Origin of the sequence: Acinetobacter sp. IK31 (assembly GCF_035615195.1) — a bacterium.
In the GTDB taxonomy this organism is placed as follows: domain Bacteria; phylum Pseudomonadota; class Gammaproteobacteria; order Pseudomonadales; family Moraxellaceae; genus Acinetobacter; species Acinetobacter calcoaceticus_C.
Map to the genome: position 1 here is coordinate 115,344 of NZ_JANBOB010000032.1, position 57,671 is coordinate 173,014.

Sequence of the window (57,671 nt, forward strand, 5' to 3'; positions counted from 1 at the left end):
CCGCTGTTTTATTTGCTTATATTCTATTTCAACCATGGAAGCTGATTTTTGTATTCTTCATTCCAGTACCAGCAATCATTTTTGCTGTTTTATATGTAGCGTACAGTATTTGGGCGGGCAAACGTGGCAATAGTCATATCAATCATAGTGCTCACTTGTGGGGTGCAGCTTACGGGGTCCTTGTAACCATTTTGATCGAACCTAAAGTGATTCCACATTTCTTAGACCAGCTTACTCGCTTACCGTTCTAAACTAAAAATTCAAAGAAAAGCCCGCAATGGGCTTTTCTTTTTTTCTCATTTATTTATCACCATAAATTCTCAGTCTTTTTTCTGATTTTCTTTGATCTTTTCCTTGTTTTGATTGCAAAAACCATCTGATTAAACTCATGCCAATTCTTTTAATAATTCAGATGATACAATGAAGTACAAAGCAATTTTATCTAGCCTTTCCATTGCCTTATTTAGCTTATCTTTGGCTGGGTGTAATGACAACGATTCACAAGAAACTGGTGTAAGTAAGCCACAACAGCCCAATATATTATTTATTATGGCCGATGACTTAGGCTATTCAGATTTAGGAGCTTTTGGCGGGGAAATTCATACACCAAATATTGATAGCCTATCTCAAGAAGGCCGTCTTTTAACTGATTATCATACTGCCCCAACATGCTCACCAACACGTTCTCAACTCATTTCTGGTACTGATCACCATTTGGCTGGTATTGGTGCAATGGCTGAGCTCACGCCAGAACATTTGAAGGGACAGCCAGGCTACGAAGGGTATTTAAACGAACGTTCATTATCGATTGCACAAGTGCTGAAAGATAATGGCTATCGTACTTATATCAGCGGTAAATGGCATTTAGGGTTAACCCCTGAAACCAATGCACATGCGAAAGGTTTTGACCATTCATTTACATTATTACAAGGTCTAGATCACCACTTTAAGCAAGCGCCAAGTGCCTTTAAGCGAAATTCAACATATACAGAAGATGGGCAAATTGTTCCTGTTTCGGCATTGCCTGATGACTTTTTTTCGACTAACTATTTTACCGATAAATTACTGAGCTATTTAGACTCTGGTAAAAGTAGTGGAAAACCCTTCTTTGCCTATGCAGCCTATACCGCACCTCATTGGCCAATTCAGGCACCTGCTGAGTATCGCGAACGTTATCGCGGAGTTTACGATGTTGGTTACGATGCAATTCGTAATGCGCGTATCGCACGCCAAAAACAGCTTGGCATTATTCCTGCAAATTTTGATGCAGCAGAACCAATTTCCACTCAAAACACCCCACAAAAATATGGAAAATGGAATGAATTAACAGCCGAGCAAAAAGCACTTGAAGCCCGTAAAATGGAAATCTATGCAGGTATGGTAGAAAATCTCGATGCCAATGTGGGCCGAATTATTCAATACCTCAAACAAAATAATCTTTATGAAAATACCTTAATTTTCTTTGTTTCCGACAATGGCGCAGAAGGTTTTGTACGTGGAGGATACGGCAGTGAATCTGGCTTTGATAACTCTGTAGCAAATGTAGGTACGCCGACTTCGTATCACTATATTGGACCACGTTGGGCTGAGGTTAGCGCTGCGCCATTCCATTTATGGAAAGATACAGCCGGTGAAGGCGCGACCACGGCCCCTGCTATTGTGAAATTACCACATCAGAAAAAAGCAGAAGAAACCAATAACAGCTTTGCATCCGTGCTCGATGTTTTCCCAACTTTACTAGAATATGCTCATATTCCAGTACCTCAAGGCCAATATAATGGCCGTACCATTAATACGCCATCAGGGATTTCATGGAAGCCTTTGCTTGAAAATAAAACAACTACGATTCGCCCCGAAAATTTTAGTTTTGCCGATGAGTTACATGGCAGTAAATATGCAAAACAAGGCGAGTGGAAAATTGCACTTCAAGGGCGCCCTGAATTAGGTACAGGAAATTGGGAGTTATACAACATTAAAACAGACCGAGGTGAAAGACAGAACGTTGCTCAGATTTACCCAGCTAAAGTCCAAGAACTTTTATCGGTCTATCAAAAATATACTGAAAAGAATGGTGTGCAGGAATATAACGCTAAATGAGATTAAAACCATTTTTAGTTACCACCATCAGCCTGTCTTTTATGGCGGGCTGTAGCCAACCTTCACAAGTTTCTGAACCTGTATCATCGTCTCAGAAACAAACTTCTTTAGCTGACTTAGGTTCTATTGAAAAGTGTAAAAATTACACAGGACTACCTCAAAGTTGGCTGAAGAAACCCACTGCTGGAATGGTTTTAATTGCCGATGGGAATTTTAATTTTGGTTCTGAGAAAGCCTATCCCGATGAACTTAATTTTGGAAAAAAGCAAAGGGAAGTTAAAGGCTTCTGGATTGACCAGACTGAAGTCACCGTTGCTCAGTTTACAAGTTTCGTAAAAGCAACGGGCTATATCACCGATGCCGAAAAACAAAAGCAGGCCGCAGTTTTTTCACCAGACCCTGATCATCCACAGCAATGGTGGCAGCTAAAGTCAGGTTATACATGGAAAACCCCAAACGGCAGTAATGGCGCCGTAGCAAACTCTAATGAACCTGTGCGATATGTGAGTAAAAATGATGCTGAACACTATGCAGTTTGGCTCGGACATGACTTACCAACAGAACTAGAATGGGAATATGCAGCTAAAGCAAACTCTCAAACTGATACACCATTGCACCAAGCCCCTACCGATGAACACCAACATCCACAAGCAAATTACTGGCAAGGTGAATTCCCTTTTCAAAACCTAAATCAAGATCATTTTAAAGATGTTGCGCCTGTTGGATGCTTTGCACCAAATAATTTTAAGCTATTTGATATGATTGGAAATGTGTGGGAATGGACCTCATCTCCCTATCAAGGTGCTCATGACCAACATATGGGAAATTATTCTGATTTAAGACAACAACAGATCTCAAGTACTCAATATGTAATTAAAGGCGGATCTTTTCTTTGTGCACAGAACTATTGTTCACGTTACCGAAGCAGTAGCCGCTATCCGCAAGACTTTGATTTAGCAGCAACTCATGTTGGTTTTCGAACAATTTTACGATCTCCTTAATTTCTTCTTAATTCCACTAATTAAAGATATTTTTTAACCAAAATTAGGTCGAAAAATAATCAGAATATTTCTATAGTATAAAAGAGAATGATAAAAAAGTGAGAACATGATGAAAAAACTACTTCTTTGCGCGGCAGCCATTTTCACAATGTCACTGTCAGCCTGTGCCGTTCACACCCCAGATGGCAGTATTGTAATTGACCCAGATTCACCTTACTACGGACAACCTGGAGGTTTTTGCCCACCAGGACAAGCGAAAAAAGGACGTTGTTAGTTATTACCTCTTCCAAAGCAATTTTCAAGTTGCTTTGGAAAAGTAGATTTTAATAAAAGTGATGAATTGAATACTTCAGCGGAGGGCTTCAGCCCAAAAATAGTTGGGATGAAACTAGAAAATTATGGTGCAAAAAAATCACCATATCCCCAAGATTTTTAAAAGACAATCTTATGTTGTCTTCTATCTAGTTTCACCCCAATTCTTTCTTATTCAATCTGACTTTTCTTATCTTTTAATAAAAAGTCTAGTTTTTAATCATTTCTGTATCTGTATTATTGATACATTTTGAACATTTTACCTTCAGGTTAAAACTGATGTATTTGCTTAATACAAAATAATCATTTATGTAACATAAGTCTATAAAAATGTTCTAAAAATGTGAAAAAAATTAAGACTAAAACGAGATGAATTTATCATAATAAATTTCTATTTCACGCTTCATCACAAAAATAATCAATATTATTTTGTCAGTTATTGCCACTCGTTTCCTTTCATTGGCATAGATAATGTATACATCTGTATATTAACCCAGTCGTATAACGAGATATTTTATGTCCAGCACAAGTCAAGTCGAAGGTCTACAATTTCCAGTACACGCCTCAACAAAAAAACAAAGTACATCTCTTACAGGCCAAGAGATTTTGTCAGAGGCTTTATCTGTCGTAGATAATAAAACTGCGCAACAAGTGCTGAATGAAAAAAACTGGCGAAAAAACTACCCTATATATTTTAAAGCACTTGTTAAACAAGGGATCTCTAATAGTAGCAACCCCATTACTATTGCTAAGCAAGGTTTGCATAAAGCTCACCATATTTTTGACTTTTATCGTGATAGTAAACACTATCTTTTAAAAGATGCGGTTCATATTGCTTCATCTACGCCTCTTCATACAGTAAAACTTAAAGGTGAAAGTGAAGCAGCACCAGAGTGGTATGTTCCTTATAAAGGACAAAAACTCAGTGGACAAAGCTTGCTTGACCAGATTCAGCATTGGGAAAATGCAGGTATTATGGAGCCGAGCCATGCACAGGCTTTACGTGAAGCCGTAGCCCATCCAGAATGGTTTGATTTATCTGACCGTACTATGGTGCTGTTTGGTGCAGCTTCAGAAGCAGGACCTCTACCTTGGTTAGCTAAATGGAAAGCGAATATTATTGCTGTCGACTTACCAAACCCACGTGTCTGGGGCAAAATTTTAAATACGATTCAACAAGGAAACGCAACCCTCATTGCACCATGTGTTGAACCAGTTGATTCATCAGCAAAAGTTTCTGAACTAAAAGATAAATTGGGTGCAAATTTACTAACTCAATTACCAGAAATTGCGCAGTGGTTAGTTCAGTTTCCACAAAAATTAGATTTAGCTGCAATTGCCTATTTAGATGGGGAAAAGCATGTTCGTGTTTCCATGGCAATGGACAGCATCATGCAATTTGTAAGCGAGCATAAGTCTGATACGAGCCTTATGTTTATGTGTACGCCAACCGATGTTTATGCGGTTCCTAAAGAAGTTGCCAAAGCTGCTCAACAAAAGTTTAAATCACGTACAAAAATACAAAAAATGGCAGTGAAAGGTGTTTCCGCTCTTTCGCTCAATCGTTTTTTTCAAGCGCCATATCAAGACTTAATTGCTTGTGAAAATGGAAAAACTTATGGCATTGCCGACTGTCTAGTTGTTGAACAAGGGCCAAATTACGCCTTGGCAAAACGCATTCAACAATGGCGTGCTATTTTGGCCCGCCATCAGGGACAACAGGTAAGTATTAATATTGCTCCATCTACAACGACTCACTCTGTGACTAAAAATCCATTGTTAAAAGCTGCTTTTAATGGTGCAGAGCTTTTTGATGTAGAAGCATTTAGCCCTGAAACGACCAATGCCATTATGGCGGCAATCTGGATTCATGACTTAAGAAATGAGTCTTCTGTAGCAAATCCTGAAACTGAGCTGGACCATCCACTTGAACTCATGATGGAAGGTGCCAACCACGGCGGATTGTGGCGTGTTGCTTATTTAGCAAGAACTGCCCTGCCTTTTGCTGCAATCTATGGCTTTGCAATCGAAAAACTACCATTTGGGAAATCATCTAAAAAATAATGATATTAAAGCCCAATTCTAGAATTGGGCTTTTTTCTATATTTATCTATTTATTTTGAAAGTGTGATAGATATTTTTGCATTTCATCAGGCGGCACCATACCGCCTCCTGTCGCCCATATCACATGGGTTGCCTGTTGTAGTTTCTCAGCTGATAGTTGATGTAAAGCCAAATAATCAGGACTCGTCTGGACATAATATGGCCCCATCATTCCAGCTACCGCAGAAGGCTCAAGTTGAATATTTTCGGTTTGATTTAAAAGTGCAATGAGCTCATATAAACGTTCATCATCAATGGTGTAGTAGCCATCAATTAACTGCTGCATAGCACGTCCCACAAAACCTGAAGCACGGCCTACTGCGAGCCCATCTGCGGCAGTTACGTTATCGAGTCCAATGTCATTCACTGAAATCTGATCATGCAAACCTGTATGGACACCCAGTAACATACATGGCGAATGGGTGGGTTCTGCAAAAATGCAGTGAACATGCTCACCAAAAGCAAGTTTCAACCCAAAACTGACACCTCCAGGGCCACCACCAACGCCACATGGCAAATAAACAAATAATGGGTGTTCAGCATCGACTTTAATTTGTTTTTGCTCAAATTGCTGTTTTAAACGTATTCCTGCAACTGCATAACCTAAAAATAATGTTTTTGAGTTTTCATCATCAATAAAAAAGCAGTGCGGATCTTGCTCTGCTGCTTTTCTTCCCTCTTCAACAGCGACTCCATAGTCACTAGCATATTCCACAACATTAACGCCCAGTGAACGTAGTTTATCTTTCTTCCACTGCCTCGCATCGGCAGACATATGAACAGTTACTCTAAAGCCCAGTTTGGCACTCATGATACCAATCGAAAGCCCTAAATTTCCTGTAGAACCTACCGCAACTTGGTACTTAGAGAAAAACGTTCGAAATGAGTCTTGATCTAACTTACTATAATCGTCTTCCAACTTGAGAAGTCCAGCCTCAATTGCCAACTTTTCCGCATGAGCCAAGACTTCATAAATACCACCACGTGCTTTGATTGAACCAGAAATAGGTAAATGGCTATCTTTTTTCAGCCAGAATGTTCCACTCAACTGCACTTGTTTTGTTGAAGATAATGCTTGTTGCATATGGGCAATTTCAACTATTTCTGATTCAATTTTTCCATGTTGTGCTTGAGTTTCAGGAAACACCTTTGCTAAGTACGGTGCAAAGCGCTCTAATCTGGCTTCTGCTTCACTTACGTCCTCTGCTGTGAGCCCAACTTTTTCTAAAGCTTCTTTTAAAGGATAGCAATGTGGTGTAAACCAAAATATCTCTTGATAATTCTGCAATTTTTCAATAAGTGGGAATTGTTGTTTTAGCTGATCTATTTGAATCTCATCCATAATCTATCCTGATATCAAAGTTTTAAGCCTAGCCTCTAAAGCTGCTTGATGCTCTATAATGACTTGTTAATTTATAGTTGAATGTACATGAAGATAGACTGAACATTAAAAAGAAACAAATAAAAAAGCCACTGTGAACAGTGGCTTTAATTTTTTAAATGCGTTTATACAAACTGTAAGAATAACCAGTACAAACCGCCTGACAAACAGATTGTTGCAGGAAGTGTAAATACCCATGCAGATAAAATTGTTTTAACTGTATTAAAGTTTAAACCAGATCTATTCGCTACCATGGTACCTGCCACAGCACTGTTTAAAACGTGTGTTGTTGAAACTGGCATACCTAAACCGTCAGCAGCTGCAATTGTACTCATTGCCACAAGTTCAGCAGACATCCCTTGACCATAAGTCATATGATGCTTACCAATACGTTCACCTACAGTCACAACAATACGTTTCCAACCAACCATTGTGCCGAGACCAAGTGCCAAAGCAACAGCTACTTTCACCCAAGTTGGGATGTATTGTAAGAATGAATCTAGGCTACTACGGTATGCTTTCACAAGTTTTTCTTGTGACTGATCCATTTTCGGTAATGCATTCGCTTTATCCAAACGTTTAAACGAAGTGGTGCTTAAATACATGTCATTACGAATTTCGCTAATTGCAGCTTCTGGAATATCTTTTAAGTTGTTATAGCTAGAAACACGCTCACCCAAATGATCAGTCATGCTTGCCAATGCAGGCATAACTTCCGGAGTTTGCTGTTTAGTTTGAATATATTTAGTCAAAATAACACGTGCTTTTTCATCGGTTAATTCTGGCTGATTTTGATTCAAAAATACGGCAGTTTGAGAAGAAAGCTGATGGAATGATTGAACTTGTTGTGTATCAAGGTTTTTATTTAATGAATAAGCCAAAGGCACCAGACCAACCAAAATCAGCATGATGAGACCCATACCTTTTTGACCGTCATTAGAACCATGTGCAAAACTTACACCTGTACAGGTAAAAATCAAGATTGCACGAATGATTGCTGGTGGTGGTTTATTCCCTTCAGGTGGCTGGAATAATTCTAATTGGCGTTTAAAAATAGTTTTAACCAACAAGAATACAATCGCTGCAAAAGCAAAACCAATTAAAGGTGAAAGCAATAATGCTTTACCAACTTTAATCACCTGATCCATATCAACACCACTGGTTGTTACGCCAGTCGATGCACTCAATAGATGGTTCATAATGCCCACACCCAAGATTGAACCAATCAAGGTATGAGAACTAGAAGCAGGAATACCCAAGAACCAAGTACCAAGGTTCCAAAGAATTGCAGCAATGAGAAGCGCAAAAACCATTGCGAAACCTGCACCGCTACCCATGTTCATAATCAATTCAACAGGCAACAATGCAATAATGCCGTAAGCGACTGCGCCGCTTGCAACCATTACCCCAAGAAAATTACAAAAACCTGCCCACATGACTGCAACTGGTGCAGGTAAAGCATTGGTGTAAATCACTGTTGCTACTGCATTTGCAGTATCGTGGAAGCCATTTACAAACTCAAAGCCTAATGCAATCAAGAGTGCTGTAGATAAAAGAATAACCGAATAAAGACTCAAAGGCGGTACGTGTGCTAAATCAGCACTCACCTGAAATCCAATATAAATAAGCGTTGCAACAATAATCGTCAGAAACACCGGCATAAAAAACTTAGGTGTCGGGACATGTACATTCGTCGATTTGACTTGCAGGTTTGCCGCAAGTTTTGAATCCGAAACAGGGGGTAGATTAGAATTCATGCAGACGGTAAGAGGATAGAAAAATCCTCTGTATTCTTAAATTAAATTATGACAATTATATGACAAAGCAGCGCCTGATGAAGTCAATTTTTCATATTTTGACCTCATTTGATGCACCTTTCCTCAATGCAATTTATTTTTTTATTAAAATACAATAATTTAAATCAAGTTATATCTTCCTTATTTATGATTATTTTTAAAGCAAAAATATCTAAAAAATTACCTGTATGATTATTTTTTAAACAGCTTAATTGTCATAAAATGGAATATTGAAGATGAAATATTTCAATATCATGATCATTTTATGAATATTTGATGAAAAAACGCCCTATTTTTATCCGGACACACTTTTTTTAACGAGTAATTTACGGTGAATGGTGGGTCGTCATAGATCATCATTTGTGCTGCTATTCTGTTACAATAGCGCCGCATTTTTAAATTCGTATATATAAAGGTCAGGGTTTTCTATGTCTACGCTTGCCATCCTAAAAGCGCTTCTTGCTAAACGTATTTTGATTATTGATGGCGCAATGGGAACGATGATTCAGCGCCATAAATTAGAAGAAGCTGACTATCGTGGTGAGCGTTTTGCCGATTGGGCACATGACTTAAAAGGTAACAATGACCTGCTTGTTTTGACACAACCTCAAATTATTCAAGGCATTCATGAAGCTTACCTTGATGCTGGGGCAGACATTATTGAAACCAACAGCTTTAACGGCACACGTGTTTCTATGTCGGACTACCACATGGAAGATCTGGTTCCCGAAATTAACCGTGAAGCAGCACGTTTAGCAAAAGCAGCTTGTGAAAAATATTCAACGCCAGACAAACCTCGTTTTGTAGCAGGCGTACTTGGTCCCACATCTCGTACCTGTTCAATTTCACCGAATGTAAATGATCCGGCATTTCGTAATATTAGTTTTGATGCGCTAAAAGAAAATTATATTGAAGCGACTCATGCACTGATTGAAGGTGGTGCAGATATTCTTCTGATCGAAACTGTTTTTGATACTTTAAACTGTAAAGCTGCCATATTTGCGGTTAAAGAAGTGTTTAAGCAAATTGGTCGTGAATTACCGCTAATGATTTCAGGGACCATTACCGATGCATCTGGTCGTACCTTAACGGGTCAAACTGCCGAAGCTTTCTGGAACTCTGTACGTCATGGTGACTTACTCTCTATTGGTTTTAACTGCGCCCTTGGTGCAGATGCCATGCGTCCTCACGTAAAAACTATTTCTGATGTAGCAGATACCTTTGTTTCAGCGCATCCAAATGCTGGCTTACCAAATGCGTTTGGTGAATATGACGAGACTCCTGAACAAACAGCTGCCTTCTTAAAAGAGTTTGCAGAAAGTGGTCTCATTAACATTACGGGTGGATGTTGTGGTACGACTCCAGACCATATTCGTGCCATTTATAATGCAGTCAAAGACATTACACCTCGCCAAATTCCTAAAACTGTACCAGCTTGTCGTTTAAGTGGTTTAGAACCTTTTAATATTTATGACAACTCACTTTTTGTAAACGTTGGTGAACGTACTAACGTGACAGGTTCAAAAAAATTCCTACGCTTAATTCGCGAAGAAAACTTTGCCGAAGCTTTAGAAGTTGCACAGCAACAAGTGGAAGCTGGCGCCCAGATTATTGACATTAACATGGATGAAGGGATGCTCGATTCGCAAAATGCGATGGTGCATTTCTTAAACCTTGTGGCATCTGAACCTGATATTTCACGTGTGCCGATCATGATTGACTCATCAAAATGGGAAATCATTGAAGCAGGTCTAAAATGTGTACAAGGTAAACCGGTTGTTAACTCGATTTCCTTAAAAGAAGGTTATGACGAGTTTGTCGAAAAGGCTCGCCTCTGCCGTCAATATGGTGCTGCAGTTATTGTTATGGCCTTTGATGAAGCGGGTCAGGCCGATACCGCTGCACGTAAGCGTGAAATCTGTAAACGCTCATATGACATTTTGGTCAACGAAGTCGGTTACCCTGCTGAAGATATTATTTTTGATCCGAACGTATTTGCGGTTGCAACAGGGATTGAAGAACACAACAACTATGCTGTGGACTTTATTGAAGCAACCGGCTGGATTAAGCAGAACTTGCCACATGCCATGATTTCAGGTGGTGTATCGAACGTATCATTCTCGTTCCGTGGGAATGAACCTGTTCGTGAAGCGATTCACTCTGTGTTCTTGTACCATGCCATTAAACAAGGCATGACCATGGGGATTGTAAATGCAGGTCAAATGGCAATTTATGATGATATTCCTAAAGAACTCAAAGCTGCGGTTGAAGATGTTGTTTTAAACCAGAACCAAGGTGAGACTGGTCAGGCAGCTACAGAGAGATTACTCGAAGTCGCTGAAAAATATCGCGGACAAGGCGGTGCACAACGTGAAGCTGAAAACCTTGAATGGCGTAACGAGCCAGTTGAAAAACGTCTTGAATATGCGTTAGTGAAAGGTATTACTACCTACATCGACCAAGATACTGAAGAAGCACGTTTAAAAGCCAAGCGCCCATTAGATGTGATTGAAGGCGCTTTGATGGACGGTATGAACGTGGTCGGTGACTTGTTCGGTTCAGGCAAAATGTTCTTACCGCAGGTTGTAAAATCTGCACGTGTCATGAAGCAAGCTGTGGCTTGGCTCAACCCGTACATTGAAGCTGAAAAAACAGGCAGCCAGTCTAAAGGTAAAGTCCTGATGGCGACTGTTAAGGGTGACGTACATGATATTGGTAAAAATATTGTGGGTGTTGTACTCGGCTGTAATGGTTACGACATTGTTGACCTTGGTGTGATGGTACCTTGTGAGAAAATCTTACAAACTGCGATTGATGAAAAATGTGACATCATCGGTTTGTCGGGATTGATTACCCCATCTTTGGATGAAATGGTTTTTGTTGCTAAAGAAATGCAACGTAAAGGTTTTAATATACCTTTATTAATTGGTGGTGCTACGACATCGAAAGCACACACAGCAGTAAAAATTGATCCTCAGTACCATAACGATGCGGTGATTTATGTTGCCGATGCCTCACGTGCTGTGGGTGTTGCAACTACCCTGCTTTCAAAAGAAATGCGTGGAAAATTCATTGAAGAGCACCGTGCTGAATATGTCAAAATTCGTGAGCGCTTAGCCAACAAACAACCTAAAGCTGCAAAATTAACCTATGCAGAATCCGTTAAAAACGGCTTTAAAATTGATGAAAGTTATGTTCCTGCAAAACCAAACCTTTTGGGAACTCAAGTCTTAACAAACTACCCGCTTGAAACATTGGTTGAATATTTTGACTGGACGCCATTCTTCATTTCTTGGAGCTTGGCAGGTAAATACCCTAAAATTTTAGAAGATGAAGTGGTTGGCGAAGCTGCAACAGATTTGTACAACCAAGCACAAGCAATGTTGAAAGATATTATCGACAACAACCTTTTTGATGCCCGTGCTGTATTTGGTATGTTCCCTGCGCAGCGCACTGACGCAGACACAGTCAGCGTATTTGATGAAGTGGGTCAAAATGTTACGCACACATTTGAACATTTACGTCAACAATCAGACAAAGTAACAGGTAAACCGAACTTGTCTTTGGCAGATTACATCCGTACTGACCGTGAGCAACAGGACTACTTGGGCGGATTCACTGTATCGATTTTTGGTGCAGAAGAATTAGCAAACGAGTACAAAGCCAAAGGTGATGATTACTCTGCAATTTTAGTTCAGTCGTTGGCTGACCGTTTTGCAGAAGCTTTTGCAGAACATTTGCATGAACGCATTCGTAAAGAGTTCTGGGGCTATAAAGCTGATGAAACACTGAGTAATGAAGAACTGATTAAAGAGAAATATGTCGGTATTCGCCCTGCACCAGGTTACCCTGCTTGTCCAGAGCACTCTGAGAAAGCGGTGTTGTTTGACTGGCTAGGTTCTACCGATAAAATCGGTACTAAACTCACTGAGCATTTTGCAATGATGCCGCCATCTTCGGTGAGTGGTTTCTACTATTCGCATCCTCAAAGTGAATATTTTAACGTAGGTAAAATCTCTCAAGACCAACTTGAAGATTATGCAAAACGTAAAGGTTGGACACTCGATGAAGCGAAGCGTTGGTTAGGACCAAATTTAGATGATTCGATTGCTTAAACTGAAATAATTATTCAAAAGGTTTGTTCTCATCTTATTGAGAAAAGAACAACTCAGAATCGAAAAAGGGCGTGAAGGTAAATCCTGTCACGCCCCTTTTAATTTGAAAGCTAAATACTTTTATTTCAAATGTGACTTAATTTTCTCTTTAACTGCTTCAGTTGAAATACCATATCGATCATGTAAAGTTGGTAAAGCTCCTGCATCTAAAAATGCATCTGGCAAACCAATCATATCAAAACGAGGATGTTGTCCATTTCTTAAAAGTAATGACCCGACTGCTTCCCCTAAACCACCAATCACAGAATGGTTTTCGGCAGTTAAAACAGGACGTCCACCTTTAGCGACTTCATCTAAAATAGTTTGTTCATCTAAAGGCTTAATGGTAGGTACATGCAGTACTGAAACCTCAATGCCCTCTTTTTCAAGCTCTTCGGCTGCCTCAAGCGCACGCATGGTCAATAAACCAGTCGAGATAATGAGTAAATCTTTACCCGGTTTAATCACCTGTGCCTTACCCAATTTAAACTGGTAATTGTATTTATCGAGCACTAATGGAACCTGTCCACGCAATAAACGCATATATACCGGACCATTATGTGCAGCAATTTGAGGAATCGCCTGTTCAATTTCCAAGGCATCACATGGGTCAATGACCATCAAGTTCGGCATTGCACGAAAAATCGCAATATCGTCAGTCGCCTGATGACTTGGGCCATAACCCGTGGTTAAACCCGGAAGTGCCGCCACAATTTTGACATTCAGGTTATCTTCTGCAATCGCCATACAAATAAAGTCATAGGCACGGCGTGATGCAAACACAGCATAGGTAGTGGCAAAAGGAACGAATCCTTCACGAGCAAGTCCTGCTGCTGCACTCATCAAAAGTTGTTCTGCCATGCCCATTTGGAAAAACTTGTCTGGGTTTTCTTTAGCAAAAATATGCAGGTCAGTATATTTTGATAAATCGGCTGATAACCCTACAATATCATCACGCTCTTTTGCCAAGGCATTGAGTGCATGACCAAATGGCGCTGGTTTTGTTGGTTGACCCTCGGCAGCAATAGAAGCAATCATTGCCGAAGTGGTTAGTTTTTTCTTAGGAGGATTGGCTAACTGGCTCATGGTGTATTCCTTACTGTCCGTAGTGGGTCAAAATATTTAAAGCGTCATCCCATTCATGTTCATCAACACGAATGAAGTGTGTTTTTTCACGGCTTTCCAAGAAAGACACGCCTTTGCCCATTTTGGTGTCACAAATAATGACTCGCGGGCATGCTCCCTCATGGTTTCGTGCTTGGTCGAATGCCTCAAGTAAAGCTTCCATATTGTTGCCATCTACGCGTTGGGTGTACCAACCAAATGACTGCCAGCGGTCTACAATGGGTTCAAAAGCCAAAATTTCACTTGAGTGTCCATCTGCCTGTTGGTTATTTACATCAATAATGGCAATCAAGTTATCTAGTTTCCAATGAGAGGCAGACATCACCGCTTCCCATGTTGAGCCTTCATTTAACTCGCCATCAGACAATAAGTTATAAACAAAAGCATCTGACTTTTTCTGTTTGAGTCCTAGACATGTGCCGACTGCAATTCCAAGACCGTGGCCTAATGAACCACCTGTAATTTCCATGCCCGGTGTGTAAGAAGCCATGCCCGACATCGGTAAACGGCTGTCATCTGCACCGTAGGTTTCAAGTTCTTCAAACGGAATAATGTTTGCTTCAATTAAAGCTGCATAAAGTGCAATTGCATAGTGCCCAATAGAGAGATAAAAACGATCACGGCCTTCCCACTCTGGGTTTTCTGGCTGATATTTCATGGCATGGAAATAAGATACTGCGAGTAGATCTGCGGCACCTAATGCTTGTCCAACATAGCCTTGACCTTGTACTTGCCCCATACGTAAAGCATGTTGGCGAATGTGGTAGGCACGTTGTTGCAACTCGGCAATTTGGCCTGATTTATCAACATTTAACATTGTCATTTACTATTCCTTATTAACGATTGACCAGTTTTGCCGGAACGCGCAGAACCAAACTGGCACCGAAAATTAATACTGCTGTGATTAAGAACATGCCAATTGCATTTGAACCTGTGTTGGTGGTGACCCAACCAATTAAATAAGGTGAGCAGAATCCAGCAAGGTTGGCAAAGCTATTGACTGCTGCAATACCTGCCGCTGCTGACACACCACCCAAGAAGTTAGTCGGCAACATCCAGAATAAAGAAGATGCAGTGAGCACACCTGAGGCTGCAATGCAAAGGCAAATTAAAGAAAGTGTCAGATTAGAGGCGAGCAAAGTCGCAAGTGTGAGTGCGATCGCACCTGCACACATTGGAATAATTAAGTGCCAACGGCGTTCTTGGAAATAGTCACCACTACGCCCTGCCAAAAGCATAACTACAATGGCGCACATATAAGGCAGGCTTGTAAGCAAACCGATATGCCAATTATCACTGATACCTGAGTTACGAATGAGAGTGGGTAGCCAAAAGGTAATGGCGTATTGACCCATCACGACACAAAAGTAAATGCCTGCAAGTAACCATAAACGTTTATCAGCGACAAACTCTTTAACGCTCCCGTGACCTTCTTTGTGCTGGTTATCTTGAGCAAGCTCTTGCTTCACCAACTTTTTCTCATCTTGAGTTAACCAGTTGGCGTCTTGAACAGAGTCTTTTAAAACAGCAAGTACGAGCAAACCAACAAGAACCGTAGGAATGGCTTCAATGAGGAACATCCACTGCCAGCCAAACCAGCCATGCACACCGCTCATTCGGTCCATGATTAGGCCCGAAAGTGGTCCACCAATCATTCCCGAAATGGGAATAGCGATAAACCAAAGTACGGTCATGCGTGCCCGACGATAAGACGGGAACCAGTAAGTGAGGTAAAGTAACAAGCCCGGAGCCAAACCTGCTTCAGCAACACCCAGTAAAAAACGTAAGGTGTAAAATTGCCATTCAGTTTGAACAAAAGCAAAACAACCTGACAAAATACCCCATGTAATCATGATGCGGGCAATCCAGCGTCTTGCACCTACCTTGTGGAGTACGATGTTACTTGGCACTTCGCAAAGGAAATAACCAATAAAGAAAATCCCTGCACCCAATCCATATACAGCTTCACTAAACTGTAAATCGCTCATCATCTGGAGCTTGGCAAAACCAACATTGACTCGATCTAAATAGGCACAAAAATAACAAAGCATTAAAAATGGCATAAGCCGAAATGCAATTTTTCGATACGCCGATTTACGAACTGCCGTATCTACTTCAGATGAAAATACTGTATCCATCATGCGAATCCCTTTACATTTGGCCACAGTATCCTCTTGTGACCATCATTCTATTTTTAGTTTTTAAATGGCAAGCTTTAATGAATCAGCATGCCACCATTTACATCAAGTGTTACACCCGTTAAGTACGCTGACAGATCACTTGCCAAAAATAATGCTGCATTTGCAACGTCTTGTGCTTTACCTAAACGACCGAGTGGAATACCCGCAAGAATGTCATGACGGCGGTCATCATTCATTAAACCACCAGTAATATCGGTTTGGATCAGGCCCGGAGTAAGTGAATTTACACGAATCTGATCGCCACCAAATTCACGAGCCATCGCTTTTGCCAAACCTAAAACCCCTGCTTTTGCAGCGCTATAATGCGGCCCGCCAAAAATACCACCACCGCGTTGTGCTGAAACAGAAGATAGGCACACAATGCTTCCGCCACCATTTGCTTTCATTGATGGAATAACAGCTTGCGACACAATAAGTGTTCCGCGTAGGCTGACATCTAAAATACGGTCATAATCATTGCGTTGAATATCAAGTGTTTTTACAGGCTGGGTAATGCCGGCATTATTAATTAAAATATCAATCTGTCCGTAGTGCTGTAGCGCTTGTTCAACAGCTTCTTTAACCTGCTCTTCATTTGCAACGTTTGCAACAAGACCTAAATGTCCTTCACCAAGTGCCTTTGCAGCGTTTTGGCTTTGAGCAAGATCTAAATCAACAATAATGACTTTGGCACCTTGTTGTGCAAAGATTTCTGCGGTTGCTCGCCCAATTCCACGTTCTGATGCTGCACCAGTAATTAATGCCACTTTTCCTTGTAGTAACATGTTGAATCCTCTTTTACGCTTTATTTCCTGAGTTCGGACCTAGATTCTCTTTTTTCAGGAGTTCCAGCAATCATCTCGAATTCAACTAGGCATGAAAAAAATTCATGCCTATGCTATTTTGAAATGAGTTTTAGGGATAAAAACGGTTTATTTCATGGATAGTAGTGAAAACAATTTCAATCAGATGCCCTCAATTAAAACACTACAGGCTTTTGAACAAACTGCCCGTTTTGGCAATGTTGCTAAGGCAGCGGAGCATTTGAATCTCACTCCTTCAGCAGTCAGTCACCAAATTGCCAAACTAGAAGAAATGATTGGGCAGAGTTTATTTATTCGTGGTGCCCGTGGTGTGACGCTTACCCCGTCAGGTGAACGCTATTTTCAGGATGTCACCACCATTTTGCATAACCTGATGTTAGCCACTGAAAAAGCCGCTGATAAAAGTCCTAAAGACAGTTTATATATTCATTCATCCCCAAGTTTTGGTTTGCTTTGGCTACTGCCACGCCTCGAATCATTTAAAGAAAAGTTCCCGATGATTCAGGTCAACCTGTCGTGTTCTTATGAAAACTTGCACTTTACTCGTGACAAGATCGACATTGATATTCGCCATGGTTTACCTAACTGGACGGGTGTGGAAATCAGGACAATTCGTAATGAAAAGCTAGAAGTACTTGCATCTCCTAAGCTACTTGAACGTAGCCCAGTACATAAACCTCAAGATTTATTAAAAAAAGAACTGATTTTATCGCGCTCAACCTTAGTCACTTGGCCTCAGTGGTTTGCACATCAGGGCTTAAGCATTCCTGAGTTTCCCTATACTTTGAGTTTTGACTGCTCTTACATGTCACTTGAGGCAGCAACACACGGACTAGGTTTTGTTTTAGAAAGTAATTTACTTACTCAAAATTATGTAGAGTCTGGAAAGTTGGTTAGAGTTTTTGCAGATGAGCTATCGATTCCTATTTCTGCTCATCATTTGGTTTATCCACGGACCCATCAGTTTATTCCTAAAATTGAGCTGTTTTTAAACTGGATTTATGATGAGTTGGTAGATTGAAAAAGTGATTTCTTAGTGGCTGAGACTCTATAATTTCTTCAATAAAGTAAATCATCTTTTCAATAGTAAGCTCATCAATAACACCATGGTTAATAATTTTTGACTCAACAAAACCCAAGCCCTGTTCAAGTTGGATGTGTTGGTTGTTTAGGTCAAATGACAGGCTATTGAGACCAAATGAAAATTTTAAAACTGAGTTGGGATGAGTCATAAAAATGGCTTGCTGTTGAAGTTTGCTAAAAAAGTTACTTTATTTATAGCCTTAAATTGTGTTGGTTGTGGAATATTTAGCATTAACTACTCGATTATTATTAACACTATATATAATAAAAACCTCTTTAAAAAGATGAAAAATCAATCTTATATTCATCCAATCCTACTATTACAAAATAGAGTATAAACATGAAAAAATTAGTAATTTTAAGTTTTACGATTTATAGCTTTGCGCAACTTACAAATGCAGCAACATTAAATGTAAAACCATATGGTACGACTCAAGACGGTCGAAAAGTTGATCTATACACCATGAGCAATAACAAAGGTATCTCTGTTTCTTTTATTAGTTTTGGTGGCGTAATTACACAGATTTTGACTCCCGATGCACAAGGTAAAAAAAACAATATCGTTTTGGGCTTTGATGATCTAAAAGGTTATGAAATAACTGATACTAAGGAAGGTATTCATTTTGGTGGATTAATTGGTCGTTATGCGAACCGGATTGGCAATGCAAAATTTAGCTTAGAAGGGAAAACGTATAATCTTGAAAAAAATAATGGCCCGAATTCATTACATAGCGGCAATCCTGGTTTTGACAAACGTGTTTGGCAAGTTAAGCCCCTCGTGTCCAAAGGGGAAACCGTCAAAGCTTCTCTTAAGTTAACCAGTCCAAATGGTGATCAAGGTTTTCCCGGGAAATTAGATGTGGAAGTGATATATAGTCTTTCAGATCAAAATGAATTCCAGATTGAATATAAGGCCAAAACTGATCAACCTACAGTCGTCAATCTTACCAACCATAGTTATTTCAACTTGTCAGGAGCTGGGAATAACCCGTATGGCGTACTAGATCATGTTGTACAGCTCAATGCAGACCGTGTATTGGTAACCGATCAAAATTCTTTACCAACAGGTGAAATTGCTTCAGTTGCAGGTACACCTTTTGATTTTCGGACTCCTAAAGCAATTGTAAAAGATATTCGAGCAAATAATCAGCAATTGGCCTATGGATATGGCTATGACCAAACTTGGGTAATTAATCAAAAGTCTCAAGGGAAATTAAATCTTGCAGCTGTAGTGGTTGATCCAAAATCTAAACGGTCCATGCAAGTCTTCACCACTGAACCAAGCGTTCAGATGTATACGGCGAATCATTTATTAGGAAATATTGCTGGCGCAAATGGCGTACTTTATCGACAAGCAGATGCGCTAGCATTAGAAACACAGCATTTTCCAGACAGCCCCAATCAACCAACTTTTCCTTCTACCCGTTTGAACCCAAATCAAACGTATAACAGTGTCACCGTATTTAAATTTGGTATTCAAAAATAGTCTTTTGAATTGAAACTATATTCATCTTAAAAAAGACTCTCAGCCGAATATGACTGAGAGTCTTTTCATTTATTTAACTTTTGTGTTTGGTAAGAATGCAGTTGCAAATCCAAGTAATGGCAACAATGAACATAAACCAAATACCCATTCAATGCCGTTAATATCAGCTAAATGCCCTAACCCCGCTGCGGCAATACCACTTACCCCAAACATCAGGCCGAACATTAGACCTGCAATCATCCCCACACGGCCCGGAACAGCTTCTTGTGCATAAACCACCATGGCTGCAAAAGCAGATGACAATATCAAACCTGCAATGATCGAAAAAACGGTTGTCCAAAACAAGTTTGCATAAGGCATCATTAATGCAAACGGCGCCATACCTACAAATGAAACCCAGATAACCGCTTTACGGCCAATTTTGTCACCAATTGGACCACCCGCAAATGTTCCTAAAGCAACAGCAGCCAAGAAAGCAAATAAGTGCAATTGTGCTGTTTGAATGCTGATATGGAACTTTTGAATTAAGTAAAATGTAAAGTAATTACTAATGCTGGCAATGTAGGTGAATTTGGCGAACATCAACACACTAATGGTGCTCAAAGCAATAATGAGCTTACGACCATGCAATTTACTATGTGCTTGAGTCACCCGTGTTGCCACCTGACTTTTAGCATGGCTCACCGTCCAACGGCTTACACCAAATAAAACCCAAATGGCTAAAAGTGCAAATATAACTAAGCCAGCAACTGCATGCTGTCCAAACGGTACAATCAGCAAAGCTGCTAACAATGGACCAATGGCAGTGCCTGTGTTTCCACCCACCTGAAAAGTTGATTGAGCCGTACCGAAACGCCCACCGGATGCCATACGCGCCACTCGTGAAGCTTCAGGGTGAAAAGTTGCAGACCCTACCCCAATAAGCGCAGATGCACATAACAACACAGTAAAGCTTGGTGAAAATGCCAACAAAATAATGCCGCAGAATGTAACCATCATTCCGAGTGGCAGAAGATACGGTTTTGGATGTTTATCGGTATAAAGTCCAATCCAAGGCTGTAGCAGTGAACCTGTAATTTGGTATACAAATGAAATCAGGCCAACTTGAGCAAAACTCAGTGAAAAGTTTGCTTTAAGCATTGGATAGATGGCTGGTAAGACTGCCTGAATCAAATCATTCAGTAAATGTGCAACCGCCACGGCGCCTACAATTTTAATAATCATTCCTTGAGGCTGATCATTAGCAACGGTATTGGCAATACCATCTTTCAATTGTATTGAAGACGTCATACCTGAAAAACTCCAATATTTTTAAGTAAGGTGCTTATTGTAAATTGTCGCTTATAAAGTTATCTTCCAATAATCATCGTATAAGTGACAATTTTTAGGATAGATTATGTCCGATTCTCTTATTCAGTCTGATTTGTCTGAACTTGTGATTGGGCTATCTTCCGAACATGCCTATCGAGAAATCACACCGACTCATACGCATGCACGTGCTCAGTTTTTATATGCATCTACTGGAAACATTCAGGTTTTTACACCAAATAATGTCTGGATTGTGCCACCCATGTGTGCGTTATGGATTCCTGCCCATGTCGAGCATAGTGTGATTTCACTGAGTCACGTGAAGTTAAATACCGCTCTGGTTGAAATAAATGCAGCCGCTTTAATGGGCCAACATTGCTTTATTATTCGGGTGAGCAACCTTTTGCATGAGCTTTTGATTCGTTTAAACGAAATTGAACGCGATAACTCGCCAAATATTACGACCTCTCAAGAGCTTTCTCGTTCTTTGCAAATTCTAATTTTTGAAGAAATTCATCGAGCCAATTTGTTGCCTATCCAGATTCCTTGGCCGAAAGACAAACGATTATTAAAAATTTGCCAAGCCTTATTACATGCTCCTAATCACTCAAAAGATTTAACAGATTGGGCGGATGATATTGGTACGAGTTCGAGAACTTTAATGCGCATGTTTCAAAAAGAAACCGGACTGTCTTATCGGGCATGGGTCCAGCAAATGCATATTGCACTTGCCTTGAGTAAAATCGCGAATGGTGAATCTATTACTCAAATTTCCGAGTCACTGGGGTATAACAACCCCAGTGCTTTCAGTGCGATGTTTAAACGACATTTAGGAAAAACACCTCAGCAATTTAGAAGTGTTGCGATGTCGTTATAAGTCTTTTTTTTTGAGCGTATTTCATGCTTTTCGAGCAAATCGTCAAAATCATGATAGACATGGAGTTCTCGATCTTTATCGGTTCTCGCATGATCTAATCGTTGTTCAGGATCAACCAAAACGAGTGTATGACCATCATCAATCAGACGATCTACACCTTCTAAGAACATACGTTTACCCACCTCATGGATCAGTGAAATCTGGGTTAAATCAATTACGATTGTGCTTTGGTCAGTCGTCTCGTCTTGTAAAATACGCAATAACATTTCAGCTTCGGTAAATTTCAATACGCCTCGAAGCACATACACACTCAATGATGCATCTTTCCCTGTACGATAATGGCTCTGTACAATGGTTTGTGCCGAAGGCGTACCTTCCATAAGGTGTAATCCCATGTCACGAGATAGGCGCTCTAAAATATCGATACCACGTATACTATGACCATGCTCATCTAGTCGAGGAGAAAAAGCAGCAATACTGACCTGACCCGGCAGCACACCTAATATACCGCCTGCCACACCACTTTTAGCTGGAATTCCTACAGTCGACAACCAGTCACCCGCAGCATCATACATACCACAACTCATCATGACACTGAGTACTTGTCTCACTACAGATCGGTTCAACAGACGCTTTCCAGTTTTAGGATCAACCCCACCATTGGCAAGTACACTGCCCATACGTACAAGATCTTTAACCGTCACCAAAATCGCACATTGGCGAATATAACCATTCACAATATCGACAGGGTCAGTTTCTAAAATCCCCACAGTTCGCAACATATAACCGATCGAAAGATTACGATAGGCTGTTTTGACTTCCGAATCGTAAACAGACTCATCAAAACTTAATTCACGTCCTGCAAGCTCGCTCATAAAACGGCGTAGAATTTCTGCACTATGTAGACCATGTTTGACCTGAATCAATGAATGTACAGTAATTGCGCCAGAGTTGATCATCGGGTTTTTCGGACGACCATCTTTACCCAATGAAATTTCATTGAAGGCTTCCCCAGAAGGTTCTACCCCGACTTTATCAAGTACCGCATCAATGCCAAGCTGTTGCATAACATAGGCATAGACAAAAGGCTTAGAAATCGACTGAATGGTGAATTCGGTATCATCATCGCCAATCGAATAAATTTCACCATCTACCGTAGACATGGCTAAAGCCAATCGGTCTGGATTTGCATTTGCCAACTCTGGAATATAGTCAGCTAGATGCCCGCTATTATCTACCTCACAGGCTTCTATCACATTTGCCAAATAATCTGGGAGAGGGGTTTTCATGGTGAGTAACCTTAAATGAGGAGATTTACACTTTCGAGCATTTTTTCAGCACAACCAGCTGATAATATTAAAATTATACTTTTTGAATGAATTAAAAATCACGATATAAGTATTGTAATTCCGATGCCTGATTTATTTCAAGCTCATTATACCTTTTTCAAAACTTTAAATAGAGGATTAGATTATTCTTTCTACAAATAACACTCCATTTAAATGATCGACTTCATGTTGAACAATACGAGCAGGAAAACCGTGAAAAATTGTCTCTACCACGTCACCTTCTAGTGTTAAGTATTTAACCTTGACCATTTCTGCACGTTCAACTTGTCCACGTTCATCTGGCACACTTAAACAGCCCTCTTCGCCCAAGCAAGTTTCACTAGAAAACTCCAAAATCTCTGGATTTACCATCACGACTGCATCCATTTCAGGAGCATCTGGATAACGTGGATTTGGTCGAGATGCCACAATAATCACTCGTTTAGAGATGTAAACTTGCGGTGCAGCAATACCAACACCGTTACGTTCAAGCATAGTGGCATGCATAGCGGCTGCAAGCTCATAAAGCCAATCACTGTTCAACTCAATTGATGAGACAGGTGCAGCAATCAGTTTTAAAATGTCTTCACCTTGCTTGGCAACTGGTAAAATCACGCTCATCCCTTGGCCTCTAATCAAATTAGGTTTTACTTATTTTATTGTGTCGCTGAACGACTCAAAAGAAAAGCGATTCCTTCATCTGTTTTTGTTTCATCTAAAGCAATTTTTTGTTTTAAACAATTTTTATTCTTCATGGAACACAGTTTATCTAGGGATCGATCATACAAAATATCCTCCATTTACTTTTAATTCACTTTTCCATTAATATCCAAACTTCGATTACAACAATTAAGTAAAAAATGGATCAAGAATTAACCTTGCAGGATGCGAACTATCTGAATAAAGAAGATAAAAGAACTCTCGCCCTTTCTTCTCTGGGCGGTGCTTTAGAGTTTTACGATTTTGTGATTTATGTATTCTACGCCAAAATCATTTCCGACTTATTTTTCCCAAGCACACTCAGTCCGTTTTGGGCCATGCTGAATACTTACGGTATTTTTGCAGCAGGTTACTTTTTCAGACCGCTAGGTGGAGTCGTTATGGCTCACTTTGGAGATCTGGTCGGGCGTAAAAAACTATTCTCGCTTTCTATTTTGCTGATGGCTCTGCCTACCCTGTTTATCGGGATTTTGCCCACTTTTGAAAATATTGGTTATTTGGCACCGCTGCTTTTATTGCTCATGCGTGTTGTGCAAGGTATTGCGATTGGTGGTGAAATTCCGGCTGCATGGACATTTGTGTCTGAACACGTACCTGAAAGAAAAATTGGACTGGCAAATGGTTTATTAACTGCCGGACTATCTTTAGGAATTTTGTTGGGTGCACTGATGTCGCTATGGATCTCGCTTAATTTTAGTGAGGGGCAAATCCATGACTGGGCTTGGCGTATACCATTTATTGCAGGCGGTATTTTTGGCCTTGTAGCACTTTATTTACGGACCTATTTAAAAGAAACACCCGTGTTTAAAGCCATGCAGGCACGTAAAGAAATCTCCAAAGAAATGCCAGTGAAGCAAGTGTTAAAAACTCATAAAACAGCCGTTGTTATTGGCATGTTATTTACATGGTTTTTAACAGGTTGCGTGGTGGTGGTGATTTTAGCCATGCCAAATCTATTAATTGGTTCATTTGGTTTTGAACGTGCGCAAACTTTTGAAATGCAAAGTGCAGCCATTGTCATGCAAATGGTCGGCTGTATTTTGGCAGGTTATTTTGCTGACCGTTTTGGCTGTGGCAGAGTCATGATGGTAGGTGCTCTTGCTGTGGCACTTACAGCAGCAGTTTTTTATAACAGTTTAGGTCACGCCGCACATTCAACCATTTTTGGTTTATATATGTTGTTGGGTCTATGCTCAGGTACTGTCGGCATGGTTTCGAGCAGCATGGTCAAAATGTTCCCCGCGCCTGTTCGCTTCTCGGGCATTTCATTTTCTTATAATTTGTCTTATGCAATTGTGGGGGGTATGACACTGCCTTTAGTTCATTGGCTCAGTCAATATAGTGATATTGGTGCGATGTATTATATTTTCGCGCTGACTATTTTAGCCTTTGTAACCGCTTTTGTATTTTGGAATAAGTTTGAGAAATCCAGATATTAAAAGTGTTCATTCATTAAATAAAAAACCACGTCAGCTGCGTGGTTTTTTATTGCCGTTCACTTTAGAAAGTAAATCCGATATTAAAGTTCAAACGGTACAGCCACTTATCACTGTTTGGTGAATTAGCAGAGGTATAACCCGTTGAGTTGGTTGCCCCACCAATAATATTTGAGTTTTTACCCCACGTATAATCTGCCCAAACCATAAATGGCGATGCAATAAACATCATGCCTGTAGTGTTCATTTGCGAATCTGACCAATCATCACGTTTTTTATCGAGATAGCTATAGTCATTATAAAACTTAATGGCTTTTAGCTTACCCATGTTCGCGACAGGCAAAGTATAGGCAAGATTTAAACTAGCAATCGTCCCTTCCGAAGCAATGAAATAGGCAGGTGTAAAACCATTATTGCCCATTAAAGTCATGTCACTATTTACACCATCTGGATTTTTAGCATCGTATTGATAGTGAATGACTGAACTTTGTAAATTAAAACGTTTGTAGTTGTTGTCGGTATGCAAACCGACTGCATAATACTTGCCATCTTTATCGGTCATTTTATTATGTAATTGAGCGATTGCCCCCGAAACACCAACCTCTTGTTTACCAAAATCAGTTTCTAACTTACGCACAATGCGAGTATTAAACTGATGGCGCTTTTCATTCTGGTAGGCTTTTTGAGATGGAAATGCGTTTTCTTCCAAGTCATCGTAAGTTGCACTTTCAGGCGAATAACGCAAATTGGTCTCTAGCATTTGCGGGTAATAACCGAGTTTTACATCCCAATCTTTGTCGTGATAATTCCAGTTAATCCCCGGTGCAATATTGTTGCCATAACCTAAAAAGAACGGAATGTGATAGGTCCAGCCATTTTGCGGATATGGATAAATCGTAAATGGTTTATAGACCAAACCTGCTTCAATACTGTTATTAGCATCCAAGTTATAGCCTACATATGCTTTTTCAATAGACGTTTTTTGTTGATCTTGGAACAGATAGCTGGCATTGATATAAGCATCATCAAACTTGCCTTTTAGGTCGACCCTAAAAATATCAAAATAGAGTTTACCAAAACCACGGTTTGGCCCTTCCCAATCTTCATAACGCTGATTTAACCGAACCACCCCACCTAACTTTAACGAGTCGGTACCATCATCACTTTTCCATTCAAGTAATGAATCTTTTGCAAATGCACTTACACTCATCCCCATGGTTAGTGGTGCAATGAATGCCATGATCAATGAAGTCTTTTTCATCTCTACATCCTTGATTGAGTTCCAGCGTCCTGCTGGAACTTTATTTGTTTTACCTGTAAAACTTCGTTTTTATTGTTTTTTAGATAAAAAAATATATCTAAAAAAAGGATGGCTTAGCAGCTCCCATCGCATATGTACTAAACCATCCAAACTGGTTAATACAGTTTCTTTTGCGGTGGACCCGCAAAGTTTAATGGGCCAATCGAGTTCATATCGAGCTCAATCACGGTCGGTCCCTCGAATGCAACCGCCTCTTGAATAACAGTTTTAAACTCATCTGCACTACCGACTTTCCAGCTCTTGACCCCCATTGATTCGCCAAGAAGTTTGTAGTCTGGTGTATGCAATTCATTGAAATACTGACGACCACCAAAGTAATTGTTTTGAATGCCACGCATTACACCATAACCACCGTCATTCATAATCATTAAGACCATATTGGTGTTTTCTTGCACCATGGTTGCAATTTCGCCAATGCCAAGCATTAAGCCACCATCTCCGACCAAACCAATCACTTTTTTATCAGGATTGGCAACCGAAGCACCGATTGCAGTTGCAAGACCTAAACCAATTGCACCAGCGAGTGAGTGAATATTTTGGTTCGGTGCTTGTACAGGGAATAAGCGGCTGCCCCATGTACTACCTGACATGGTGATGTCACGTACAAAAATGCCATCTTGAGGTAAAGCTGCACGCAAGTGATCACAAATTAAAGCGTATTGGTCGATTTGCTTACGCAACGCATCAATCGCAGCCTGTTTTGCAGCAACTACAGCCGCATCGTAATCGGCATCAACTTTTGAAGTACCTTGAAGCTGTTCCAACACACGTGTTAAGACATCTTTGGCATCGCCACAAATGAAGTTGCGAATTTTGTAATTACGTTGCTGAGCCACTGGATTGGCATCAACCTGAATAATGTTTTCAGGGAATTCAACCGAATAAGTTTTGGTTTCATTACTACGTAAACGAGAACCTACCACAACCATTAAGTCAGCATCTTTTAATAACTGCTCAACCGCTGCCGAGTTATGGAATGCACCTAAACTACGTGGATGATCATCTGCCAATACGCCACGACCGTGTGTAGATGACACAACTGGAATACCTAAATCTGCAATTGCTTTGACTTCGGCAACGCTATTTAAAGTTCCACCGCCAATCCAGAAAATTGGGCGTTTTGCTTTTTTGATTTCACTCAAAAGAAGATCAATTTCAGCTTGATCCGCTTGTGGTAATTGCAATGCTTTGACTGGTCCAAGGTTAAGTGGCAAATCAATTTCTGCCGCTTGTACGTCAATTGGCAACTCAACACTTACCGGCCCCATTGGAACTGTTGTTGCTACACGGATGGCTTCACGAATTATACCAATTGCATTGTCAGGACTGGTAATGCGAAATGCTGCTTTGCTTGATGCACGTAAAAACGTAAGTTGATCTTTAGTTTCGTGGATGAAGCTTGCATCGCGGTCAAGATATTCGCGCTCAACCTGACCTGTTAAATGTAATACAGGACTAGCTGCATTCATTGCTTCAATGAGTGAACCCACTGCATTACCTGCCCCAGCACCAGTACTGGTCAGTGCTACACCCAAGCCTTTAAAGCGTGAATGAGCATCTGCCATAGTTACTGCACCCGCTTCACCACGCGCAGCAACAAAGCGCATTTTTTCACGGCGCCCTACTGCGTCAGCAATAGGTAAATTGTGGATGGAAATAACACCATAAATACTCTCAACTTGGTGCGCTTCTAAAACTCTTGCGATTGCTTCGCCTACATTTACACGTTCAGTCATGTCTGTTCCTCAAAATTTGTTTTCAGTCCTTGAATCTATTAGTCGCACCAAGGGTTAGGCTGTTCATTCAGCCCCATATAAATACTCTTTTGCTGCATGTACGATAAAATGCCCAAACGGCCTTTTTCGCGCCCAATACCACTGTCTTTAAAGCCACCAAACGGCGCACTAATCGAGAACTTTTTGTAGGTATTAATCCACACTGTTCCGACTTCTAACACACGTGCAATACGCCAAGCTTTACGGTAGCTTTCAGTCCAGATGCCTGCTGCAAGACCGAAACAACTGTCATTGGCTTGAGCAATCAAATCTTGTTCGTTGTCATATTTCATGACGACTAAAACAGGGCCAAAAATCTCTTCCTGACAGGTTTGGGCACTATTACTTAAACCCGTAATAATGGTGGGTAAGTAATAACTGCCTTTGGCATAGTCACCCGTTGTTAATGCTTCGCCACCCACCAAAACTTGACCACCTTCGCTTTTAGCAAGCTGCACATAGCGATCAACCGACTGCAAATGTTTGTCATTGACTAATGGCCCTAAATGCACACCAGCCTGTTCAGGATGGCCCACGCGTAAGCCTTTGGTAATTTCAACCAGACGCGTTAAAAACTGATCGTAAAGACTGCTATGAATAAACAAGCGAGAACCTGCGATACACGCTTGGCCTGCCGAACTAAAAATACCGTAGGCTACGCCTTTAGCAGCAAGTTCTACATCGGCATCTGGCAAAACGATTGTTGGTGATTTTCCACCTAGCTCAAGCGAAGTGGTAATGAGTTTGTCCGCTGCAATATGAGCCAAATGACGACCCGTGGTTGTTCCTCCCGTAAAAGAGATTTTACGAACCAACGGATGTTGAGCAATTGCATCACCAACGACAGAACCACGACCAACTAGCACACTGAGTAAGCCTTTAGGTAAACCTGCTTCTTCAAAAATTTTGGCAAGTTCTAAAGCAATGAGTGATGTTGCTTCTGCTGGCTTTAGCACCACGGCATTTCCTGCTGCTAAAGCTGGAGCAAGCTTTTGAACTTCACTTGCAATTGGAGAGTTCCAAGGCGTAATTGCTGCCACAACACCTACAGGTTCATGCACGCTCATGGTCATAAAGTCTGGAGCGCGTTGAGTGGTTAACTCATCATTCAGCGTTTCACATGCTGCTGCAACATAACGTGCAGTTGCCGCAGCACTCATCACCAAACCACGAGTTTCAGTTAAAGGCTTACCGTTATCGCGTGTTTGAAGTTTTGCCAATTCATCTACACGTGCTTCAATAATGTCTGCAACTTTGTAAAGAATACGTGCGCGCTCATGCGGTAAACTGTTTCTCCAGCTGGGTTGACGCCAAGCCTGATCAGCCTTTTCAATTGCTTCATTCACATCTTCAAGCGTTGCCGTTGAAATCTCTGCATTGACAGACTGATCTGCCGGAAACAGGCTTTGGATGACCGCACCGCGGCCCAAACGCCATTCACCTGCAATATAAATTTCCTTTGCCATGGTCAAATCCTTCTTAAATCTGTATTGCTTCGACACTGTTGCGACAAGCACGAATCACGCTAAGCGCAGCCAAAGTTGATGTTTTCGGGTTACTTGCTAACGGCACGCCAACCAGTTCAATGGTCATTTGCCCAAAGCCGCCTTCTGCCACAATGGTGTGTTTGTTTTTGTTGATGGTTGGATCAACGGTTAACTCGACCATGGTTTCATCCATTCCAAGCCCGGCAAGTGCAATCGTTGCAGCGACGTTGGCGTTTGCTGGAAATTTCATGGCAGCTTCACGAGCAGTTCCGGTAAAAAAGACCGTAGCTTCAGAAACATGATCTAGATCGACCAATTGCTCTGCATAACTTCCTTTCCAGCTTTTTGGGCTTTTACAGCCTTTGTAAGTGACTTTTTGCAAACCACCTTCTTTGGCTGCTGAAATACCATCAATGCCAGCAATGGCACCTGCGAGTAAATGCAGATGGGCATTATTTTCTTCAGCTGTTTGTTTGAGCTGAATCAGAAAATCGCTATCAGCCAAAGTTCCAACCGAAATCAGGCCTATGGTCCAACCTTTCGCTAAAACCTTTTGAGCATGCTCTTTCACTGCTGCTTGACCTGCCACCTCAATGACATAGTCTGGCGCACCATCACATTGTTCAATATCTGAAATCACCTGAATCTCTGAAGACACTTGTGATTGAACTTTTTCAACGCTACGAGACGGTACGACAATCCATTTCAGTTGCAAATCTTGAGGCAAGTGAGCATGCACTTCTGCTGCCATTGCGCCAAAACCAATCATCATCAACTTTTTCATGACAGCACCTGATATTTATAAATGTTTATTAAAACCACCTGAGACATCGAGTGCCGCACCTGTGGTGTACGATGCCAATGGCGATGCCAAGAAAACTAAAGCACGAGCAGGTTCTTCAGGGCGGCCTAAACGTTGCATTGGAATACCGCGGTTTTTAGCAATATTGCCTGTCCACTCTTCCCATGACTGATTTAAGTCTGAGCGAGTTTCATAACGTCGTTTCCACTGTGCAGATTCAACCATCCCAAGCAAAATTGAGTTCACACGAACACCATACTGAGTAAACTCATGAGCCAAAGAATGCGTCAGATTCAACAACGCCGCTCGTGCTGATGAAGTCGCAATCATGTGTGGCTCTGGTTGTAACGCCAGTAAAGAGTTCACATTGGTAATCGAAGCATTTGCCGACTGTTTTAAATCTTCAAGAAAAGCCCGAACCGGATGCAACACACTGAAATATTTCAGCTCAATTTCTTTCATCCAGTCTTCATCTTGCGTATTTTCAAAATTTGAAACACGGCCTTGTCCAGCATTGTTAATCAGCATATCAACATTGCCCAAATTGAGTTTTACGTCTTTGGCAAATTGTTGAACTTCTTCTTTTTTCAACACATTACAGGCTTTGGTAAAAATATTGGCATGCGGATATTTTTCTAAAATATAGTGCTTAGAAGCATTTAAACGTTCTTCATCACGACCACACCAAGCTACTTTTGCACCCTCTGCAACCAGTATTTCAACAGCAGCCAGCCCAATCCCAGAGGAGCCACCCGTAACAACTGCAACTTTTCCTTCAACTTGGAAGCTCATAATCCTTAATCTCTCTTACGATTGTTCCTGAATCGTCAACATAATTTGGTTAAATGCTTGCGGTTGGTCGACATAACTTAAATGTCCTGCATCTTGGATGATGTAGTGCTGTTCCAACTGCAATTCCTGAGCAAGCTCTTGTATACCTAACGCAGGAGTGATTTGATCTTGCTGCCCTGCAATCACTGTGCATGGGACTTTTAAATCTGTTAAATAATTACGTATTTCGTCATAGGCAAGTAAGTAAGATGCATGTGTAAAACCCTTTAAGGTCAACTGCTGCATCACCTCTGATACTAAAGCTAAAGCTTGTGGCTCTTGTTTATAAATCAAATGAGGCCCACGGCTTTCAGCCATACCTTTAGCGCCTAACTCTTTAAACATTTTTGGTCTTTTTTCAAAAACCTGAATTTGTGTTTGTTCATCTTGACGTTGGTAGCCTTGAGCCAAATTGGCGATCACCAAATGCTCTACTCGTTCTGGGTAAAGTGCAGCAAATGCACTCGCCTGTAAGGCACCTAGTGAGTGGCCAACAACAATGGCTTTTTCAATTTTTAAAACTTCAAATAGCGCTGCCAAACGCTTTGCATAATCTTTGGCATTTGGTTGGTCAGTTAATAATTCATCTGATTTGCCATAGCCTGGTGCGTCCCAGGCAATGACATGAAAATGATGAGACAACACTTCAAGTTGGTTCACCCAAGAAGCAGAACCTGAACTAATGCCATGTAACAGCACGAGGTATTCGCCCTGACCGGCTTCTCGATATGCTTGTTGCTGGCCTTGTACAGTCACCGTTTTAACTGGAAATTCTGCTAACTTTTCAATGAGTGTCATCATTTTCATTCCTTTCCCTTAACTCACATCATCAAACGCTTAACGTTTGATTTGAGACAATGGATGCTCTGGTGGATAGTTTGGAATTGTTGGTTTACCTGTTCCTAACATTACGCACATCAAGGCATCATCTTGACCTGGGTTAAATAAACCACGGTATATTCCCGGTGGAATTGAAATCAGGTCACGCTCTTTTAAACGGGTTTGAAATTTTTCACCGTTGTGTTCAATAAATAGGTCAATCTCACCGCGGAGCATAAAGAAGACTTCTTCAACATCATGATGAATGTGCAAAGGACCTTCACACTGAGGCGGCAGTACCATTGTTGAAAAAGTAAAGTTCTCTGCTGGTACAGTGTTGCTGTCATCTGCAACTCCTGTCGCCCCCGTACCCATGTAACGCATTTGCGCACGGCGATATTTAGGGTCGTAATCGGCTTGGAACTTCAAAGCTTCAAAGTCATATTTACGAGTGTCAAAGCGAGCAATACGAGTGTTTAACCAATCTTCTAAAGAAGCACCTTCCGGTTGTGTCCACGATTCGAATTGTTGTGTAGTCATTTTTAAACTCCTATACAGTGAATTAATAACGTTTTAATAAAGGAACCAAGAACAATGACCCGATGACAGCGACAGCAGCCAAGAAGGTAATTCCCAGATTAAAACTATGTGTTTGCATCACGATGTAACCGATCAGTACAGGCGCAATTGCACTAGCAAAATTGCCTAGACCATTAAATATTCCACCTGCGGTCGCCCCTACATTTGAGGTCGTTACTTTTGCAAGCAGAGCAAATACAGCGGCCACTCCAAAACCCCAAGCCATCGCACTTAAAGACATCGCTGCAATAATCAATAATGGCTCGGTCATGATGACCATCACATACATGAAAATGCCTGCTAGTAATAAACCGCTAAAGACTTGAATTGCGCGGCGGCCCAACTTGTCAGATAAAAATGCGCCGATCACTTCGCCAATTAACATGGCAATGAATGGAAAGCTTGAATACATTCCAAACTCTTTGAGATTGAAGCCTTTGTCTTGCATTAAGTAAGAAGGAACCCAGCTATTTAAGCCCCATAAATAAGTCATCAATGCAATGTTAAAAAGACAAACCAGCCAGAATGCTCTATTGCTCAAAAGTACCTTGGTATTGGCAATATGGCCTTTGAAATTGGTACGTTTGCTCTCGCCTTCAATTTCGACGGTTTTCTTAAGTTGCAAATTACGCAAACCGAAAACAATGCTGAAAATAGCGATTAGCGTTAACCCAGCCATCACAAAAAAAGTGGTGTGCCAGTCGTGGTGTGCTAAAACATTTGCAGTGATTGGGAACCCAAGGAATGCACCAATTGGTGTTCCAAGTAAGAACATGGTTGAAGCACGTGCCTGCTGACGGTCTGTGTAAGTCTGTTTAACAATGGTATAAGCCAAGGCAAATAACGGACCCTCTGCTAAACCTAACAGTACACGTAAAATCAACATGCCTGAATAACTGGTGGTGAACCCCATGCAAAACATGAGTAAGCCCCATGAAGTTACACTCCAAAACAGCATTTTCTTTGGGTTAAAAATGTCACCCAAAAAGCTTAGAAAGACTGATGAAAAACCATAAGCAAGTAAGAAACTTGTCATGAGCCATCCCAGTTTGGCCTTATCTTCATCAATTCCCATTGCACTTTGAAAGTGAGGATCTGAAAATAAAACCGCAATACTAATCTTGTCGAAAAATGCCAGTACCACGCACACCATAAGGACAAAAGCAGGTACCCAATGCTTCAATCCACTTTTTTCTTCATTACTCATGTGTCATTCCTTCGATTTGGTAATGAGAACCAGATTTAATGTTTACGGTTTTAACTTCATGACATTAAATTCAGAATCTGCTAACAGTTTTGGTTCTAAAACGGTGTTGGCTTGCATCCAACGTTTTGCCAGTTTGACCAATTTAGAATCATTAATGGCAATCATATTGAGCAAACGATTTTCATGGTCTAGATATAAATAACTCACCTGATCTTCACCACCTTGGCGAATCACTAACTCTTTCGTTTTTTCAGGTTGATACGTACCTAATATCTGGATATTAAAGTGATATTGATCAGACCAAAGCCATGGAATATCACTATATTCAGTTTCAATACCCAGCATAGACTTTGCTGCGGCAATTGCCTGATTTTGTGCATTTGCCCAAGACTGAATGCAATAACCCAAAGCTGGGTGAATCGCGACATCGCCCGCGGCATAAATGTTTTGATCGGAAGTTTGTCCAAAGCAGTTCACCACAATGCCATCTTTCACATCGAGGCCCGCATGAACACCGAGCTCTTTAGCAATCTCGGCACCCGCACCCACCACCACACAGTCAAATAACTGACTATTTTGTGGATGGTTCACCACTTCAACTTTCTGGCGAGGTGCTTCAACCAAATGCAGGCTTTTGCTATCTAAATGAATTTTTGTACCTTGGGTTTCATGCATATTTTTTAAAAATGCAGAGACTTCCGGACTCACGCTTCTTGCACATAAACGGTCGCCATATTCAAAAATATGAACGTCTTTACCTTGTTTACGCGCAGTTGCGGCAATTTCTAAACCAATCCAGCCACCGCCAATTACAGCAACATTCTTTGCAGTCTTTAAAATTTCGGCCAAGCGTTCACAGTCATGCACGTTACGTAAAGTCACCACATTTGGAATGAACTGCCATGTATTGACTGGTACACGAGCACGGCTTCCAGTTGCGATCAGTAATTTGTCATAGGACAAAACCTGACCACTTTCGAGATGAACCTGTTTTTGCTCACGATCGACTTTTGTTGCAATTTCTGGTTTGTGCCATTGAACGTTGAACTCTTGAACCTGCTCATTAGAAAACAGATTCAAACTTTCATAAGTTGCTTCTTTTGAAAGTACTTGCTTAGACAGTGGCGGACGCTCATAAAACACTTGATCTTCATTTGAAACCACATGAATTTCGCCCGCATAACCATTTTGGCGTAAGGTACTTACTGCCCAACCCGCTGCCTGTCCGGCACCTACAATTACGATCTTTTCCATAGCCATCTTCCTTGTTCAGCAATACCTGTTAAACAGGCTTCACCTGACGGCGGGTTGTGTCATCAAGACCACCCTCAATCGCCCACTCGGTGAAAAGCTCTAGACGATGTTCTTCTACACGTGGTTGCCACTCTTCTGTCAAATAATCATCGTTGGTGTAATATTCAAATGCACCGCCTAATGGTGAGTTGACGTACCAAAAATAAGCAGAAGAAATTGGGTGACGTCCCGGTCCAATAAAGGTTGACCATTCCGAACGATTCATATTTAAACCGCCCCCAATCACCTCATGGATATCACGTACGACAAATGCAACATGATTTAGACCAGCAGGTTTATTTGGCACACTAAGCAAGAATAAATCATGGTGATAACCTTTACCGCGGCAACGTAAGAATGCACCACGATTTTTGTAGGCATCAGACAAATGAAAGCCTACTTTTTCAATATAGAAATTTTCAGTTGCTGCCAAATCTGGTGTAAAGAACACTACGTGTCCAATCGCAACAGGTTGACCTTTTTCATAGACAGGACTTGCCGCATTGACACGTTGAATGTTGCCATATTGGTTAATGCCTTCCGTTTTAAGTTCTTGAACATCTTTCACAAAACTTTGTTCAAAACGAATGGTCATGCCATTAGGGTCAATACATTGCACCGTGTTTTCTGAACGCGCAAAACCATTTACATCAGCTAAACGACCTGCCAAGTCTTCAAGGTCTTGAGCATGATCAACACCCCAAGTGACTTCACGTAAAGTTGAACCTTGTTCAATAGCAGCTGGTAAACGGTCATCATCACAATTAAATAGATAAATCTTGCTGCCGTTTTGAGTCTGATATAAATCAGTGCCTTTAATATCAGAAGCACTTTGGCTTAAACCAAAATCTGCCAAAAACTTGTTTGAAGCGGCTCTATCTTCAACTCCAAACTTTAAAATCTCGATCCCTGTAATCATTTGACTACTCCTTAGTTAAAGACAAAACCGCCATTGACCGGAATATTTTGACCTGTCACAAAAGAGGACAAATCCGACAGTAGATACAATGCTGTTCCATTTAAATCTTGTGGAAGTTGCTGACGTTGAATCGCTCTTCCGTTGACATATAAATCGTGACGTTCCTGCGGTACATATTCAGTTGCTTCAACCAAAGTCAGACCCGGAGACAACGTGTTGACGCAGATATTGAACTGCCCCAACTCTCTTGCCATGGAACGTGTCATGGCAAAGATTGCACCTTTACTTGCCACATAAGCCATTAGGTTCGGTGCACCCCATAAAGCAGTATCTGATGCAACATTCACAATCTTGCCAGCAGCCGACTGCTTTAAATGTGGAACGCATGCCTTACTGATTAGCCATGTGCCTTTTACATTAATATTCATGACTCGATCCCAAAGTTCAGGATCATAATCAATCATATTTTTTCCACCGACATTGGTTGCAAGCGCCGCACAGTTCACAAGGCCATCTAGCCCTTTTAACAGCTCAACACTTTTTGCTACCGCATTTTCAATCGAGGTCGCATCGGCAAGGTCAACGGTGACTGCATGAACTTGAAGTCCTTGCTTCTGTAAGTTCTGTGCTTCTTGTTGAACAAGCTCAGACAAAATATCTGCCATGACAACCTCAGCACCAGCTTCAGCAATCGCTTGAGCGAAATCTCGCCCTAAACCACGTGCAGCACCAGTCACTAAAACTTTTTTGCCTTGCAGCAACGCTACATTAGCCATGAGCTTTTTCCTGCATCTCGATACGGTTTGATGCATTTAGCGCAGCAATTTTCTTTAATTGCTTTTCAGCTTCTTTCTTCATTAAACGGCGTAAACGAGCAAGGCCAACATCGTGTTGATATAAGAATTCTCTTTCACGCGCATTTGGTGCAAGATTTTCTAAAATAATGCGGTCCTGTTCCAGCACATCCCAATGCAACTGCTCTAAATGATTGCGATATAAGAAACGCCATACATTACGTTGCCAGCCACTTACTTTACGGCAGCGCCAGAAAAATACGCGAGTATTGTTAGCATCAATTGGTGTTGCATAACCCACGATCCAGAATTCACCACCCGGACCAAATTGTTTACGGTACGGAATTGAAAGACGTAACCAGCTTGCACCTGTCGAACCGTATTCAACCCAGTCGAAGTTCACACCAGTTTGGCCTTCTTTTTCAAAAACAAAACCATTGTCAGTCGTGCGATGCTTCATCTCTGCGGTACGTTCACCATCTGCCATCGAGTGCGATGTCGCGTGTAAATAGGTCCCGTGCATTGGGTCCATCACGTTATCAATTGCATATTGATGGTTTACTTTCCAGTCCGCTTGGCAAAGGAATGCACTCCACTCTTCGCTTGCAAGTTGTTCTGGGAACTCAAGCGGTTTTGGCTGTTCATTTGCGTCGATACCAAACCAAATAAAGATTGCGCCATGCTGTTCACTAACTGGATAGCTTTTTAGGCATTTTGTTCCTGTCATCGGACATTCGTGAACGGCTGGTACATCTGCAACCACACCATCAGCACGAACTTCAACACCGTGATACCAACAAGCAACTCGATCACCTAAGTTCCAGCCTAATGAAAGACGAGCACCACGGTGCGGACAGCGGTCTTCAAGTGCGTGTACCTGACCTTCGGCATCACGCCAAACCACAATGTTTTCACCCAAACGGGTAATTCCGACCGGATTAGCAGCCACTTCCCAACTTGCTAAAACCGGATGCCATTGATCACGTAAACCGAGTTCTAAATATTCTTCAGCGCTTTGTGAAGCTGATACGATTGCGTTCATTTTATTCTTCCTTGAATTAATAACCTAAACGTTGCATTTCTTCTGTAAAGCTCGCAGAAGTCCATTCATCACCAGATTCACAGCGGAAACCCTGCTGATTAAGTGCAGAAACAACGTCATCTAATGCTGTTGCGCCCGCAGAAAATGCCTGAATCAAGTTCTTTACAAAGTCTTGTTCGTAGACGGTTGGTTCTTTATAACGTGTTTGCCAAACCAACAATTCTGGTTGACCAGGAATTTGAATATTGTTGATACCTGCATCGGTTGCCGGCGTTGCATGAATCCAGCTTGCCAACTTTTCATTAAATGTCTTCATTGTTCTGCTTCCTTGTACATGTGAGGACTAGAGTTGAATTTGAATATCCTGCCCTTCAACACGAACTGGGTACGTGCATAGGTTTCTACACCCAGGCCCACTTTTTAGCTCACCTGTCTGAATGTCAAAAATTGCTTCATGCAATGGACATTCAACAGTTTGATCTTCGATAAATCCTTCGGTTAATAAGGCATATGCATGAGGGCAAACATTTTCAATCGCAAAGTAATTTTCATCGACGAAAAATACGCCAATTTTCTTCCCTTCAATTTCGATGGCTTTCGGCTCATCTTCGCTAACGTCACCCTGCTGACAAATTGAGATCCAACTCATACCTTGCGTCCTCATTTTGTTTTATATACAAAACATAATTTGATTTTCAAAACATGGGTTAAGCATAATACCCTTGATCATTTTTTGTCAAAGTAAAAATAGATAGATAATTCATCATCTTAATAAAATTTAAATATTTTGTTACGTTTCAAACAGGAAACAAAGTTTTAAATATAAAAATTGTTTTATGTATTTTTAACAATTACAATAGTTCTAAAATAAAGCAGCATGCCCCAAATTGAACCTTGTTTTATTTATAGGAAAAAGACACGAATGAGCCTAACAATTGAAGAAGATTCACAAGAATCAGAAACAACAAAAAATGATGATCGATATTTAGTACCCGGACTTGTTCGAGGTTTAGCCATCTTGCAAGCTTTTAATCAACAAGCACAAGAAATGACAATTACTGAAATTGCTGAAATTTTAGAAGTGAACCGTTCTAGTGCATTTCGTCTGATCTATACACTCGAATCTTGTGGCTATTTAAGAAAAGCCTCTCAAAAAACTTATGCACTCGATTCAAAAGTAATGGAGCTAGGTTTTAACAGTTTATCTAAACTTTCATTACTTGATTTATCGACACCTTTAATGAAAGAACTACGTGACCAAACTAAATTGGCTGTTCATCTTTCTATTTTAGAAGGCACTCACATTGTCTTTGTAAATAACATTCAATCTATGGGTACCTTCACCAGTAACATTAGCTTAGGTACGCGTTGGCCTGCCCATGCAACCGTGATTGGTCAAATGTTATTGTCAGATTTACCGGAAACTGAAGTACGACAGCGTTATCGTAATTTTAACGACTGGGATAGCTTCTCTGAACTTACTCCGACTAATTTAAAAACGTTATTGCAAAGACTGGTTTATGTAAAAACACAAAAAACTATGGTGAGTTGGGGTCATTATAATCACGATATGGCGGCCTGCGCGGCGCCTATCTTTAAACAGTCAAATGGTAAAATGGTGGCTGTTATTTCAGTGAGTTGCCCAATTACCACCTATGATGAAAGAACGTTTAAAGACGATATCGCAAGTTTAGTTGTGGAAACAGCAAATAAAATTTCAAAATTTATTTATTAAAAAGGCGCTTTAAAATCGCCTTTTTCTTTTCAAAAAATCATTCAAACAAGTGTAGTGATCACATTACCTTGTTGATTTTTAAAACTGAACTTAGTTTTATCGGTTACATCAATCTGTAAGTATTGAGATTTAAAGGCAATAACAGCATAAAACTCTTCTGCGCCATCATCTAGTCCTGTGGCTGAAACTGTTGTACCTTTCGGGAACTCATTTAACCAAGCTGCTTTATAAAAATCGGACACAGAATCAAATTCACCATAGTTTTGTGGCTCTGCCATTATTTTTGCGGCTGCCTCGTCAAACTGCTGACACTTATAATCATCTAAACTCAATAACATTGAAATTCCCATTTTGTCTTCTCATGAAGTCGGTCGTATTATTGAGTAATAGTTGCTTGTTTTCTTTTCACCTTTTCCCATTGATACCAACCATAAGCAGCCATTAAAACAAACGCTGCATATAATCCAGCAGTTAAAAATAAATCTTTATAGATAAACATGCCTACATAAATAATATCGACAAAGACCCAAAGTACCCATGTTGCAATATGCTTGCGACTAGTCCAATAGGTTGCGAGTAAACTAAACGCTGCTAACTGCGAATCGAGCATTGGCACCGCTGCATCGGTAAAGTTTTTGAGAATCAATCCAAAAAGTAAGCCACCTACCGCCGCAATAATCATTTGAAAAATTGCTTTTTGAACTGCAATTGGTTCAATCCGAATGTCATGATCTTGCTGCTTTCCCTTAAACCAGTAGTAAAAACCGTAAAAATTTACGACCATGAAAAAGAACTGCAAAATCGTTTCACCATAAAGCTTAAATTCGTAGAACAAATATGCATATAAAACAAAGGCAAAGAAATTAAACAGCCAACACCACATATTCCTAATAACAGTTAATCCAACTCCAATTAGGCTAATCAAGACTGCAAAAATTTCTAGAGGTGACATAAGAACAGCTTCTTATAGAGATCAATTCGACGAGGTATTATGAGAAAAATATCAGCTTAAGCAAACTGCTAATTTGAAATCAAAAAATCTGTGGTTCATGCTTGAATATAATTTGTACTTTTCTATTTCTGTGTTATAAAAATATCCTCTATATTTTAATATACTTATCATGTTTTTATCTAAAGCCCATTTATGTCTGGTTCATCAATTATATGCCTTAGAGGTCAATGTCTCTATGGCCGATTGGCGACGTCCTTATTTTGGACAATCGGGCGCTTTGGATGAGAAAATCAAGATATTCCATTTGTAATATACCCCCTGATTTTCATAACAAGCCGCCATAAAACGCGGCTTTTTTTATGACCTTTTAAAACACAAAAACCAAACTTTCTGGAGCTTTATATGAAGCCGTTATTTGAACAACAGAGTATTTCCACCCCGCAGACTCAGCCGGCTGTAGCACCCTCTTTAACTCCAACTCGCCTCGCTACAGCCGGTCAATTTATTGCTGTCGTCATGATTTGGTCGCTTACCCCACTCGCAGCCGTGTGGACAGTACAAGAAATTCATTGGGCATGGGGGTTATTTATTCGATTCAGTTTGGCAATTCCTATTGCCTTACTCTGTCTACGATTTTTTTGTTTAAAACTCATCTTTAGTAAAAAAGCTGTTTTAAGTTATTGTGCCGGAGCTATTGGCTTATTTGGTTCTATGGCCTTTTGCTACATGGGTGCAGATAAAGTCCCCTCTGCCATTATTTCAATTATTTACGGTACTTCTCCGTTAGTGTCTGGACTCATCAGCTCTTTTTTATTAAGGCGTGAACGTTTTTCGGCATGGCAGTGGCTTGGGCTCGGTATTGCTCTGGTCGGGATGAGCTTTACTTTAGGACTATCTTCATCAGGTTTTCAGTTCAACCGCACCGGTATTATATTAGAACTGATTGCGATGCTGTTTTATGTATTGTCGACTTTTGCCGTAAAATCTGTCGGAGCACATATTCCTCCAATTACACAAATGACAGGTGCCACCCTTGTTTCATGGGTAGGTTATGTATGTCTATTACCTTTCTTTTGGTCACATCTTCCAACTGAATTCCCAAGCCTGAAAATTTCAATAGCAGTCTTTTATAGTGCAGTCTTTTCATCTGTGCTTGCCATGATTTTTTATTATCAACTCATTAAGGTACTACAACCGACCACTGTGTTGCTCATTACCATTATTACCCCTGTTCTCGCTACATTTTGGGGAACATGGTTCAACCATGAACAGCTCAGCTCACACCTTATTTTAGGTTTAACCCTGTTATGCCTAGGACTAGTTATGTATTCACGTCGTCCAACATAATGTTTGATAACCTGATTGGGACCACTCATCAGGTTATTCTACCCCCTCATATTTATATTAATCTTAAGAATAAAAGTTTAGTTTTATTTTGATCCTTCCTTCTATTTTTGTTTACGAAGTAGTCTATAAATTGTATTTGACAGTTTTCTAACGATCGTTTAAAAACTTATTAAAGACAAATAAAGGACATCACGACATGTCAAATCAAGAAGGAAAAGTTAGCCGTGAAACTTGCGGACATATTTTTTTAATTGGGCTAGATCGGGCAGCAAAACGAAATGCCTTTGATAGCCACCTGATTAAAGATTTATCACTAGCGCTCACCGAATATGAAAATAATGATGAGCTGCGCTGTGCAGTAATCTTTGCCCATGGTGACCATTTTACAGCTGGATTAGACCTCGTAGAGTTACAACCTAAACTTGCCACAGGTGTTTTTGATTTTAATGATGAAGAAGTTAACCCATGGGGCACCGTGGGTCGAAAACTGAGTAAACCTTTAATTGTTGCGGTACAAGGCTATTGTTATACCGCTGGTATTGAACTCTTTCTGAACGCAGACATTGCTTTAGCAAGTGAAAACACTCAGTTTGCGCAAATGGAAGTTCAACGCGGAATCTTACCTTTTGGTGGGGCAACAGCACGCTTTACTCAAGCCGCGGGTTGGGCCAAGGCCATGCGCTATTTACTGACAGGTGACCCTTTTGATGCAAAAGCCGCCTTGGATATGAACCTGATTACAGAAATTTGCCCTGAAGGTACGGAGCTCAACCGTGCCATCGAGTTAGCTGAACATATCGCTCAAGCGGCTCCACTCGCGGTAAAAGCTACCCTAGCTTCAGCACGTGAAGCCATTAATGAAGGTTATCAAGCTGCATTTAGTCAGTTACAAAATCATCTTCATCCCTTATTAAAAACTGAAGATGTACAAGAAGGAGTTTTTGCCATGTTGCAAAAAAGACCTCCTGTTTTTAAAGGTAAATAACTTTCATCACGCTAGAAAAATAAAGAGAAAAGCAATGCAATTAGCAACTCAAACGAACGAACAGCTTAGCCAAAATGTACAATTTTCAGCTTTAGATGGCTATCAACTCTACGGCACACGTTACTTTACGACGACACCAGCTAAAGCCAATATTGTCGTTGCCGGAGCTACTGGCGTACCACACGAGTTTTACCGTCGCTTTGCTGAATATATGACGCAATATAGTTATCAAGTATTTACCTTTGATTATCGCGGTGTGGGGAAATCGAGTCCCAAATCTTTAAAAGGCTTTGATATGTCTTACCTCGACTGGGGCAAACTCGATTTAGCAGGTGCCATTGAATATTTGTCAAAAGAACCCCTACCACTTTTAATGGTGGGTCATTCTTACGGCGGGCATGCATTAGGGCTATTACCTAATCATGATAAATTATTGGCCTGCTACACCTTTGGCACTGGGGCTGGCTGGCATGGCTATATGCCACTCAAAGAACGTTTTAAAGTTCAAGTGGTCTGGAATATCGTGTTTCCGCCTATTGTTGCGGTGACAGGTTATTTACCTTGGAGCAAATTTAATATGGGTTCTGACTTGCCATTAAATGTGTATAAACAATGGCGAAAGTGGTGTAAAAATCCTAAGTATTTTTTTGCTGACCCAGAACAGCAATATTTAATTAAGCAATATGCCTCAGTTAAAATACCAGTTTATGCAACCTCTGCCCTTGATGATGACTGGGCTTTACCGACTTCTTGCCGTGCATTTATGCAATATTATCGACAAGCTCCGGTCACCTACATTAGCCTTCAACCACAAGATGTTTCAATGAAAACCATTGGGCACATGGGCTACTTTAAAAAAGGTGCTGAACAGATCTGGAGTAAAGTCCGCACCACTTTTGATGATTTGGTAAAAGCCTGATTTATATTTTGGATAATTTAAGATGAGACCGCAGAAACTTGCGAAAGAAGAATTGCTCAAGCACTGTGCTTTGCAGTTTAAAACCTATGGTTACGCAGGCACCAGTATGGACATGCTGGCAAAGGCTTGCGGCCTAACCAAAGCTTCTTTTTATTATTATTATCCAAACAAAGAAGCACTATTGCTTGAAGTGTTGAATGGCACTCATCAGTATTTAATCCATTCTTTATTTCAAAGCACAGCAAATTCTGACTGCTCTGCAATTGAACGGTTTGAGCAAATGCATGAGCGTGCTATTCATTTTTTTACACAAGGTGTTAACGGCTGCTTAATAGGTATCATTTCTATGGAAGCAGCATATGGCTCACCTAAAATTTTAGCCAAAGTACGCAGCATTTTTCAGGACTGGCAACTTTCAATTCAGTCTATTTTTGCAAAGTGCATTGCTCAAGATCAAGCAGAGATTTTAGCAAAACAAAGTATTGCTGATTATGAAGGTGCGATCTTGATGTACCGTGTCACCCATGATGAGTTTTATATTAATCAAGTCAAACAACGTATTCTTGGATTTCTCAGTTCATAAAAATAAAGCCCACTTAAAGTGGGCTTTATTTGATTAATAAGGCTTATTCAACCCGAATAATCTTACCTTCATCATTATGATGAACTACGGTAATTTTTTGGCTACGCCCCTGCTCGATTTCAAGCTCTGGTAAATCGAAGTAGCGAGCATAATCATCAGTCTGTTTTGCTTTAAGCGCACTACCACCGACACGGCGCTCCGGTAGTACATGGCTCCACAACAATAAGCAAATTGCACAAGCAATTAATGCTGTAAGGCCATGTTCAATTCCTAAACCAAAGGCACTAAATAAACGGTGTACCAAATGTGTTTTTTGCAGTTCAACCAATAGCCATACAAACACGAACGGACGCCACAACAACAACCAAACCGCCCACATCATGGCTGTGCTTGTTGTAGAAGCATAGCGTTTATGCCATGGTAATTGACGGCGTAAATCAATAATCAACGAATCTGTCTTCATTTCTCTCTTTACCTAACGAAGTGCTGTGGTTTTTCCCCAGACATCAATACAGCACGATCTTTAAAATCTCATGACTTTTGCATTTCATCTAGCGAATGCCCCGATCCGGGCTCACCCAACGTGCTCGTTTCTCATCCCCACGTCGTAAGACTCTTGGAAATGCCACAATGGTTGCCGAAACCGTAATTAACCAAAAGACCAATGGATACCAGATCATCCAGAAATAGTTTTTTCCTAGGTTTGGTTCATAACGACTATCCATCCATTTGCTTAAAGCAAACTGAATTAGACAGGTTGCCCCCAATAAAATACCGCTACCATACGGTAAAAATGGAGAGCTCACAACGGCTAGTGCTGGTACCGGTAAAATAAAATGTGCCAACCACAATATAGCCATCGCTAGCATTAAATATGACCAGACTAAAGTTAAGCAAAGCTCAAACATTAAAGGCCATAAAAAATTCAATTTTGGTTTGGTGAACACATCAATATTTTTAATTAATACTTGTGCGCCACCCATTGCCCAACGTAAACGTTGTTTCCACAACCCATTTAAGGTTTCAGGCATTAAAATCCAGACCAAGGCATTCGGTTCAAACTCAATATCCCAACCTGCACGCTGTAATTTCCAAGTAATATCGATATCTTCAGTCAACATATTAGGTGACCAATAGTCGACTTGGTGAACGGCGCTTTTACGAAAAGCCGTAATTACACCTGACACGGTAAACAAGCGACCAAAAGTACGTTGTGCACGTTTAATCATACCTACAATCGAAGAAAACTCACCGACCTGAATACGCCCTAATAAAGTTGAGCGAGTGCGGATACGTGGGTTTCCAGTAACCGCAGCAACAGTCGGATTTTTAAGAAAATGACGAATCATCCACTTTGCTGCATGTGGATCAAGTAAAGCATCACCGTCAATACCAATTAAAAATTCGGCATCGGTCATTAAGCTTCCGGCTTGTAACCCCATGGCTTTACCTTGGTTTTGAGCCAAATGAACAACACGTAATTTTTTATGTTGTTCTGCTAAACGGTCAAGTACTTCACCTGTATTATCGGAGCTACCATCATTAATCGCGATGACTTCAAAATGAGGATAGTCTAGTTTTAAAGCATGGCTAATGGTTTCTTCTGCATTATCCCCTTCATTAAAACAAGGAACTAATACAGCGACTTTTGGATAACTTTCTAATGGAGCTGGTTGATCATAAGCTGGAGCCTGACGTTCTTTCCAATAGAAAATGATCGCCCCCATCATCCATAAATACGACATGAATAATGGATAATAAAAAACGAATTTTAAGGCATGCGACCATATCGCAGCAAAGATTGTCATGTTTCAGCCCCGACTACGGCACAAGACGAGATGATTTTTCAGCAAATGCTTTATGCATCACGTCAACATCTGGATGATCTTTAATTGGGTCATCTGGGTAATAACCGACATGCATTACACCTTGCTGATAAAGAGAATGAATTGTTGCTGCCATTTCAGTTGAAGGTACCTTTTCGTTTTTACGCCAGTCGGTTGCCTGTAATTCAAAAACGGTTTTCTTGATGCCATTCGGGTATTGTTTTACCCGATCAATCATATCTTTATAGAATTGATCCGCATTATCTACTTGCTCCATATAAGGCATTGCCATTATGGCTGTAAAATCATAACGCTTTAATGATTCTTCAAGAGATTGAGAATACCAGTTTTCAGCATATGGTTTTAAAGCCACTTGCGCATATAAATTACGTGCAGTCAGCAAGAATGGCTCATATTGTCGAACATCTTCAACCAACTCCATAGCGAAATCATCAAGGTATCTGGTCTTAAACGCTGTCCATTTTTGCAAGTCTTGATCATTTTCACGAATCTTGGCCAAATCTGTTGGCAAACCATGTTTCGCATAGGCTTTTAACGCATCAGGGCTTGCATCTTCATAATCAGATAATGTCACATCATCATGGAACAAGATGCCATTAAACGGCGTTGATTTTGCCAAATCTTGATAAATTTCACGAATTGTTTGGCGGGCTTCTGGCGAGAAAGGACTCAAACGGATATAGCCCATGTTCAGGTGTTCACCTGCTTTCTCCTGCTGAGTCACCACCAAGTCTTTAGAAACAGGATCAGTCTTTGGTAATTCCCATGCCAATAATGGCATCCATGCATAAATACGACTTACAGGTGTGCGTGTCTGGATTTGCCACGCCACACGGTTAAACAAGTCTGCACGCATTGGAATATGGCGGTTTGGGAAATAAACCATATCAGCAGAACCATTGGCATCGGGGTCTGAAAATGCCTGTAAATAAACGGTATTTACACCCATTCCATTAATTCGATCTAACAAGTGTCCTAAATTACGCTCTTGTTGTTTCGGATCTGGATCATAAATATAGTCCAGATCAATATGCATGATTTTTTGAGGACGATTATTATCTGTCAGATTTAATTCACGACTTTTAATTTCCTGAGATAAATCATCAGTTGTCATTCCACCTTCGACCAAAATACGGCTCATATTTTGTAAAGACTGTTTAGCATGATCTGCCCCATCATCAAGTGTGATGGTAATAGGCATTCCAAGGTTTTTCGCAATTTGAATGGTTTGCATATTATAGCGACCATATGGCCATACCATAATACGAGGCGAACGTAAGCCATGGGCTTTAAGTAATTCATTATTCTTTTTCAGGTCATTATAAATACGAGCCTGATATTGTTCGTCGTTTTCGTAGCTTTGAGTTTTAATATCGTAAAAACGTGTGGTTGCCGCAGGTTCTGAATTACCTTGAGGGTTGCCCGTAATACCGCGGTGCAAATGATAGCTATGGCTCGCAATTTCAACCAGACCACTGTCTTGCATCTCTTTTAGCTCATTCCAGCTCAAGATTTTATCACGTGAAATTTCTTCACCAGAAAAATCAACCTTCTGACCGGATTTTGGCTCTAGCCATGAACCGACCACTGCTAAAACAACAGGAATCTTTTTAGCTTTAATTACAGGATATGCATTTTGATAAAAAGATTGATATCCGTCATCTACCGTCAATAATACTGGCTTAGTCGGCAGTCGATATTTACCTTGATGTGCATGGATTAACTGATCAACAGTAATAAAATGGAAGCCATTCTTTTGTAACCATTCAACATGCTGAGTAAATTGTTGAGTCGTGACCGCATACTCAGGAATCATTGCATTTTTTGTATCAGTAATTTCATGATACCCAATGACCGTAAGTGTTGAAGCATCGAGTTTTTGTGGTTTAGCTAATGCCATACCAGACATGCCAGTAAGGGCTAATCCAAGCGTAAGATTCAACAAAGGAGATGCAAAGCGGATAGTCATGAAATAGCGTCTCAATAACAATATAGATTATTTATGTGAAATTTGATGTTAGGACGCAAATTTTCTGAAATTTGGTCTTAATATCACACTGCCCACAAATGAACAGTTTTTCAGTCAGCATTTATAATCAAATAACCTGAAAATAAGCTTAAATATTCAAAAAGCTAAAATATAAATTATGAATGTATTTATATTTAAAGCTCATATAAACAAGAAAGCCCCCTAAAGGGCTTCAAATTTTTCACTAGTCTCGGGTTTTAACATCAAACAATTCAATTTCAAAAATCAAATTAGAATTGGCTGGAATAATCTTACCCATTTTACGCTCACCATATGCTAAATGAGCAGGTACGATTAATTTACGTTTACCGCCAACTTTCATTCCCATGATACCTTGGTCCCAGCCTTTAATGACACGACCTGTACCAATCACACACTCAAAGTAATTACCGCGATCAATTGAAGAGTCGAATTTGGTACCATCTTCTAACCAACCTGTATAGTGAGTGGTAATTAAAGCGCCTTTAACAGCTTCTTTGCCTTCGCCTATCTTTAAGTCGATAATTTCTAATTCATTTGACATGGTTTACCCCTTGAATCGAATTTCTAAATAGCAACTGGTGCCTAGTGTACCAATTGAATCTGTCGAATTTGTTGCGCTTTTCTATTTTACTGTAACTGGGTCCACACCACATTGGCCTGCCCCTTATCACCTAAAAGGGTCCATTCTGTGTCCATAACATTTAACTGTAGCTGCATGGTACGTTCACATAGTTTTTCTAGCTCTACTGTGCTCGCGGGCGCAAGCTGCCAGACTTGAACATTACTTAACGTTTTAATTTTGCTATTTCTCTTCCACCACTCTTCGACTTGTGTGCCATAGACAACAATTACAACTTTTTTACAACGCGCACTGGCTTTTTTGACTTTATCTTCTGAAGGTAAACCCACTTCAATCCATGTTTCTAGCTGACCTGTTAAATCCTTTTGCCATAGCGCGGGTTCATCAGTTTCAAAAAGGTCTTTGGTAAACTCAAGTTCATCACTTGCAAAACGGGCAAAAGCCATTAAACGAACCATTAATCGTTCTATAGTTTCAGAAGGATGCAAAGCCAGTGTGAGTTGATAACCACCGTAAATATGCTCATCCATATTGGCAATATTCAAATCTGCTTTATAAATTGTTGCTTTAAGCGCCATGGTTAAAATGTCCCAAAATTTGGCGCTAAGGATACTCGATTTTAGCTAAAAAATTATAAAAAAACTGAGTAATGCGAAAACATAGCAATATGAAATTTGCATATTCCTCCAAAACGCTCCACTTAATTTTAGAGTTGGCTGGCTTTTTGCTTAAAAGAGATATTCTCCTCTTCCTAAAATTGATGACTTATGTGGCAAAAGCTCAAGCGTAGTTTATTTTTACAGGTTCTTTGTGCTCTCTTTCTTGGAGTTGCAGTTGGAGCTGGTTTTCATGATTTCTCCCTATCTTTAAAGCCATTGGGTGACGGTTTTATCTCTTTAATTAAAATGCTGATTGCACCAATTGTGTTTTGTGTCGTTGTACTTGGTATTTATGGTGCAAATGATATTAAAAAAATGGGCAAAGTCGGTGCAAAAACCATTCTCTATTTTGAAGTGGTCACAAGTTTCGCTTTAGTTTTAGGCATTATTGTGGCCTATGTATTTAAACCTGGCGTCGGCATGAATATCGATATCAGCCATTTAGATGCAAAAGATTTAAGCACCTATACCGAACGTGCCCATGAAATGCACTCCGGTTCTGATTTCATACTGAACATTATTCCAAAAACATTTACTGGTGCTTTTGCTAACGGCGATATTTTACAAGTTTTACTGATTGCCATTTTATTTGGCGTTTCCCTACTCTTAATTCCAAAACATTTAGCAGAGTTAGTACGACAAGCTCTTGAGGCTTTCTCTGAAGTCTTCTTTAAAATTATGGGGCTGATTATTCGTTTAGCCCCTATTGGTGTGTTCGGTTCAGTGGCCTACACCACTGCTAAATTTGGTTTAGATTCACTTCTACAATTGGGCTATTTGGTTTTACTGTTTTATGCGACCTGCATTTTATTTGTTGTGGTTGTTTTAGGTTCAATTTTAAAACTTACCGGTCTCAACATTTTTAAATTCGTGGCTTATTTTAAAGATGAGTTAGCCATTGTTTTGGGTACCGCCTCTTCTGATTCTGTTTTACCCCAAATTATGAAAAAGCTCAGAAATCTGGGAATTAAAGATTCAACCGTAGGGCTGGTCATTCCAACTGGTTATTCTTTTAATCTGGATGGATTTTCAATTTACTTAACTCTAGGTGTTATTTTTATTGCACAGGCCTGCAATATTGATTTATCTATGCATGACTTACTGGCTATTTTACTGGTTTCTCTCATCACGTCTAAAGGCGCTCATGGAATTCCTGGTTCAGCATTAGTTATTCTTGCAGCCACGCTTTCAGTGATTCCAAGCCTTCCTGCGATTGGTTTAGTACTTTTACTTTCAGTAGACTGGTTTATTGGAATTATCCGTGCCTGTACCAACTTAATTGGCAATTGTGTCGCGACCGTAGTGATTGCTCACTGGGAAAAAGATATTGACCATGCTCAAGCAAAGGCTGTGTTAAATACAAAACCTTAAAGCTGCCCCCGTCAGAGAACATTGATTTATTAGTTCTCAATGTTCTCTATTCTTGAATCTGACAAGCCAGTAAAGCCGTTTCAAATGCCAGCCAATCGTGTTCTTGTTGGCTAATCATTTCAATTCGGTTATCAATTCCCTCTTCACCAGACTTATAATTAAACTGATCAGGATTAAAATTAAATATTTTCCATCCTTGATCTGTATTAAAAATTCCCTTAATACGTAGCCAATCTTGCTGTGCACACAATAAATCTAGCAAAGCATAAAATTCAAATTTCCAGCGTTTAGGCAACTTCCAACCCGCCACGATATAACCTTGTGCCGACTCTACATAATGGTAAGGTAACTGCTGAATTTCTTTAGTCACTTCAGCTTCAGTCATTTGCTTTTGAAGTTTAAGTAAAGGTTGTATGGATCTCTCGGTTAAACGGGCGGCTACATCAATTTCATTTAATGCTAACTGACCATATTGCGTCTTAATCCATTCTTGTTGATAGGGTTGATACTCTTCTTTTAGTGACGCAAGTGTCTGCTCATCTTCAAAAGTCATGATATCGGTATGTGACACCACTACTATCTGGGCCGCTTTTAACTGGTCTTCATAAAGGTTTAGTTTGACCCAGTTCGTATCATGCAAACGGCTACCATCGACTACAGTCACCAAAGCACGCATTGCCAAACTACTTTGCCAATGAGGCTCAGTCAGTTGGTCAAATAATTGAGAAGGATGCCCAAGACCAGTCGGCTCAATAAAAAGACGGTCTGGCTTTTGCTCACTCAACAGGCGAGCTAAAGCAATGTGCATAGGCAATTGACTGCTACAACATAAACAACCGCCTAATAACTCTTTTACCGCGTAACCTTGTTCTTGAGGTAATAGTTGTTGATCTACTCCAATTTGCCCAAACTCGTTCATTAAGACAGCCCATACCTCATCTTTAGGTTTCTGGCTTAATAAATGCTGTAATAATGTGGTCTTTCCTGCCCCCAAAAAACCAGAAATAATATGGGTAGGAACAGTTTTCTGGGCAATAAATTTCACAAGGCACTCAAATTAAAACGGTCTCAGACATTTTAGGTATATCACTATTTTTTGTCATGTAAATGATTTTTAAATTTGGTCTATACTTTTTTAATTTCTACTTAACAACTAAAAAGTGAGACTTAAGTCCCACTTTCAATCTAAAATAACTCTAAGCTTGTCCCCACCCAACGGAATATTCTATTTAAGCGTATTCACAATTCATGCCAGAGTGTTTCGTTTACGTAACAAACCTGATTCTTTTTCAATCAAGAAGAAATATTTTTTCACATTTTAAGGGGTATTTAAGGGCCTTAGGGTTACAGATTCCGCACATAAATGGCCCATATATTTTTTATTGTTAAGATAGGCGTAATAGATTGTTAAGTTAATTGATGTAATCCTAAGCTCGGCTTAGCATGTGTCCTAGCTTAGTCATTCAGCCATACACGTTTCATGTATGTATGAACGATTAGGTTTGATTGATTTTTTAATGAATTTAAGGATGCCATAAAATGAAATTAGCTAAAACTCTACTTGCAACTACTTTAGCTTTAACTGCTGCTTCAACTTTTGCTGCTTCTAAACATGAACAAGCGCATAGCACTGCTGGTGAAGAGAAAGTTGTTGTTTCAACTCAAGAACAAGCGAACACAGCAAATGCTGCTTCTGAAGCTGTAGGTTCTGCTTCTGAAGCTGCTCCTGCTACTCGTTAATTATCTCTGCACTCTCCTCCAAGCTCAGAGATAATTTTACTGGAAAGAAAAAAGGAATTTGAATTTCAGTAAAGAAAAAGGATCGAACCATGCTGCGGTTCGATCCTTTTTTAATTCAATTTTTTTAAGAAGATTTTTTATACATACTACAAGATGGGTTGTGATTTTCTTGTAGACGTAAAACCTTGCGGTGTTCTGCTGCTTCAAAACGACAGCGTTTCCACTCAGTCTCAAGTTTTAAAGTAGGCACTTCACAAGGCTTACCCTGTTCATCAACAGCCACCATGGTGAAATAACAGCTATTGGTATGGCGCACTGTACGCTTCTGGATATTTTGGGCTTCAACACGTATACCCACTTCCATTGAAGTACGGCCCACATGATTCACACTTGCCAAAAAAGTTACCAGTTCACCCACATAAATCGGTTCTTTAAAATTCACCTTATCTACAGACAATGTTACGACGTAGCTACCTGAATAACGGCTAGCGCATGCGTAAGCGACTTGGTCTAGTAGTTTTAGAATCGTACCACCATGAACATTACCTGAAAAATTTGCCATATCAGGCGTCATTAAAACTGACATCGTCAATTCTGACTGATCATCAGTCACTGTGGTCATTTCATCTAATGTAGGCATAGCTCAACTCTGGTCTCAAACAAGCTCAGTAAATATTATGGTTGATAATTCACAAAAAAAACATGATTAAATCCAGAACATGGCATTGTATTTTCTAATATCTGTCATTGTTTTTTGAAATTAGGTTTTTTAAAAATATTATTTTTAGAAATTTTATAATAAATATGAAAGTATTATAGAAAAATGCTATGCCATTTTATTCGACTCTCAATGGCATAGCAGGCTTTTGCAATTAAGTTGTTATACCTTATTAATTACGCCGGTCACGCCATTAATAATCATATCAATAGCGATCGTACCAATTAATAAAGCAGATAAACGTCCCACAATATCAAAATAACGGTCAATATGTTTGGCATGTCTATAACGTAAATGATCATGTGAAAATTTCATCAAAATCAAAATACTGCATGTTAAAAACATGGTAAAAGCAATGACCAGTGCCGCAGCACCAATTGACATTTCCATTCCCGTGACTACAGCAGCACTAATGGTTCCAGGGCCAACCATGAAAGGCATGGCAATGGTGCCTGCCAGATGTTCTGGCGCACCCCGCATTTCACCGATGGTATCGGCACCCTGAAACACATAGCGATAGCCAATCACTAGAAAAATCAACCCACCAAAAATCTGGAAGGCTTCAAAACGTACATTCAGATATTTACTAAAAATTGCTTCACCGCCCCATGCAAATAGCATAAATACAATGTAAGCAATTACACTTCCCTGAATCAGTGCTTTATTAAACACCCTTGTTTCTGAATGGCGGATCAGACCAATCATATAAATGCTCATCAAAAATGGATTGAGCAAAGAGAAAAATAAAACAAAAGAATGCAGATATGGAGACGCCATGCATATTCCCCTTAAGCTTGTGGATCTGGGAACAACGGTCGGTTCCCCGGGCTAATACGATTAATATGTAGAAACGTCATATGTCTTTCATATTTATCTAAAATATCATTAATGACTTGCTCTTTACCGTAACCCACTAGATCGTTATCTTGAGAACCATCATAAAGATAGGTTTCTAATCGATAATAGAATTGTTTACCTCGTTTCACACGTTGACTGAAAATCGGTGCGCTATAACGCACAGGCCAGATCTGGTAAACGAAGTTTTGCTCTTCTTCTAAATGAATAGTGAAGTCTAGATGATAAAGCGTGTCTTCATCTTCGAGTAGCGTTTGCTGCACATCTACGTTCATTCCTTGCTTGATGAGCTCATCAGCAACGGCCTGAACTGCTGGTCGGCAGACAGTGTCTAACATGCGCAGAGTTTCAGTGGTTCCCGGATGATGCATCACACGGGTTAAACGCTGTTTCCAATTCAAAATATCAACGTTACCGACCACAGGAGCTGCATTCATACTTCGGCTAGCCTGTCTGTAATCTTCAAGTCTTAAGGACTTATAAAGCCCTGCCATGACAAGGAACATCACGAAACTAAACGGCAATCCCATAATAATGGTCGCATTTTGTAAAGCCGTAATTCCGTTGGTCATCAGCATCGCTAGCGTGAGTAAACCAATGGCAATTGCCCAGAACACACTCAGCCAACGCGGAGCATCATTATCAATATGCGTTAACTTAGTGGTGAAATTACCTAAAACCAGCGCGCCCGAATCGGCAGAAGTCACATAGAACAAAAGCCCTGTTACGGTGGCAATTGAAGCAATGAAAGTAAAGCCCGGATATTGTGCTAACAAATCATAAAAACCATGAGCCGGATTCGCCAACACAGTAGCAGCTAAGGTTTGGTTCCCTTCAAAAATAACGCTGTGCAATGCACTATTACCAAAAATAGATAACCACGTTATTGTAAATAGAAGCGGAATAATTAAAGTACCGGATACAAACTCACGAATGGTACGCCCTCTTGAGATACGAGCTAGAAAAAGCCCTACGAACGGCGACCATGCAATCCACCACGCCCAGAAGAACAAGGTCCAGCTACTCATCCACTCTTTAGGCTGTTCAAACGCAAAACTTTGTAAGGCCAAAGATGGGAATCGACTTAAGTAATCACCAACATTTTGAACAAGGGCATTGAGTAAAAACTCAGTATTTCCCAAGAACAAAATAAACAGCAATAGCCCGATCGAAACATAAATATTAATTTCAGATAAAATCCGCAGGCCTTTATTAACGCCTGATGTCACCGAAATAATACTGATTCCAACTGCAATGGCAATCAGGGCAAACTGCATCCAGATGTTCTCTGGTAGCCCTAATAATACATGTAGCCCATAATTCAGCTGTACCACCCCAATCCCACAGGTTGTTGCAATACCAAAAATTGTCCCGATAACGGCAGCCGTATCAACACTATGTCCGATCACACCATTAATTCTTTTACCAAAAATTGGGTAGAGTGCAGAACGAATAGTAAGCGGCAAATTATAACGATAGCTAAAATATCCCAATGACATGCCAATCAAGGCATACATACACCAACCCGTTAAACCATAGTGGAACAATGTCCAGACCATACTTTGGCGTGCGGCTTCGTAAGTCTGAGCTGCACCTACTGGCGGTTGCATATAATGAGATAAAGGTTCGGCGACCGAGAAGAACATTAAATCGATACCAATACCAGCCGAAAACAGCATGGCAGACCAACTCAGTAAACTAAACTCAGGCTTTGAATGCTTAGGTCCTAGCTTAATATTGCCATATCTTGAACAGGCAATAAAAATCACAAACGCCATGTAAAGTGTTGCGGCAAGCAGGTAATACCAACCAAAGGTCGAAGTTACCCACTGAAGTACTGTATTCATTACCCGATTTGAAAAATCATTGAACAAAAACGTGACGAGAGAAAAAATTAAAATAAGTACAGCTGAAAAATAAAAAACCACACGGTTGAGCGGGTCTTTTTTAGATTTAGATAATGTTAAATCATCAACTGCTCTTGGATTATCTGTTGCCATACAATCCTCAAGGAATAAAAAATAAAAACAAAATGTTTAACTTCGTCTTTTCACTATTCAAAATAATGAAAAGACGATATTTAAACGCAAAAATAATATATAGATGTGATCGATGGAGGTTATAAAACCTCGGTCACTTTATTCTGGTCACAATTTGATGGGACAGAAATGTCTTTTGAAACAGCCAACTGCTTTTTCACTAATTGAGGGTCAAAATCATCTTGCTTTAACGCTTTGGCTAAACCGAACATGTAAAGCAAAATAATGACTGAAAATGGTAAACCACATAACACCACTGCACTTTGCATGGAGTTAAAACTACCAGCTAATAATAAGCCAATACTTACAATGGTAATTACCACAGACCAAAAGACGCGTAACCAAATTGGCGAATCACTATCATTTGTGCCCCCTTTTGAGGACAAGTTAGCGATCATAAGTGTACCAGACCCAACTGGTGTCAAAAATAAAACGAAACAAATTACAACAACAATGCCAGCAACATAAGGATTAAATGGCAGATATTCGAGTAATTTAAATAATGATAATGCTGGGTCACTTAAAACCATATCACCCAAAACTTTCTGTTTTTGATTCAAGATTAAGTAAATTGCAGTATTGCCAAAAACTGAAATCCAAGCCAGTGTAAAACCTAATGGAATCAGGCAGACACCCAAAACAACTTCACGAATTGTGCGTCCTTTTGAAATACGGGCAATAAACATACCCACAAAAGGTGCCCAAGCAATCCACCATGCCCAATAAAATACGGTCCACGAACCTAACCAACCACTTGCCTTCTGATTGTATAAATACATATCAAAGCTTTTACCAATAAAATTGTTTAGATAATCACCGACATTTTGCACAAGACCATTTAATAAATGATTTGTAGGGCCCGTTAAAAATACAAATAAAAGTAAGGCATAGAGCAGACGTAAATTAATACGAGATAACCATGCCAGACCTTTTTCAATACCAACAACTGTCGTTATTGTGGCAACAAACATCATGACCAGAACAACGGTAATTAAGGTCGCAGAGTTATCAGGAATTTGAGGAAGTAAATAGCAAATACCAGATACGAGTACCAAAGCCCCAATGCCTAAATTGGTCACCAATGAAATAACTGTTGCTAAAATTCCAAAGCCATCAACGAAATCCCCCACCAAGCCATGAATACGTTCTCCAAAAATTGGGTAAAGTGCCGAACGTAATGCCAGTGGCAAATTTTTTCTAAAAGCGAAGTAACCTAAAGTGACTCCAAGCAACGCATAGAGCACCCAACC

52 protein-coding genes and 1 pseudogene (2 of these 53 cut by a window edge) are annotated in these 57,671 nt (G+C 40.2%); 17 read left to right on the forward strand and 36 right to left on the reverse strand.

The window, feature by feature from the left end:
* The 5 genes from MSG66_RS16150 to MSG66_RS16170 form a co-directional block, all read left to right on the forward strand.
* Positions 1 to 251, forward strand: partial view of a rhomboid family intramembrane serine protease gene (locus MSG66_RS16150; RefSeq protein WP_324654607.1) — the 3' end only. 367 nt of this gene lie to the left of the window's left edge; only the last 251 of its 618 coding nucleotides appear in the window; the start codon falls outside the window, past its left edge; its stop codon occupies positions 249 to 251.
* A gap of 169 nt (positions 252 to 420) precedes the next feature.
* Positions 421 to 2,097, forward strand: coding sequence for an arylsulfatase (locus MSG66_RS16155; RefSeq protein ID WP_324654608.1), 1,677 nt, complete (start codon positions 421 to 423; stop codon positions 2,095 to 2,097).
* Entirely contained in the window at positions 2,094 to 3,098 is a 1,005-nt protein-coding gene (locus tag MSG66_RS16160; protein ID WP_324654609.1) for an SUMF1/EgtB/PvdO family nonheme iron enzyme, read from the forward strand. Before MSG66_RS16155 ends, MSG66_RS16160 begins: the two co-directional genes overlap by 4 nt.
* 109 nt (positions 3,099 to 3,207) lie before the next feature.
* On the forward strand, positions 3,208 to 3,372 hold the full coding sequence (locus tag MSG66_RS16165; RefSeq protein WP_202742934.1) for a hypothetical protein: 165 nt from the start codon (positions 3,208 to 3,210) through the stop codon (positions 3,370 to 3,372).
* 554 nt (positions 3,373 to 3,926) lie between these two features.
* Positions 3,927 to 5,474, forward strand: coding sequence for a hypothetical protein (locus MSG66_RS16170; protein ID WP_324654610.1), 1,548 nt, complete (start codon positions 3,927 to 3,929; stop codon positions 5,472 to 5,474).
* A 46-nt stretch (positions 5,475 to 5,520) separates the two neighbouring features.
* Here MSG66_RS16170 and MSG66_RS16175 read toward each other — a convergent pair whose 3' ends face one another.
* A complete protein-coding gene (locus MSG66_RS16175; RefSeq protein WP_324654611.1) occupies positions 5,521 to 6,855 on the reverse strand; it encodes a D-serine ammonia-lyase in 1,335 nt (444 codons plus the stop codon).
* A gap of 164 nt (positions 6,856 to 7,019) precedes the next feature.
* Positions 7,020 to 8,651, reverse strand: coding sequence for an inorganic phosphate transporter (locus MSG66_RS16180; protein ID WP_133974859.1), 1,632 nt, complete (start codon positions 8,649 to 8,651; stop codon positions 7,020 to 7,022).
* Positions 8,652 to 9,118: 467 nt separating this feature from the next.
* Here MSG66_RS16180 and metH point away from each other — a divergent pair, with 467 nt between their 5' ends.
* Positions 9,119 to 12,805, forward strand: a complete 3,687-nt coding sequence (gene metH / locus MSG66_RS16185) for a methionine synthase (protein WP_324654612.1) — start codon at positions 9,119 to 9,121, stop codon at positions 12,803 to 12,805.
* A gap of 120 nt (positions 12,806 to 12,925) precedes the next feature.
* On the opposite strand, the gene MSG66_RS16190 is transcribed toward metH, so the two are convergent.
* The 4 genes from MSG66_RS16190 to MSG66_RS16205 form a co-directional block, all read right to left on the reverse strand.
* On the reverse strand, positions 12,926 to 13,930 hold the full coding sequence (locus MSG66_RS16190; RefSeq protein WP_000080243.1) for a transketolase family protein: 1,005 nt from the start codon (positions 13,928 to 13,930) through the stop codon (positions 12,926 to 12,928).
* Between the two features lie 10 nt (positions 13,931 to 13,940).
* Positions 13,941 to 14,786, reverse strand: a complete 846-nt coding sequence (locus tag MSG66_RS16195) for a transketolase (RefSeq protein ID WP_324654674.1) — start codon at positions 14,784 to 14,786, stop codon at positions 13,941 to 13,943.
* Between the two features lie 19 nt (positions 14,787 to 14,805).
* The gene (locus tag MSG66_RS16200) at positions 14,806 to 16,107 is read right to left on the reverse strand and encodes an MFS transporter (RefSeq protein WP_324654675.1); all 1,302 of its coding nucleotides are present in this window, start codon (positions 16,105 to 16,107) and stop codon (positions 14,806 to 14,808) included.
* Positions 16,108 to 16,184: 77 nt separating this feature from the next.
* Positions 16,185 to 16,934 (reverse strand): SDR family NAD(P)-dependent oxidoreductase, encoded by a 750-nt coding sequence (locus tag MSG66_RS16205; RefSeq protein WP_262472842.1) that lies wholly within the window; start codon positions 16,932 to 16,934, stop codon positions 16,185 to 16,187.
* 184 nt (positions 16,935 to 17,118) lie between these two features.
* Between MSG66_RS16205 and MSG66_RS16210 the strand changes: the two genes are divergently transcribed.
* Positions 17,119 to 17,994: a LysR substrate-binding domain-containing protein gene (locus MSG66_RS16210; RefSeq protein ID WP_324654676.1), complete on the forward strand. Its 876-nt coding sequence runs from the start codon at positions 17,119 to 17,121 to the stop codon at positions 17,992 to 17,994.
* 7 nt (positions 17,995 to 18,001) lie between these two features.
* Here MSG66_RS16210 and MSG66_RS16215 read toward each other — a convergent pair.
* Positions 18,002 to 18,205, reverse strand: a pseudogene (locus MSG66_RS16215) (hypothetical protein); the annotation flags it as partial.
* A 191-nt stretch (positions 18,206 to 18,396) separates the two neighbouring features.
* Between MSG66_RS16215 and MSG66_RS16220 the strand changes: the two are divergent.
* The gene (locus MSG66_RS16220) at positions 18,397 to 19,542 is read left to right on the forward strand and encodes an aldose epimerase family protein (RefSeq protein WP_324654613.1); all 1,146 of its coding nucleotides are present in this window, start codon (positions 18,397 to 18,399) and stop codon (positions 19,540 to 19,542) included.
* Between the two features lie 69 nt (positions 19,543 to 19,611).
* Here MSG66_RS16220 and MSG66_RS16225 read toward each other — a convergent pair whose 3' ends face one another.
* Entirely contained in the window at positions 19,612 to 20,832 is a 1,221-nt protein-coding gene (locus tag MSG66_RS16225; protein WP_324654614.1) for an MFS transporter, read from the reverse strand.
* Positions 20,833 to 20,938: 106 nt separating this feature from the next.
* Here MSG66_RS16225 and MSG66_RS16230 point away from each other — a divergent pair, with 106 nt between their 5' ends.
* Positions 20,939 to 21,727: a helix-turn-helix transcriptional regulator gene (locus tag MSG66_RS16230; protein ID WP_324654615.1), complete on the forward strand. Its 789-nt coding sequence runs from the start codon at positions 20,939 to 20,941 to the stop codon at positions 21,725 to 21,727.
* Here MSG66_RS16230 and MSG66_RS16235 read toward each other — a convergent pair.
* Both MSG66_RS16235 and def read right to left on the reverse strand, forming a co-directional pair.
* The gene (locus MSG66_RS16235) at positions 21,694 to 23,016 is read right to left on the reverse strand and encodes a glutaminase (RefSeq protein WP_202742751.1); all 1,323 of its coding nucleotides are present in this window, start codon (positions 23,014 to 23,016) and stop codon (positions 21,694 to 21,696) included. The two genes, MSG66_RS16230 and MSG66_RS16235, sit on opposite strands and share 34 nt — an antisense overlap.
* Positions 23,017 to 23,193: 177 nt before the next feature.
* On the reverse strand, positions 23,194 to 23,676 hold the full coding sequence (gene def, locus MSG66_RS16240) for a peptide deformylase (RefSeq protein WP_262472839.1): 483 nt from the start codon (positions 23,674 to 23,676) through the stop codon (positions 23,194 to 23,196).
* A gap of 239 nt (positions 23,677 to 23,915) precedes the next feature.
* On the opposite strand from def, the gene MSG66_RS16245 reads away from it, so the two are divergent.
* On the forward strand, positions 23,916 to 25,214 hold the full coding sequence (locus tag MSG66_RS16245; RefSeq protein WP_324654616.1) for an MFS transporter: 1,299 nt from the start codon (positions 23,916 to 23,918) through the stop codon (positions 25,212 to 25,214).
* Positions 25,215 to 25,275: 61 nt separating this feature from the next.
* Here the strand turns inward: MSG66_RS16245 and MSG66_RS16250 are convergent, their stop codons facing one another.
* From MSG66_RS16250 to MSG66_RS16315, 14 genes are all read right to left on the reverse strand, one after another.
* Complete coding sequence (locus MSG66_RS16250) at positions 25,276 to 26,472, reverse strand: hypothetical protein (protein WP_324654617.1); 1,197 nt, start codon at positions 26,470 to 26,472, stop codon at positions 25,276 to 25,278.
* 155 nt (positions 26,473 to 26,627) lie between these two features.
* Positions 26,628 to 28,268: a thiamine pyrophosphate-binding protein gene (locus MSG66_RS16255; RefSeq protein WP_133974885.1), complete on the reverse strand. Its 1,641-nt coding sequence runs from the start codon at positions 28,266 to 28,268 to the stop codon at positions 26,628 to 26,630.
* 38 nt (positions 28,269 to 28,306) lie between these two features.
* Positions 28,307 to 29,773 (reverse strand): aldehyde dehydrogenase, encoded by a 1,467-nt coding sequence (locus tag MSG66_RS16260; protein WP_262472837.1) that lies wholly within the window; start codon positions 29,771 to 29,773, stop codon positions 28,307 to 28,309.
* 13 nt (positions 29,774 to 29,786) lie between these two features.
* Positions 29,787 to 30,578: an aspartate dehydrogenase gene (locus MSG66_RS16265; protein ID WP_017391722.1), complete on the reverse strand. Its 792-nt coding sequence runs from the start codon at positions 30,576 to 30,578 to the stop codon at positions 29,787 to 29,789.
* A gap of 15 nt (positions 30,579 to 30,593) precedes the next feature.
* The gene (locus tag MSG66_RS16270) at positions 30,594 to 31,388 is read right to left on the reverse strand and encodes an SDR family oxidoreductase (protein WP_262472836.1); all 795 of its coding nucleotides are present in this window, start codon (positions 31,386 to 31,388) and stop codon (positions 30,594 to 30,596) included.
* Positions 31,389 to 31,403: 15 nt separating this feature from the next.
* On the reverse strand, positions 31,404 to 32,228 hold the full coding sequence (locus MSG66_RS16275) for an alpha/beta hydrolase (RefSeq protein WP_324654618.1): 825 nt from the start codon (positions 32,226 to 32,228) through the stop codon (positions 31,404 to 31,406).
* 36 nt (positions 32,229 to 32,264) lie between these two features.
* Entirely contained in the window at positions 32,265 to 32,786 is a 522-nt protein-coding gene (locus MSG66_RS16280; protein ID WP_042898189.1) for a cupin domain-containing protein, read from the reverse strand.
* A 22-nt stretch (positions 32,787 to 32,808) separates the two neighbouring features.
* Positions 32,809 to 34,032 carry an MFS transporter gene (locus MSG66_RS16285; protein ID WP_042898188.1) on the reverse strand — a complete coding sequence of 408 codons (1,224 nt, stop codon included), beginning with the start codon at positions 34,030 to 34,032 and terminating at the stop codon, positions 32,809 to 32,811.
* Positions 34,033 to 34,074: 42 nt separating this feature from the next.
* Complete coding sequence (locus MSG66_RS16290) at positions 34,075 to 35,286, reverse strand: NAD(P)/FAD-dependent oxidoreductase (protein WP_324654619.1); 1,212 nt, start codon at positions 35,284 to 35,286, stop codon at positions 34,075 to 34,077.
* Positions 35,287 to 35,314: 28 nt separating this feature from the next.
* Complete coding sequence (locus MSG66_RS16295; protein WP_324654620.1) at positions 35,315 to 36,244, reverse strand: VOC family protein; 930 nt, start codon at positions 36,242 to 36,244, stop codon at positions 35,315 to 35,317.
* A gap of 11 nt (positions 36,245 to 36,255) precedes the next feature.
* Entirely contained in the window at positions 36,256 to 37,020 is a 765-nt protein-coding gene (locus MSG66_RS16300) for an SDR family oxidoreductase (RefSeq protein WP_324654621.1), read from the reverse strand.
* Entirely contained in the window at positions 37,013 to 38,080 is a 1,068-nt protein-coding gene (locus MSG66_RS16305; protein ID WP_324654622.1) for an aromatic ring-hydroxylating dioxygenase subunit alpha, read from the reverse strand. The genes MSG66_RS16300 and MSG66_RS16305 overlap by 8 nt, the downstream gene beginning before the upstream one ends.
* Before the next feature lie 16 nt (positions 38,081 to 38,096).
* Positions 38,097 to 38,396 carry a recombinase-like helix-turn-helix domain-containing protein gene (locus MSG66_RS16310; RefSeq protein WP_042898183.1) on the reverse strand — a complete coding sequence of 100 codons (300 nt, stop codon included), beginning with the start codon at positions 38,394 to 38,396 and terminating at the stop codon, positions 38,097 to 38,099.
* A gap of 27 nt (positions 38,397 to 38,423) precedes the next feature.
* Complete coding sequence (locus MSG66_RS16315; RefSeq protein ID WP_003653126.1) at positions 38,424 to 38,729, reverse strand: non-heme iron oxygenase ferredoxin subunit; 306 nt, start codon at positions 38,727 to 38,729, stop codon at positions 38,424 to 38,426.
* Between the two features lie 273 nt (positions 38,730 to 39,002).
* On the opposite strand from MSG66_RS16315, the gene MSG66_RS16320 reads away from it, so the two are divergent.
* Positions 39,003 to 39,815 carry an IclR family transcriptional regulator gene (locus MSG66_RS16320; RefSeq protein WP_133974905.1) on the forward strand — a complete coding sequence of 271 codons (813 nt, stop codon included), beginning with the start codon at positions 39,003 to 39,005 and terminating at the stop codon, positions 39,813 to 39,815.
* A 41-nt stretch (positions 39,816 to 39,856) separates the two neighbouring features.
* Here the strand turns inward: MSG66_RS16320 and MSG66_RS16325 are convergent, their stop codons facing one another.
* Positions 39,857 to 40,153: a hypothetical protein gene (locus MSG66_RS16325; protein WP_133974907.1), complete on the reverse strand. Its 297-nt coding sequence runs from the start codon at positions 40,151 to 40,153 to the stop codon at positions 39,857 to 39,859.
* 38 nt (positions 40,154 to 40,191) lie between these two features.
* Positions 40,192 to 40,767 (reverse strand): nicotinamide riboside transporter PnuC, encoded by a 576-nt coding sequence (pnuC, locus tag MSG66_RS16330; RefSeq protein ID WP_133974909.1) that lies wholly within the window; start codon positions 40,765 to 40,767, stop codon positions 40,192 to 40,194.
* 402 nt (positions 40,768 to 41,169) lie between these two features.
* On the opposite strand from pnuC, the gene MSG66_RS16335 reads away from it, so the two are divergent.
* From MSG66_RS16335 to MSG66_RS16350, 4 genes are all read left to right on the forward strand, one after another.
* Positions 41,170 to 42,114, forward strand: a complete 945-nt coding sequence (locus MSG66_RS16335) for a DMT family transporter (protein ID WP_324654623.1) — start codon at positions 41,170 to 41,172, stop codon at positions 42,112 to 42,114.
* A gap of 196 nt (positions 42,115 to 42,310) precedes the next feature.
* The gene (locus tag MSG66_RS16340) at positions 42,311 to 43,099 is read left to right on the forward strand and encodes a crotonase/enoyl-CoA hydratase family protein (RefSeq protein WP_324654624.1); all 789 of its coding nucleotides are present in this window, start codon (positions 42,311 to 42,313) and stop codon (positions 43,097 to 43,099) included.
* Between the two features lie 34 nt (positions 43,100 to 43,133).
* Complete coding sequence (locus tag MSG66_RS16345; RefSeq protein WP_324654625.1) at positions 43,134 to 44,018, forward strand: alpha/beta fold hydrolase; 885 nt, start codon at positions 43,134 to 43,136, stop codon at positions 44,016 to 44,018.
* A gap of 22 nt (positions 44,019 to 44,040) precedes the next feature.
* Positions 44,041 to 44,601: a TetR/AcrR family transcriptional regulator gene (locus tag MSG66_RS16350; RefSeq protein ID WP_133974916.1), complete on the forward strand. Its 561-nt coding sequence runs from the start codon at positions 44,041 to 44,043 to the stop codon at positions 44,599 to 44,601.
* 43 nt (positions 44,602 to 44,644) lie between these two features.
* Here the strand turns inward: MSG66_RS16350 and pgaD are convergent, their stop codons facing one another.
* The 5 genes from pgaD to MSG66_RS16375 form a co-directional block, all read right to left on the reverse strand.
* Positions 44,645 to 45,064, reverse strand: coding sequence for a poly-beta-1,6-N-acetyl-D-glucosamine biosynthesis protein PgaD (gene pgaD, locus MSG66_RS16355; RefSeq protein ID WP_324654626.1), 420 nt, complete (start codon positions 45,062 to 45,064; stop codon positions 44,645 to 44,647).
* An 88-nt stretch (positions 45,065 to 45,152) separates the two neighbouring features.
* Entirely contained in the window at positions 45,153 to 46,409 is a 1,257-nt protein-coding gene (gene pgaC / locus MSG66_RS16360; protein ID WP_324654627.1) for a poly-beta-1,6-N-acetyl-D-glucosamine synthase, read from the reverse strand.
* A 13-nt stretch (positions 46,410 to 46,422) separates the two neighbouring features.
* On the reverse strand, positions 46,423 to 48,417 hold the full coding sequence (gene pgaB, locus MSG66_RS16365; RefSeq protein WP_324654628.1) for a poly-beta-1,6-N-acetyl-D-glucosamine N-deacetylase PgaB: 1,995 nt from the start codon (positions 48,415 to 48,417) through the stop codon (positions 46,423 to 46,425).
* Positions 48,418 to 48,661: 244 nt separating this feature from the next.
* Complete coding sequence (locus MSG66_RS16370) at positions 48,662 to 49,000, reverse strand: FKBP-type peptidyl-prolyl cis-trans isomerase (RefSeq protein WP_004641710.1); 339 nt, start codon at positions 48,998 to 49,000, stop codon at positions 48,662 to 48,664.
* 86 nt (positions 49,001 to 49,086) lie between these two features.
* Positions 49,087 to 49,617 (reverse strand): YaeQ family protein, encoded by a 531-nt coding sequence (locus MSG66_RS16375; protein ID WP_324654629.1) that lies wholly within the window; start codon positions 49,615 to 49,617, stop codon positions 49,087 to 49,089.
* Between the two features lie 189 nt (positions 49,618 to 49,806).
* On the opposite strand from MSG66_RS16375, the gene dctA reads away from it, so the two are divergent.
* A complete protein-coding gene (gene dctA / locus MSG66_RS16380; protein ID WP_324654630.1) occupies positions 49,807 to 51,069 on the forward strand; it encodes a C4-dicarboxylate transporter DctA in 1,263 nt (420 codons plus the stop codon).
* A gap of 46 nt (positions 51,070 to 51,115) precedes the next feature.
* Here dctA and MSG66_RS16385 read toward each other — a convergent pair whose 3' ends face one another.
* Positions 51,116 to 52,114, reverse strand: a complete 999-nt coding sequence (locus tag MSG66_RS16385; RefSeq protein WP_324654631.1) for a GTP-binding protein — start codon at positions 52,112 to 52,114, stop codon at positions 51,116 to 51,118.
* Between the two features lie 494 nt (positions 52,115 to 52,608).
* On the opposite strand from MSG66_RS16385, the gene MSG66_RS16390 reads away from it, so the two are divergent.
* Positions 52,609 to 52,809, forward strand: coding sequence for a hypothetical protein (locus MSG66_RS16390; protein WP_324654632.1), 201 nt, complete (start codon positions 52,609 to 52,611; stop codon positions 52,807 to 52,809).
* 124 nt (positions 52,810 to 52,933) lie between these two features.
* Here MSG66_RS16390 and MSG66_RS16395 read toward each other — a convergent pair whose 3' ends face one another.
* From MSG66_RS16395 to MSG66_RS16410, 4 genes are all read right to left on the reverse strand, one after another.
* Positions 52,934 to 53,449 (reverse strand): acyl-CoA thioesterase, encoded by a 516-nt coding sequence (locus MSG66_RS16395; protein ID WP_042898165.1) that lies wholly within the window; start codon positions 53,447 to 53,449, stop codon positions 52,934 to 52,936.
* A 240-nt stretch (positions 53,450 to 53,689) separates the two neighbouring features.
* Entirely contained in the window at positions 53,690 to 54,304 is a 615-nt protein-coding gene (locus tag MSG66_RS16400; RefSeq protein WP_042898164.1) for a MarC family protein, read from the reverse strand.
* A gap of 11 nt (positions 54,305 to 54,315) precedes the next feature.
* Entirely contained in the window at positions 54,316 to 56,382 is a 2,067-nt protein-coding gene (locus MSG66_RS16405) for a choline transporter (protein WP_262472822.1), read from the reverse strand.
* A 119-nt stretch (positions 56,383 to 56,501) separates the two neighbouring features.
* On the reverse strand, positions 56,502 to 57,671 hold the 3' portion of the coding sequence (locus tag MSG66_RS16410; protein WP_324654633.1) for a BCCT family transporter. Its footprint extends 453 nt past the window's final position; 1,170 of the gene's 1,623 nt are visible here — the last part of the coding sequence; the start codon falls outside the window, past its right edge — the gene reads right to left on this strand; its stop codon occupies positions 56,502 to 56,504.

Excerpts from the sequence above, each read along its gene's own strand:
- MSG66_RS16180 (WP_133974859.1), bottom strand. The coding sequence starts at position 8,651 with ATGAATTCTAATCTACCCCCTGTTTCGGATTCAAAACTTGCGGCAAAC.
- def (WP_262472839.1), bottom strand. The coding sequence starts at position 23,676 with ATGAGCGTGATTTTACCAGTTGCCAAGCAAGGTGAAGACATTTTAAAA.
- MSG66_RS16210 (WP_324654676.1), top strand. The coding sequence starts at position 17,119 with ATGCCCTCAATTAAAACACTACAGGCTTTTGAACAAACTGCCCGTTTT.
- MSG66_RS16245 (WP_324654616.1), top strand. The coding sequence starts at position 23,916 with ATGGATCAAGAATTAACCTTGCAGGATGCGAACTATCTGAATAAAGAA.
- MSG66_RS16155 (WP_324654608.1), top strand. The coding sequence starts at position 421 with ATGAAGTACAAAGCAATTTTATCTAGCCTTTCCATTGCCTTATTTAGC.
- MSG66_RS16275 (WP_324654618.1), bottom strand. The coding sequence starts at position 32,228 with ATGATGACACTCATTGAAAAGTTAGCAGAATTTCCAGTTAAAACGGTG.
- MSG66_RS16350 (WP_133974916.1), top strand. The coding sequence starts at position 44,041 with ATGAGACCGCAGAAACTTGCGAAAGAAGAATTGCTCAAGCACTGTGCT.
- MSG66_RS16395 (WP_042898165.1), bottom strand. The coding sequence starts at position 53,449 with ATGCCTACATTAGATGAAATGACCACAGTGACTGATGATCAGTCAGAA.
- MSG66_RS16400 (WP_042898164.1), bottom strand. The coding sequence starts at position 54,304 with ATGGCGTCTCCATATCTGCATTCTTTTGTTTTATTTTTCTCTTTGCTC.
- MSG66_RS16285 (WP_042898188.1), bottom strand. The coding sequence starts at position 34,032 with ATGAGTAATGAAGAAAAAAGTGGATTGAAGCATTGGGTACCTGCTTTT.
- pgaD (WP_324654626.1), bottom strand. The coding sequence starts at position 45,064 with ATGAAGACAGATTCGTTGATTATTGATTTACGCCGTCAATTACCATGG.
- MSG66_RS16305 (WP_324654622.1), bottom strand. The coding sequence starts at position 38,080 with ATGAACGCAATCGTATCAGCTTCACAAAGCGCTGAAGAATATTTAGAA.
- MSG66_RS16310 (WP_042898183.1), bottom strand. The coding sequence starts at position 38,396 with ATGAAGACATTTAATGAAAAGTTGGCAAGCTGGATTCATGCAACGCCG.
- MSG66_RS16230 (WP_324654615.1), top strand. The coding sequence starts at position 20,939 with ATGTCCGATTCTCTTATTCAGTCTGATTTGTCTGAACTTGTGATTGGG.
- MSG66_RS16160 (WP_324654609.1), top strand. The coding sequence starts at position 2,094 with ATGAGATTAAAACCATTTTTAGTTACCACCATCAGCCTGTCTTTTATG.
- MSG66_RS16390 (WP_324654632.1), top strand. The coding sequence starts at position 52,609 with ATGAAATTAGCTAAAACTCTACTTGCAACTACTTTAGCTTTAACTGCT.
- MSG66_RS16335 (WP_324654623.1), top strand. The coding sequence starts at position 41,170 with ATGAAGCCGTTATTTGAACAACAGAGTATTTCCACCCCGCAGACTCAG.
- MSG66_RS16405 (WP_262472822.1), bottom strand. The coding sequence starts at position 56,382 with ATGGCAACAGATAATCCAAGAGCAGTTGATGATTTAACATTATCTAAA.
- MSG66_RS16300 (WP_324654621.1), bottom strand. The coding sequence starts at position 37,020 with ATGGCTAATGTAGCGTTGCTGCAAGGCAAAAAAGTTTTAGTGACTGGT.
- MSG66_RS16270 (WP_262472836.1), bottom strand. The coding sequence starts at position 31,388 with ATGAGCTTCCAAGTTGAAGGAAAAGTTGCAGTTGTTACGGGTGGCTCC.
- dctA (WP_324654630.1), top strand. The coding sequence starts at position 49,807 with ATGTGGCAAAAGCTCAAGCGTAGTTTATTTTTACAGGTTCTTTGTGCT.
- MSG66_RS16370 (WP_004641710.1), bottom strand. The coding sequence starts at position 49,000 with ATGTCAAATGAATTAGAAATTATCGACTTAAAGATAGGCGAAGGCAAA.
- MSG66_RS16205 (WP_262472842.1), bottom strand. The coding sequence starts at position 16,934 with ATGTTACTACAAGGAAAAGTGGCATTAATTACTGGTGCAGCATCAGAA.
- metH (WP_324654612.1), top strand. The coding sequence starts at position 9,119 with ATGTCTACGCTTGCCATCCTAAAAGCGCTTCTTGCTAAACGTATTTTG.
- MSG66_RS16175 (WP_324654611.1), bottom strand. The coding sequence starts at position 6,855 with ATGGATGAGATTCAAATAGATCAGCTAAAACAACAATTCCCACTTATT.
- pgaC (WP_324654627.1), bottom strand. The coding sequence starts at position 46,409 with ATGACAATCTTTGCTGCGATATGGTCGCATGCCTTAAAATTCGTTTTT.
- MSG66_RS16325 (WP_133974907.1), bottom strand. The coding sequence starts at position 40,153 with ATGTTATTGAGTTTAGATGATTATAAGTGTCAGCAGTTTGACGAGGCA.
- MSG66_RS16280 (WP_042898189.1), bottom strand. The coding sequence starts at position 32,786 with ATGACTACACAACAATTCGAATCGTGGACACAACCGGAAGGTGCTTCT.
- MSG66_RS16200 (WP_324654675.1), bottom strand. The coding sequence starts at position 16,107 with ATGGATACAGTATTTTCATCTGAAGTAGATACGGCAGTTCGTAAATCG.
- MSG66_RS16345 (WP_324654625.1), top strand. The coding sequence starts at position 43,134 with ATGCAATTAGCAACTCAAACGAACGAACAGCTTAGCCAAAATGTACAA.
- MSG66_RS16255 (WP_133974885.1), bottom strand. The coding sequence starts at position 28,268 with ATGACTGAACGTGTAAATGTAGGCGAAGCAATCGCAAGAGTTTTAGAA.
- MSG66_RS16225 (WP_324654614.1), bottom strand. The coding sequence starts at position 20,832 with ATGACGTCTTCAATACAATTGAAAGATGGTATTGCCAATACCGTTGCT.
- MSG66_RS16170 (WP_324654610.1), top strand. The coding sequence starts at position 3,927 with ATGTCCAGCACAAGTCAAGTCGAAGGTCTACAATTTCCAGTACACGCC.
- MSG66_RS16315 (WP_003653126.1), bottom strand. The coding sequence starts at position 38,729 with ATGAGTTGGATCTCAATTTGTCAGCAGGGTGACGTTAGCGAAGATGAG.
- MSG66_RS16235 (WP_202742751.1), bottom strand. The coding sequence starts at position 23,016 with ATGAAAACCCCTCTCCCAGATTATTTGGCAAATGTGATAGAAGCCTGT.
- MSG66_RS16165 (WP_202742934.1), top strand. The coding sequence starts at position 3,208 with ATGAAAAAACTACTTCTTTGCGCGGCAGCCATTTTCACAATGTCACTG.
- MSG66_RS16265 (WP_017391722.1), bottom strand. The coding sequence starts at position 30,578 with ATGAAAAAGTTGATGATGATTGGTTTTGGCGCAATGGCAGCAGAAGTG.
- MSG66_RS16190 (WP_000080243.1), bottom strand. The coding sequence starts at position 13,930 with ATGAGCCAGTTAGCCAATCCTCCTAAGAAAAAACTAACCACTTCGGCA.
- MSG66_RS16195 (WP_324654674.1), bottom strand. The coding sequence starts at position 14,786 with ATGTTAAATGTTGATAAATCAGGCCAAATTGCCGAGTTGCAACAACGT.
- MSG66_RS16220 (WP_324654613.1), top strand. The coding sequence starts at position 18,397 with ATGAAAAAATTAGTAATTTTAAGTTTTACGATTTATAGCTTTGCGCAA.
- MSG66_RS16290 (WP_324654619.1), bottom strand. The coding sequence starts at position 35,286 with ATGGAAAAGATCGTAATTGTAGGTGCCGGACAGGCAGCGGGTTGGGCA.
- pnuC (WP_133974909.1), bottom strand. The coding sequence starts at position 40,767 with ATGTCACCTCTAGAAATTTTTGCAGTCTTGATTAGCCTAATTGGAGTT.
- MSG66_RS16320 (WP_133974905.1), top strand. The coding sequence starts at position 39,003 with ATGAGCCTAACAATTGAAGAAGATTCACAAGAATCAGAAACAACAAAA.
- MSG66_RS16260 (WP_262472837.1), bottom strand. The coding sequence starts at position 29,773 with ATGGCAAAGGAAATTTATATTGCAGGTGAATGGCGTTTGGGCCGCGGT.
- MSG66_RS16295 (WP_324654620.1), bottom strand. The coding sequence starts at position 36,244 with ATGATTACAGGGATCGAGATTTTAAAGTTTGGAGTTGAAGATAGAGCC.
- MSG66_RS16340 (WP_324654624.1), top strand. The coding sequence starts at position 42,311 with ATGTCAAATCAAGAAGGAAAAGTTAGCCGTGAAACTTGCGGACATATT.
- pgaB (WP_324654628.1), bottom strand. The coding sequence starts at position 48,417 with ATGACTATCCGCTTTGCATCTCCTTTGTTGAATCTTACGCTTGGATTA.
- MSG66_RS16375 (WP_324654629.1), bottom strand. The coding sequence starts at position 49,617 with ATGGCGCTTAAAGCAACAATTTATAAAGCAGATTTGAATATTGCCAAT.
- MSG66_RS16250 (WP_324654617.1), bottom strand. The coding sequence starts at position 26,472 with ATGAAAAAGACTTCATTGATCATGGCATTCATTGCACCACTAACCATG.